This window comes from Flavonifractor sp. An52, assembly GCF_002159385.1.
Classification (GTDB): Bacteria; Bacillota; Clostridia; order Oscillospirales; family Oscillospiraceae; genus Flavonifractor; species Flavonifractor avicola.
Window position 1 is genome coordinate 1 of the sequence record NZ_NFIB01000023.1, and the last position, 49750, is coordinate 49750.

47 protein-coding genes, 1 tRNA gene, 1 pseudogene and 1 riboswitch are annotated in these 49750 nt (G+C 60.0%); of the genes and pseudogenes, 20 read left to right on the forward strand and 29 right to left on the reverse strand.

Annotation, left to right across the window (positions count from 1 at the left end):
• Positions 1-153 precede the first annotated feature (153 nt).
• Both B5G06_RS09625 and B5G06_RS09630 read right to left on the reverse strand, forming a co-directional pair.
• Positions 154-771: a TatD family nuclease-associated radical SAM protein gene (locus tag B5G06_RS09625; RefSeq protein ID WP_087188867.1), complete on the reverse strand. Its 618-nt coding sequence runs from the start codon at positions 769-771 to the stop codon at positions 154-156.
• Positions 772-787: 16 nt separating this feature from the next.
• The gene (locus tag B5G06_RS09630) at positions 788-1552 is read right to left on the reverse strand and encodes a TatD family hydrolase (RefSeq protein WP_087188868.1); all 765 of its coding nucleotides are present in this window, start codon (positions 1550-1552) and stop codon (positions 788-790) included.
• Positions 1553-1878: 326 nt separating this feature from the next.
• Positions 1879-1951: riboswitch (Fluoride riboswitch) on the forward strand.
• 51 nt (positions 1952-2002) lie between these two features.
• Between B5G06_RS09630 and B5G06_RS09635 the strand changes: the two genes are divergently transcribed.
• Positions 2003-3184: a cation:proton antiporter gene (locus B5G06_RS09635; RefSeq protein WP_087188869.1), complete on the forward strand. Its 1182-nt coding sequence runs from the start codon at positions 2003-2005 to the stop codon at positions 3182-3184.
• A 52-nt stretch (positions 3185-3236) separates the two neighbouring features.
• On the opposite strand, the gene B5G06_RS09640 is transcribed toward B5G06_RS09635, so the two are convergent.
• Positions 3237-3443, reverse strand: a complete 207-nt coding sequence (locus B5G06_RS09640; protein WP_087188870.1) for a DUF896 domain-containing protein — start codon at positions 3441-3443, stop codon at positions 3237-3239.
• On the reverse strand, positions 3443-4234 hold the full coding sequence (locus B5G06_RS09645; RefSeq protein WP_087188871.1) for an RNA-binding protein: 792 nt from the start codon (positions 4232-4234) through the stop codon (positions 3443-3445). Before B5G06_RS09645 ends, B5G06_RS09640 begins: the two co-directional genes overlap by 1 nt.
• Positions 4235-4350: 116 nt before the next feature.
• Here B5G06_RS09645 and B5G06_RS09650 point away from each other — a divergent pair, with 116 nt between their 5' ends.
• Together B5G06_RS09650 and B5G06_RS09655 are read left to right on the forward strand one after the other, a co-directional pair.
• Complete coding sequence (locus B5G06_RS09650) at positions 4351-4992, forward strand: hypothetical protein (RefSeq protein WP_242955437.1); 642 nt, start codon at positions 4351-4353, stop codon at positions 4990-4992.
• Positions 4986-5264 carry a DUF1294 domain-containing protein gene (locus tag B5G06_RS09655; protein WP_343286361.1) on the forward strand — a complete coding sequence of 93 codons (279 nt, stop codon included), beginning with the start codon at positions 4986-4988 and terminating at the stop codon, positions 5262-5264. The genes B5G06_RS09650 and B5G06_RS09655 overlap by 7 nt, the downstream gene beginning before the upstream one ends.
• 42 nt (positions 5265-5306) lie before the next feature.
• On the opposite strand, the gene obgE is transcribed toward B5G06_RS09655, so the two are convergent.
• The 10 genes from obgE to B5G06_RS09705 all read right to left on the reverse strand — a co-directional run bounded on the left by obgE (position 5307) and on the right by B5G06_RS09705 (position 13798).
• Positions 5307-6587, reverse strand: a complete 1281-nt coding sequence (gene obgE / locus B5G06_RS09660; RefSeq protein WP_087188872.1) for a GTPase ObgE — start codon at positions 6585-6587, stop codon at positions 5307-5309.
• A gap of 258 nt (positions 6588-6845) precedes the next feature.
• Positions 6846-7130 carry a 50S ribosomal protein L27 gene (rpmA, locus tag B5G06_RS09665; protein WP_087188873.1) on the reverse strand — a complete coding sequence of 95 codons (285 nt, stop codon included), beginning with the start codon at positions 7128-7130 and terminating at the stop codon, positions 6846-6848.
• A 49-nt stretch (positions 7131-7179) separates the two neighbouring features.
• Positions 7180-7512: a ribosomal-processing cysteine protease Prp gene (locus B5G06_RS09670; protein ID WP_087188874.1), complete on the reverse strand. Its 333-nt coding sequence runs from the start codon at positions 7510-7512 to the stop codon at positions 7180-7182.
• A 1-nt stretch (position 7513) separates the two neighbouring features.
• Positions 7514-7825 carry a 50S ribosomal protein L21 gene (gene rplU / locus B5G06_RS09675; RefSeq protein WP_087188875.1) on the reverse strand — a complete coding sequence of 104 codons (312 nt, stop codon included), beginning with the start codon at positions 7823-7825 and terminating at the stop codon, positions 7514-7516.
• 166 nt (positions 7826-7991) lie between these two features.
• Positions 7992-9020 (reverse strand): putative glycoside hydrolase, encoded by a 1029-nt coding sequence (locus B5G06_RS09680; RefSeq protein WP_087188876.1) that lies wholly within the window; start codon positions 9018-9020, stop codon positions 7992-7994.
• 36 nt (positions 9021-9056) lie between these two features.
• Entirely contained in the window at positions 9057-9494 is a 438-nt protein-coding gene (locus tag B5G06_RS09685) for a MarR family winged helix-turn-helix transcriptional regulator (RefSeq protein WP_087188877.1), read from the reverse strand.
• 43 nt (positions 9495-9537) lie between these two features.
• Positions 9538-10152 carry an S-layer homology domain-containing protein gene (locus B5G06_RS09690; RefSeq protein ID WP_087188878.1) on the reverse strand — a complete coding sequence of 205 codons (615 nt, stop codon included), beginning with the start codon at positions 10150-10152 and terminating at the stop codon, positions 9538-9540.
• A 131-nt stretch (positions 10153-10283) separates the two neighbouring features.
• The gene (locus B5G06_RS09695; protein WP_087188879.1) at positions 10284-10553 is read right to left on the reverse strand and encodes a pro-sigmaK processing inhibitor BofA family protein; all 270 of its coding nucleotides are present in this window, start codon (positions 10551-10553) and stop codon (positions 10284-10286) included.
• Positions 10554-10606: 53 nt separating this feature from the next.
• On the reverse strand, positions 10607-10861 hold the full coding sequence (locus tag B5G06_RS09700; protein ID WP_087188880.1) for a DUF2508 family protein: 255 nt from the start codon (positions 10859-10861) through the stop codon (positions 10607-10609).
• A 306-nt stretch (positions 10862-11167) separates the two neighbouring features.
• Positions 11168-13798, reverse strand: a complete 2631-nt coding sequence (locus B5G06_RS09705) for a cation-translocating P-type ATPase (RefSeq protein WP_087188881.1) — start codon at positions 13796-13798, stop codon at positions 11168-11170.
• 326 nt (positions 13799-14124) lie between these two features.
• Between B5G06_RS09705 and B5G06_RS09710 the strand changes: the two genes are divergently transcribed.
• Both B5G06_RS09710 and B5G06_RS09715 read left to right on the forward strand, forming a co-directional pair.
• Positions 14125-14571 carry a hypothetical protein gene (locus tag B5G06_RS09710; protein WP_204220797.1) on the forward strand — a complete coding sequence of 149 codons (447 nt, stop codon included), beginning with the start codon at positions 14125-14127 and terminating at the stop codon, positions 14569-14571.
• The gene (locus tag B5G06_RS09715) at positions 14564-15316 is read left to right on the forward strand and encodes a 4Fe-4S binding protein (RefSeq protein ID WP_087188882.1); all 753 of its coding nucleotides are present in this window, start codon (positions 14564-14566) and stop codon (positions 15314-15316) included. The genes B5G06_RS09710 and B5G06_RS09715 overlap by 8 nt, the downstream gene beginning before the upstream one ends.
• Positions 15317-15354: 38 nt before the next feature.
• Here the strand turns inward: B5G06_RS09715 and vanT are convergent, their stop codons facing one another.
• The 11 genes from vanT to B5G06_RS09770 form a co-directional block, all read right to left on the reverse strand.
• Positions 15355-16488 (reverse strand): serine racemase VanT catalytic subunit, encoded by a 1134-nt coding sequence (vanT, locus tag B5G06_RS09720; protein ID WP_087188883.1) that lies wholly within the window; start codon positions 16486-16488, stop codon positions 15355-15357.
• Positions 16485-16952, reverse strand: coding sequence for a serine acetyltransferase (locus B5G06_RS09725; protein WP_087188884.1), 468 nt, complete (start codon positions 16950-16952; stop codon positions 16485-16487). Before B5G06_RS09725 ends, vanT begins: the two co-directional genes overlap by 4 nt.
• Before the next feature lie 4 nt (positions 16953-16956).
• The gene (locus tag B5G06_RS09730) at positions 16957-17706 is read right to left on the reverse strand and encodes a D-alanyl-D-alanine carboxypeptidase family protein (protein ID WP_242955439.1); all 750 of its coding nucleotides are present in this window, start codon (positions 17704-17706) and stop codon (positions 16957-16959) included.
• Positions 17703-18740, reverse strand: a complete 1038-nt coding sequence (gene vanG / locus B5G06_RS09735) for a D-alanine--D-serine ligase VanG (protein WP_087188885.1) — start codon at positions 18738-18740, stop codon at positions 17703-17705. The genes B5G06_RS09730 and vanG overlap by 4 nt, the downstream gene beginning before the upstream one ends.
• A gap of 137 nt (positions 18741-18877) precedes the next feature.
• Positions 18878-20290, reverse strand: coding sequence for a DUF4340 domain-containing protein (locus tag B5G06_RS09740; RefSeq protein ID WP_087188886.1), 1413 nt, complete (start codon positions 20288-20290; stop codon positions 18878-18880).
• Positions 20277-21734 carry a GldG family protein gene (locus B5G06_RS09745; RefSeq protein WP_087188887.1) on the reverse strand — a complete coding sequence of 486 codons (1458 nt, stop codon included), beginning with the start codon at positions 21732-21734 and terminating at the stop codon, positions 20277-20279. Before B5G06_RS09745 ends, B5G06_RS09740 begins: the two co-directional genes overlap by 14 nt.
• A complete protein-coding gene (locus B5G06_RS09750; RefSeq protein ID WP_087188888.1) occupies positions 21734-22597 on the reverse strand; it encodes an ABC transporter permease in 864 nt (287 codons plus the stop codon). Before B5G06_RS09750 ends, B5G06_RS09745 begins: the two co-directional genes overlap by 1 nt.
• Entirely contained in the window at positions 22594-23577 is a 984-nt protein-coding gene (locus B5G06_RS09755; protein WP_087188889.1) for an ABC transporter ATP-binding protein, read from the reverse strand. The genes B5G06_RS09750 and B5G06_RS09755 overlap by 4 nt, the downstream gene beginning before the upstream one ends.
• Before the next feature lie 130 nt (positions 23578-23707).
• Positions 23708-24916, reverse strand: a complete 1209-nt coding sequence (locus B5G06_RS09760; RefSeq protein WP_087188890.1) for a sensor histidine kinase — start codon at positions 24914-24916, stop codon at positions 23708-23710.
• On the reverse strand, positions 24909-25586 hold the full coding sequence (locus B5G06_RS09765; RefSeq protein WP_087188891.1) for a response regulator transcription factor: 678 nt from the start codon (positions 25584-25586) through the stop codon (positions 24909-24911). Before B5G06_RS09765 ends, B5G06_RS09760 begins: the two co-directional genes overlap by 8 nt.
• A 102-nt stretch (positions 25587-25688) precedes the next feature.
• Entirely contained in the window at positions 25689-26816 is a 1128-nt protein-coding gene (locus B5G06_RS09770) for an aldo/keto reductase (RefSeq protein ID WP_087188892.1), read from the reverse strand.
• A gap of 158 nt (positions 26817-26974) precedes the next feature.
• On the opposite strand from B5G06_RS09770, the gene B5G06_RS09775 reads away from it, so the two are divergent.
• The 12 genes and pseudogenes from B5G06_RS09775 to B5G06_RS09835 all read left to right on the forward strand — a co-directional run bounded on the left by B5G06_RS09775 (position 26975) and on the right by B5G06_RS09835 (position 36828).
• On the forward strand, positions 26975-27373 hold the full coding sequence (locus B5G06_RS09775; protein ID WP_087188893.1) for a MerR family transcriptional regulator: 399 nt from the start codon (positions 26975-26977) through the stop codon (positions 27371-27373).
• Between the two features lie 445 nt (positions 27374-27818).
• A complete protein-coding gene (gene trpS / locus B5G06_RS09785; protein ID WP_087188894.1) occupies positions 27819-28913 on the forward strand; it encodes a tryptophan--tRNA ligase in 1095 nt (364 codons plus the stop codon).
• Positions 28914-29237: 324 nt separating this feature from the next.
• The gene (locus tag B5G06_RS09790) at positions 29238-29447 is read left to right on the forward strand and encodes a helix-turn-helix domain-containing protein (protein ID WP_087188895.1); all 210 of its coding nucleotides are present in this window, start codon (positions 29238-29240) and stop codon (positions 29445-29447) included.
• Between the two features lie 157 nt (positions 29448-29604).
• Entirely contained in the window at positions 29605-29814 is a 210-nt protein-coding gene (locus tag B5G06_RS09795) for a hypothetical protein (RefSeq protein ID WP_087188896.1), read from the forward strand.
• Entirely contained in the window at positions 29814-30800 is a 987-nt protein-coding gene (locus B5G06_RS09800; RefSeq protein ID WP_087188897.1) for a radical SAM protein, read from the forward strand. The genes B5G06_RS09795 and B5G06_RS09800 overlap by 1 nt, the downstream gene beginning before the upstream one ends.
• The gene (locus B5G06_RS09805) at positions 30784-32325 is read left to right on the forward strand and encodes a hypothetical protein (RefSeq protein WP_087188898.1); all 1542 of its coding nucleotides are present in this window, start codon (positions 30784-30786) and stop codon (positions 32323-32325) included. The genes B5G06_RS09800 and B5G06_RS09805 overlap by 17 nt, the downstream gene beginning before the upstream one ends.
• A 33-nt stretch (positions 32326-32358) precedes the next feature.
• Positions 32359-32994, forward strand: coding sequence for a uracil-DNA glycosylase (locus B5G06_RS09810; RefSeq protein WP_087188899.1), 636 nt, complete (start codon positions 32359-32361; stop codon positions 32992-32994).
• 83 nt (positions 32995-33077) lie between these two features.
• Positions 33078-33314, forward strand: coding sequence for a hypothetical protein (locus B5G06_RS14390; protein WP_242955441.1), 237 nt, complete (start codon positions 33078-33080; stop codon positions 33312-33314).
• Positions 33311-34177, forward strand: a pseudogene (locus B5G06_RS09820) (DNA topoisomerase); the annotation flags it as partial. The gene B5G06_RS14390 and the pseudogene B5G06_RS09820, both read left to right, overlap by 4 nt.
• Before the next feature lie 257 nt (positions 34178-34434).
• Positions 34435-34668 carry a helix-turn-helix domain-containing protein gene (locus B5G06_RS09825; protein WP_050617427.1) on the forward strand — a complete coding sequence of 78 codons (234 nt, stop codon included), beginning with the start codon at positions 34435-34437 and terminating at the stop codon, positions 34666-34668.
• A 528-nt stretch (positions 34669-35196) separates the two neighbouring features.
• A complete protein-coding gene (locus tag B5G06_RS09830; RefSeq protein ID WP_065533846.1) occupies positions 35197-35403 on the forward strand; it encodes a helix-turn-helix domain-containing protein in 207 nt (68 codons plus the stop codon).
• Positions 35404-35424: 21 nt separating this feature from the next.
• Positions 35425-36828, forward strand: coding sequence for a site-specific integrase (locus B5G06_RS09835; protein ID WP_087188900.1), 1404 nt, complete (start codon positions 35425-35427; stop codon positions 36826-36828).
• A gap of 186 nt (positions 36829-37014) precedes the next feature.
• Here B5G06_RS09835 and B5G06_RS09840 read toward each other — a convergent pair.
• A tRNA-Arg gene (locus B5G06_RS09840) sits at positions 37015-37091 on the reverse strand.
• 416 nt (positions 37092-37507) lie between these two features.
• Between B5G06_RS09840 and typA the strand changes: the two genes are divergently transcribed.
• Positions 37508-39334, forward strand: coding sequence for a translational GTPase TypA (typA, locus tag B5G06_RS09845; protein ID WP_087188901.1), 1827 nt, complete (start codon positions 37508-37510; stop codon positions 39332-39334).
• 93 nt (positions 39335-39427) lie between these two features.
• Here typA and B5G06_RS14395 read toward each other — a convergent pair whose 3' ends face one another.
• Complete coding sequence (locus tag B5G06_RS14395; RefSeq protein ID WP_242955442.1) at positions 39428-44215, reverse strand: MMPL family transporter; 4788 nt, start codon at positions 44213-44215, stop codon at positions 39428-39430.
• 13 nt (positions 44216-44228) lie between these two features.
• Positions 44229-44801 (reverse strand): TetR/AcrR family transcriptional regulator, encoded by a 573-nt coding sequence (locus B5G06_RS09855; protein ID WP_158094690.1) that lies wholly within the window; start codon positions 44799-44801, stop codon positions 44229-44231.
• Positions 44802-44985: 184 nt separating this feature from the next.
• Between B5G06_RS09855 and B5G06_RS09860 the strand changes: the two genes are divergently transcribed.
• The gene (locus B5G06_RS09860) at positions 44986-47292 is read left to right on the forward strand and encodes an S-layer homology domain-containing protein (RefSeq protein WP_087188903.1); all 2307 of its coding nucleotides are present in this window, start codon (positions 44986-44988) and stop codon (positions 47290-47292) included.
• A 275-nt stretch (positions 47293-47567) separates the two neighbouring features.
• On the forward strand, positions 47568-49007 hold the full coding sequence (gene proS / locus B5G06_RS09865; RefSeq protein WP_087188904.1) for a proline--tRNA ligase: 1440 nt from the start codon (positions 47568-47570) through the stop codon (positions 49005-49007).
• A 58-nt stretch (positions 49008-49065) separates the two neighbouring features.
• Here proS and B5G06_RS09870 read toward each other — a convergent pair.
• Positions 49066-49750: N-acetylmuramoyl-L-alanine amidase family protein (locus B5G06_RS09870; protein ID WP_143382733.1), on the reverse strand; the 685-nt coding region annotated here is incomplete at its 5' end.

Genomic DNA, 49750 nt, shown 5'->3' on the forward strand with positions numbered 1-49750 from the left:
GTCGGCAAACCACTTCTACCTTATCAGGGAGTTTTTTCTTTTTCTACTCTTCTCCTCGCTTTAAGCTATTTTTTACCCCCGGCTTAGCCGGGGGTTGTCTTTGGTACCACCAAAACAAACTGGGGCGCTGCTGTTGCAGCGCCCCAGCTGTTTTTAATCCTCGATATAGGCCCGGATGCGGAGGGTGACTCCCAGCTCCTCCGTGATGGCCCGGCAGCGGTCGATCTCCGCCTGGGTCTTGTCCTTGTCCACGATGGTCATCACCACATGGGGCACATGGGCCTTGGCCTTCCTGGCGAAGTCCAGCATGGCCTCCCAGGCCTTGACCCCGTCCCTGGGCTGGGTGACGGCGCAGTACTCCTCCGCCGTGGAGCCGTTGAGAGAGATGGATACGGTGTCGATGCGGCCGGACAGCTCCGGCGTCACGTCCCGGCCCAGGATCAGGTTGGCGTGGCCATTGGTATTGATGCGGATGGGAGGCAGGTTGGGCACCTTCTCCTTCAGCTGGTCCACCAGCCACAGGATGTCGTCGGTGCGGTACATGGGCTCGCCGAAGCCGCAGAACACCAGCTCCCGGTACTTGGAGTAGTCCCGGGCCAGCAGGTCGTCCAGGGCCTCCTGCCGGGTGGGCTCGTGGTCCAGCCACAGATCGTCAGCGTAGATGGAGCCCTTATGGCCGTTGTGTCGCAGGCAGAACACGCACCGGCAGTCGCACCGGTTGGTCAGGTTCACATAGAGGGCGCCTTCGTACTCATAGGAAATGGTCTCCATAAAAATACCTCCTTACTCACAGGCCGAAAAACCGTTTTCCATTCTCCAGGGTAATCTGTAATACTTCTTCTGTGGTCAGTCCCTTCAGCTGGGCCACCGTCTGGGCCATCAGGGGGATGAGGGAGGAGTCGCACCGGCGGCCCCGGTAGGGCTCGGGGGCCATGTAGGGGGCGTCGGTCTCCAGCATGATCCGGTCCATGGGCAGCCAGCTTATCACCTCAGGGGCCCGGCGGGCGTTCTTGAAGGTGATATTGCCGGTGAAGGAGAGCATCCACCCCTTGTCCACCAGCACCTTGGCGTCCTCCATGCTGCCGGCGTAGCAGTGGAACACGCCCCGGGCGTTGGGATGGGCACGGACCATGTCCACGCAGTCCTTGTGGGCGTCCCGGTCGTGGACAATGGCGGGCAGGTACAGCTCCTCCGCCAGGGAGAGCTGGGCGTCAAAAAAGTCCCGGGAGTTGGCCCGGTCCTCAGGGGTCTTGACCCAGTAGTAGTCCAGGCCGATCTCCCCCACCGCCACACATTTCCTGTGGGCGCACAGGGCACGGATCTCATCCAGCTGGGACATAGTCACGCCCTCCAGGTTCTCCGGATGGAACCCGGCGGCAAAGTAGAGATAGTCGTAGCGCTCCGCCAGGGCCATGGACTGCCGGGAGGACTCCAGGTCACAGCCGGGGCACACCACCAGGTCCACCCCCTTGTCCGGCAGCTGGGCCAGCAGGGCGTCCCGGTCGGCGTCAAAGGCGTCGTCATAGTAATGGGCGTGGGTATCGAAGATCATAAAGGCCTCCTGTGGTCTTGTTTTTTCATCATAATGTCTGCTGAATCAACCGCAACGCGGTTGATTGGCGCGGCAGGGCCGCGCAATTTCACAAAACGGCGTACTTCGCTGTTTTGTGAAATTGCGACATTGTGACAATGAGTATGTTCGCCGGAACGAAACACGTCCCGGCGAACGGCGCAAGGGATTGGGGCAGTATCGCACAAGCCCCTTGCGCCGCAAAACCGAACGCCTTGGCCTGCTGTGCGTTCGGTTTTGCTCTGTACGCATTATCATACTCCCTTTTCCCACAGTTGACAAGGGGATCAGCCTGTGGTATACTGCCACCGAAATACGGGGATGAGGTCCGCCCGGGGCATTTGCCCGAACCGCCGTTTGGCTGATGACTTCTGCAATTTGTTGCAGGGGGCATTGGCTTTTTTTGTGCCCTCTGGAAGGGATGATGTGTGTATGTTAACAAGTTTAGGCTTTGTGCTGCTGCTGGGCCTGGCCCTGGGCACCCTGGCCACCAGGCTGCGGCTGCCCTCCCTGGTGGGTATGCTGCTGGCGGGCATTCTGCTGGGGCCCTGTGTCCTCAATCTGCTCTCCCCCTCCCTGCTGGGGATTTCCGCCGACCTGCGGCAGCTGGCCCTGGTCATTATCCTCACCCGGGCGGGACTGAGCCTGGATGTGGAGGATCTGCGCCGGGCGGGACGGCCCGCCATCCTCATGTGCTTCCTGCCCGCCGCCTTTGAGGTGCTGGGCATGGTGGTACTGGCCCCCCGGCTGCTGGAGGTGAGCACCCTGGACGCCGCCATCATGGGCGCGGTGGTGGGGGCGGTCTCCCCCGCCGTCATTGTGCCCCGGATGCTCAAACTGATGGAGGAGGGCTACGGCACCGCCAAGGGCATTCCCCAGATGGTGCTGGCAGGGGCCTCGGTGGACGACGTGTTCGTCATCGTCCTCTTTACCTCCTTCACCGGCATGGCCCAGGGGGGCTCCTTCTCCCCCGCCGCCCTGGCCGGGGTGCCGGTGTCCATTGTACTGGGTGCGGCCTTCGGCCTGCTCATCGGCTTTGTGCTGGCAAAGTTCTTTGCCCGGTTCCATATGCGGGACTCGGTGAAGGTGGTCATTCTGCTCTCCCTGGCCTTCCTGCTGGTGGCCCTGGAGGATGCGGTGGAAGCCTGGGTGCCCTTCTCCGGCCTGCTGGCAGTGCTGGGGGCCGGTCTGGGCCTGCGGCGCTGGCGGCTGGTGGTGGCCCAGCGGCTCACCGCCAAGTTCGGCAAGCTGTGGGTGGGGGCCGAGATCATGCTCTTCGTGCTGGTGGGCGCCGAGGTCAACCTGCCCTATGCCGCAGCCGCCGGTCTGGCCGCCGTGGCCACGGTGCTGGGGGTGCTGTGCTTCCGGGCCCTGGGCGTGCTGCTGTGTATGGCGGGCAGCCGCCTCAACAAAAAGGAGCGGGTCTTTGCGGTGCTGGCCTATCTGCCCAAGGCCACCGTCCAGGCCGCCATCGGCGGCGTGCCTCTGGCCATGGGCCTGGGGTGCGGGCAGATTGTGCTCACCGTGGCGGTCATTGCCATCCTGGTCACCGCCCCCCTGGGCGCTTTCGCCATCGACTTCACCTACAAACGGCTGCTCTCCAAAGACAAGTAAGATCGGCCTTTCAGCCAAAGAAAAACGCCTGCCGTTCTGGCAGGCGGTTTTTTCAGGGCTTCTTGCCCAGCTTGTGCTTGGTGCCGTCGGGCTCCACAATATAGGTGTTCTCCAGCTGGGCCACCAGATTGTTCCGGTAGGCGGCAATGTACTCCTGCCGCAGCAGGTCCCGCTCCACCATCTCTTCGGGGGTCAGGCCCTCCTCGCTCTTGGCCTTCTTGGCCAGCTCGTTGATACGGGCAATCTTTTTGTCATCCATTATACATATCGCTCCAATAAAATCATAATTCGCCCCTTTTTGGACGGGCCGCCCACCTCTTTCAGGACACATTTGCCCAGGCCCCGGCAGCTCATCACGTCTCCCGCCGCCACGGTGCGGTCGGGCTTGAGGCACTCCCGGTGGTTGAGCTGGAACTTTCCCGAGGCAATGAGATCGGCCGCCTTGCCCCGGGACAGGGAAAATCCGGAGGCGGCCACCGCGTCCAGCCGCAGGGAACTGACGGTGTCCCGGATGGGCTTCACCTTCACCTCGGGGGGCTTCAGGTCGGCCAGCTCCATGGGGGTTGTCTTGAGGCGCACCCGCCCGGCCTGGTCCAGATTCATGGCCAGAAAGTCGGCCACGTCCTCCAGGGCCAGGATGTGGCACTCCCCGTCCCCCACCAGCAGGTCCCCGATCTTCTCCCGGTCCAGCCCCAGGCCCAGAATGGAACCCAGAAAATCCCGGTGGCTTAGAGTACCATTGGACCAGGTGCAGCGGACGGCCTTGATGGGGCAGTCGCTGTCCAGCCATACGTCCTCCTCCTGCCAGTCGGGGAGGAAGGCGCACACCGTCCGCTCCGCCCCCTCAAACCCGCCGTAGAACAGGTGCCGGGGATGGCCGCAGGCATTGAGCAGGTTTTCCACACTGGCCCGCTCCTGTGGGGATAAAAAGCCGGTATGGCCGGGCACCGACCGGGTACGGGCCAGCTCCAACTTATCCATAGCCCGGGCCAGCAGCAGCCGCTCCTCCCCGTCCCGGGCCAGCTTATTCAGCAGTTCGGTCTTGGTCATATCCTTCCTCCTGTTGTTCTCTACAGGATAACACAGTTTTTCTCCCCTGGCAACTGCCGCCGCCTTGACAGGAATGCTATACTGGTCATAACCATTACAAAAAGGGGGGTGGGCGGATGCCCACATTCATTCTTCACCCGGAGCGGCTGGATCTGACCGGCCCCGACGGCACCGTGACCCACGGGGCGGATCAGGACTGGTTCCCCGATCTCTGGCAGCAGCGGGCGGGGTGCGGCCCCAACACCGCCGCCCTCATCTTCCACTATCTTGCCCAGCAGCGGCCCGAGTTTTCCCCATTGCGAGCCAAAATGGGGACAGACCGGGCGGGCTTTCTGGAGCATATGTGCCGGGTGTGGGAGTATATCACCCCCCGGAGCCACGGCCTCAACCGGCCGGAGTACATGGTGGAGGGCATGACGGACTACGGCAAAGCCGTGGGGGTACCTCTGGCCCCCTCCCTCTTTGCCTTCCCCACCCCCCGCACCAAGCGCCCCCCCTGGGAACAGCTGCGTTCCTTTGTGACCGCCAGTCTGGAGGCGGACTGTCCGGTGGCCTTTCTCAACCTGGACAACGGCAAGGTCAAACAGCTCCACCGGTGGCACTGGGTGACCCTCATTGGGCTGGACGGCGACACCGCCTCCATTGTGGACAACGGCGAGGCCTTCACTATGGACCTGCACCTGTGGTACGACACCACCAAGACCCGGGGCGGCTTCGTGTCCGCCCTGGGCGCCGGAGAGGAGTTTGCCTCATGCTGAAGTGGATCGCGCTGTGGATACTCTTCTGGAGCATCCTGGACTTTATCCTCATGGGTGTGGACAAACGGAAGGCTAAAAAGCACCGCTGGCGGGTACCGGAAAAGGCCTTTTTCCTCATCGCCCTGGTGGGTGGCTCCCCCGGAGCCATTCTGGGTATGTACGCCTTCCACCATAAGACCCGCCACTGGTACTTCAAGTGGGGCCTACCCGCCATCCTCGTGGCCCAGGCCGCCCTGGGCGGGTGGGTGTACTGGTTCTTTTTCCTGAGATAAGCAAAGATACCGGGCTGCCGTTTCGGCAGCCCGGTATTTTGTTCAGCGCTGGTACTCGAACTCCAGGTTGTACAGGGACACGATATCCCCATCCTTGATGCCCATCTCCTCCAGCCGGTCGAAGAGGCCGGACTGACGGAGCATCTTGTCGAACCAGTTGCGGGACTCGTAGTCGCCGAAGTTGACGTTGGCCATGAGCCGCTGAAGCCAGGGGCCCTCCACGATCCAGGTATCGTCCTCGTGGATGATGTTGAGGGGCTCGGAGGTATCCACCTCCGGGGGCCGCTCCACATAGGTGGGCTCGTACACCGTAATGGGGGGCAGGTGCTCCAGCTCCCGGGCGGCGGCAAACATCAGCTCCCGGGTGCCCAGCTGGGCGGCGGCGGAGATCTCATAGAAGGGCATACCCAGCCCCTCCACATAGGCCTTCAGGGCCTCCAGACCGGTGCGGTGGTTGGCGATATCCACCTTGTTGCCCGCCACGATCATGGGCCGGGAGGCCAGATCGGGGCCGTACTGTTTCAGCTCCTCCTGGATGGCCTTAAAATCCTCCACCGGGTCACGGCCCTCGCAGCCGGACACATCCACCACGTGGATGAGCAGCCGGCAGCGGTCGATGTGCCGCAAAAAGTCGTGGCCCAGACCGGCGCCGTCGGAGGCGCCCTCGATGATGCCGGGGATGTCGGCCAGCACGAAGGACACGCCCTCGTCCACATAGACCACGCCCAGGTTGGGGAAGAGGGTGGTAAAGTGGTAGTTGGCGATCTTGGGCCGGGCCTTGGACACCACGGAGAGGAGGGTGGACTTGCCCACGTTGGGGAAGCCCACCAGGCCCACGTCGGCCAGCAGCTTCAGCTCCAGGATGACCTGCCGGTCCTGACCGGGCAGGCCCGCCTTGGCGAAGCGGGGCACCTGACGGGTGGGGGTGGCAAAGTGCTTGTTGCCCCAGCCGCCGTTGCCGCCCCTGGCCAGCACGAAGCGGTCGGTCTCCGACATATCGCAGATGATCTCATTGGTCTCGGCATCCCGGACCACGGTGCCCCGGGGCACCTTGATGACCAGGTCCTCCCCGTCCTTGCCGGAGCAGCGCTTGCCCTGGCCGTCCATGCCGTTGCCCGCCACATACTTGCGCTTGTAGCGGAAGTCCATCAGGGTGGACATATGGGGGTTGATCTCCAGGATCACGTTGCCCCCCCGGCCGCCGTCGCCGCCGTCGGGGCCGCCGGCGGCCACGTACTTCTCCCGGTGGAAGGCCACCGCGCCGTTGCCGCCGTTGCCCGCCTTGACGGTGATGCGGGCGGTATCTACAAAGGGTGCTGCCATAAAAACCTCCTTCGTCTGGCCTTTCAGCCATCATCTTACCAATAGAAAAGCCTCGAACGGGTTCCCGTCCGAGGCTTATGATACCCATAATTACTGGGCGATCTCCGCGATAACACGCCTGGCCAAAGCTTTGCTTTGGCGGAAAGGCATCGCCTTTCCTACAGGCGTCGCCTGTGGGGCGTGTTGTCGCAACGCTGGTGTTCGCCGTCATACGGCGTACTACACGGCGCTGCCGTGGGCAGTAAACTGCCCCGCAGTTTACTGCTCCAGCGTTACGATAGAGACCTGCTTGCGGTCCTTGCCCAGGCGCTCAAACTTCACGCGGCCGCTCTTGAGGGCGAACAGGGTGTCGTCGCTGCCCTTGCCCACGTTGACGCCGGGATGGATATGGGTGCCCCGCTGGCGGACCAGGATGTTGCCGGCCAGAACGAACTGACCGTCGCCCCGCTTCACGCCCAGACGCTTGGCCTCGGAATCGCGGCCGTTACGGGTGGAGCCCACGCCCTTTTTATGGGCGAAGAACTGAAGACCGATGTTCAGCATGGTGTCACACCTCCAAACTTGTGTGTTAAAAAGTCGCCGTACGGAGAGGTCAGTCCTCCTCCAGTACGAGAATATTTTCGGGATACTCCTCGTGCAGACTGGTAAAGTGGACCATAAGGGCAGTCAGAAGGGTCTGACAGGTGCTCTCGCTGGTCTGGCTCAGCCCGCCGGGGATGCGCAGGGAGATGGATGCGTCATGCTCCTTCACCTTTACGGTCGCCCCCAGGCCCAGCACGTCGTTGACGGCGCACTCGGTCAGGCGGACGGCACTGGTGACGGCGGCGCATACGATGTCGCTCCCCGCCTCGGCGTAACCGCTGTGGCCCTTCACAGTGAAGCCCACGATGCGGTCCCCCTCCATGTGAAAAGAGACGGTAGTCATCTTACAGGGAGATGGCGCCGATGGTCACCTTGGTGTAGGGCTGACGATGGCCCTGACGCTTGCGGTAACCCTTCTTGGGCTTGTACTTGAAGACCAGGATCTTCTTGCCCTTGCCGTTCTTCACCACGGAAGCGGCCACCTTGGCGCCCTCCACCACGGGAGTGCCCACGGTGATCTTCTCGCCGTCGATGACAGCCAGAACCTTGTCAAAGGTCACGTTGTCGCCAGCCTCGTTGGGCAGCTTCTCGATGAAGAGGGTATCGCCCTCAGCCACCTTATACTGCTTACCGCCGGTCTCGATGATTGCGTGCATTACGTTTTCAACTCCTTCATTACGGGCTCGCTGTCGGGGGAGGGCCGAAGCGTGACGTCACATCAGTCACGTCGGTCACTTGGGTTCCCATTCAAAGCGGCTCTAGTAGTATATCAATGCAATCTTTAAAAGTCAAGCATTTTTCAACTTTTTTGCAGCTTTTTTGTCAGCTCAGCAGGGCCCAGCTGCCGGTATCCGTCCCCTGGGTCACAATGGGCACAATCTCCAGCCCCTCGACGGTGGGAACCGTCTCTCCCTCGGGCACCTGGACATAGACCCGGTCGGCATACTGCTTGAGCAGGTCCAGGGTGAGGCCGCTGCCGTCGGAGCCGCCGCCCAGCACCGTCAGGCTGGTCACCACCGATACCTTTATATCAGGATATTGGGCCAACGTCTGGTCCAGCGTCTGGAAGAAGGCCTCCATGGTCTGGGTCAGGGTGTTGGGATCGTAGTTGCTGTCGCTCTTGATATAGCTGACGGTGCCCCGGGTGGGATAGCCGCAGTTGTCCAGCAGCAGCTCGTCAAAGCCCAGCCCGGCCAGTTCGCCGCATACCTGAGCCACATAGGTCCGCACCGATTCCACTGCCGGGCTGCTCCAGCGGACGCTCTCGTCGTCCCGCCAGTTGCCCGAATTGCTGTGGATGCCCAGGGCCCGGTCGTTCCAGGGCAGGGCGTTGTCCCGGAAACAGGAGATCCGGGCCACGGTGTACAGCTCCCCTCCGTTGAGGGTCTGGATGGCCTCATTGATGCCCTCCTGATCGGAGGAGGTGCCCAAAGTGGTCTGGGACTGATAACCCAGGGTGCCGTCCGCCTCCTTCATGGAGAAGATGGCGGCGGTGCCGCGGTTGGCCTCCAGCTGGGTCTGGGCAGTACCGTCGGTAAGGGCGGCGGCAGGCAGCTGCACGCCCCGGAAATCCACCTCCGGCTCCGGCGTGGGGGAGGGGGTGGGCTCCGGCGTGGTGATCTGAATGGGAACGGTGCCGGCCGGCGGGTCAGGCTCGGTCTCCGTCTCGCCGCCGCCGAAGAAGGGCAGCTCCACCCGGACTCCATCGGCCGAGTAGTGAATATACGGCTCCAGGAAAAACAGCGCCGCCACCGACAGCACCAGAAGCACCAGCAAAACGCCGATGAGCACCTTTAACGCGGTGCGGCCACGGCTGCGCCCATGGTAAGATTCATAACCATTCCGCCTCACGGCAGGACACCTCACTCTTTCCTCTCAGCTCAGGGATCATTTTCCCTTTTCCTCCACCTGGCTCAACGCCTCGTCCAGCTTCTGAAGGGCGGCGGCCACCAGTTTCCGGTCCTCCTCCGGCATATTCCCCATCAGGGCGGTAAAGTAGCTGTTCACATCGGTGACCGCCTTGTCCCGCAGGGCGGCGTACTTCTCGGTGGCGCTGACGTAGATCACCCGGCGGTCGGTCTCGCTGCGCTGGCGCTTGGCCAGCCCCAGCTTCTCCAGCCGGTCCACAATGCCGGACACCGTGCTGTTGGCGCTGCCGGTGCGCTCGGCCAGGGTGCTGATGGGCACCGGCCCGTCCTCCCCCAGTACAGTAAGTACCATGGCCTGGGGGAAGGTCAGGTCCAGCCGGCCGAAGTGGCTGCGAAACTGCTGGGACATATGCTGGGTCACCCGCAGATAGGATATGAACAGACTGCTTTGCTCCATGTTGGGCGTTCTCCTTTCTCTTGCCCGTGCCGTAAGGGGCCGGTCAGCCCATGGCCTGGGTATTCATCCGCTGTAAAATCACCGCCAGCTGGGCTCGGGTGGTGGTGCTCTTGGGGGAGAGCTTGCCGCCGTCTCCCTCCATCCAGCCCATACCGATGGCATGGGACATACCCTCCTTTGCCCAGGAGGCCACCTGGTTGGCGTCGCTGTAGAGGTTCAGGGAGCCCTCCGCCATCGTACGGCCCTTATATGTGTCATAGCGGCTGAGCATCACCGCCAGCTCCTGCCGGGTCACCACGCCGTCGCTGAAGGTGCCCTTGTCGGTGCCGTTGATGATGCGGGCCTCACAGGCCCAGTCGGCGGCGATGCCGTACCAGCTATTGATCTGCACATCGGGGAAATGGCCCCGCCACACCGGGGTGGGCTCCCCCTCCATCCGCCACAGCACCATGGCTACGGTAGAGCGGGTCACCGTGGCGTTGGGAGAAAACAGGGTATCGGACACACCGGTCATCCACCCCTGTTCCACCGACTCCTTCACCGCCGATTCATACCAGGCTCCGGCGGGCACGTCGGTAAAATTCGCCGCGGAGGCGGGCAGCGCCAGACCGGCGCATAAAGTCAGGGCGCAGGTGAGCGCCGCAAGTCGTCTTTTCAAATGGGTCCACTCCTTATAATCGAGTATTATTTATTTTACGATACGAATTTTAAAAAACTATGAACACAAAAGGACCCATTTATAAATAATTCCGCAAAAAGGACGCCGCACCTCCGGGCGGCGTCCTTTTCTTACACAGCCAGCATCCACTCCAGGGCCGCCAGCAGGCCGAACCCCGGCAGCCCCAGAAGCCCCAGTACCAGGGCGTTGGTCAGGTTGACCCCCAGCTGGAGGCCCAGAATGCCCCCGGCCCAGCGCAAAACCCACAGCGCTCCCAGCCCTACTCCTGTCCGGGCCGCCAGACGGCCCAGCCAGCTCAGGGGCTTACGCAGCACTGCCAGCAGCAGCACCAGAAACAGTCCTCCCGCCACCCATGGCAGGGCGTTGAGCAGCGGTTCCACCGCCGCCACCTCCTTTCTGTGCGCCAGAACCTTGGCGGCGGGGCGGACCCCTCTTATCCGGTGCGGACGGTCTGCCCGCCCTCCAGTTCCTTGACCTGGCGCAGCAGGTAGGTGTACCGGGACTGAAGGGCGTTGATCTCAAAGACATAGGATTCGATGAGATCCGGGTCACAGGCGTCGTTGAAGCCCTGATAGGCCTGGGCAATGAGGGCCCTGGTCTGGCTCAGTCCCTCCAGCAGGACCCGGCGGGTCCCCTCCCGCTCGCTCTCCCGTCGGCGCAGGCTGAAGCGCTTGGTGGCTTCCGGCATACGATCCTCCTCCTTGCTCCGGGCTTTCCGGTTTTATCCTATGTCCAGTTTGGGCAATTATGTCCGGTTCTATACCGTTTTTTTCCTGTATTTCAGGCCGCCATCGGGGCATACTGATGTTGGACCGGATGACCGCTGGTTCTTGCATCTCCTTTTAAGCCGGTGCCGGGTGAGCTCACCCTCTGGCGAAAGGCGAAAGGAGTGGAATCAAACGAACTCCGATCCTGTAAGGGGCGCGGTGTTTCCACCGCGCCCCGGTTTTATGCGTGAAAAAGGCGCGCCCTGCGGGCGCGCCTTTTTTTGCAATTAGTCCTTGCCCTTTTTCAGGTCGGCGATGACCTTGACGATCTGGATCACCAGAGTAGGCAGGAAGGCCAGGCCCACCATCTCGCCCAGATTCATCAGGCCGAAGGCGGGAGAGACCATAAAGAGGCTGGTGAGGCCGGGGGTGAAGAGCACCAGAGCCAGCAGCACCACGCCGGCAAAGAAGGCGGCGATGGAGGCCTTGTTGGTGCCAAACTTCAGCCGGAAGATGGACTCGGCGCCCCGGCAGTTGAAGCCGTGGAACAGCCGGGCCAGGGTGAGGGTGGAGAAGGCCATGGTGGAAGCCAGCGCCGCGTCCCCGTTCTGGTAGCCCAGGTAGAAGGCGATCATGGTGACAATGGCGATGAGCAGGCCCTGTCCACCGATGCGGGAGAGCAGGGGCTTGTTCAGGATGGGCTCCTTGGGATCTCTGGGCTTCTGGTCCAGCAGGCCCTTGCGGGCGGGCTCCATGCCGATGGCAATGGCGGGCAGGGAGTCTGTGAGCAGGTTGATAAACAGCAGATGCACCGGCTGGAAGGGCACCGGCAGCCCCATCAGGGAGGCGTACAGCACACAGAAGATGCCGGCGGTGTTGCCGCTGAGCAGGAACTGGATGGCGTTTTTGATGTTGGTGTACACGCTGCGGCCGTTGACCACCGCCCGGACAATGGTGGCGAAGTTATCATCGGCCAGGATCATGGAGGCGGCGTCCTTGGACACCTCGGTGCCGGTGATGCCCATGGCCACACCGATGTCCGCCTTCTTCAGGGCGGGGGCGTCATTGACGCCGTCGCCGGTCATGGACACGATGTTGCCCCGGCGCTGCCAGGCGTTGACGATGCGGATCTTGTGCTCGGGGGACACCCGGGCGTAGACCGAAATCTTGGCCAGCCGCTCATCCAGGTCGGCGTCGCTCATCTGGTCCAGCTCCAGGCCGGACACCGCCTCATCCCCGTCCTGGAAGATGCCCAGCTGGCGGGCGATGGCGGAGGCGGTAACCTTGTGGTCGCCGGTGATCATGATGGTGCGGATGCCGCCCCGCTTGGCGTCGGCCACCGCCTGGATGGCCTCGGGCCGGGGCGGGTCGATCATGGAGATGAGGCCGATAAAGGTAAAATCGTTCTCGTCCTCCAGGGTGAGGGGCCGGACCGCGTCCACCTCCCGGTAGGCAAAGGCCAGCACCCGCAGGCCCTCCATGGACAGCTCCATATTGACCCGGGCAATCTCCTCCTTGCGCTCGGGGGTCATCTCCACTCTGCCCTGCCGGGTGAGGAGCCACTTGGACCGGTCCAGCAATACGTCGATAGCGCCCTTGGTGAACATGGTGGGGGTCCCGTCGATGTCGTGGAGGGTGCTCATCAGCTTACGGTCGGAGTCAAAGGCCAGCTCGCCCAGACGGGGATGCTGGGACCGGTAAACCTCCTCGTCGATGCCGAACTTCTCGCCCAGCATCACCAGGGCTACCTCGGTGGGGTCGCCGATGGAGGTGCCGGTCTCGGCGTTGTTGGTAGCGTCGCTGGCCAGCAGGGCTGCCTTGAGGAGCAGCCGCTGCACGTCGTTGACCAGCTCCAGGTCGTCGCCCTCCAGCAGGGAACCGTCGGCATACACCTTCTGGGGAGTCATCTTATTCTGGGTCAGAGTGCCCGTCTTATCCGAGCAGATCACGGACACGGAGCCCAGGCTCTCCACCGCCTTCAGGTCCTTGATGATGGCGTTCTGCCTGGCCATCTTCTGGGTACCCATAGCCAGCACGATGGTGACGATGGAGCTGAGGGCCTCGGGGATGGCGGCCACCGCCAGGGCCACGGCGAACATGAGGGAGTCCAGCACTCCCATGTGGGTGCGGAAGATGGACAGGGCAAACACCACAGCGCAGATGGCCATGATGACGATGGCCAGCTTGGCGGAGAAATTGTCCAGGCTCTGCTGCAGGGGGGTCTTGCGCTGCTGGGTCTGGTTCATCAGGGCGGCGATCTTGCCCAACTCGGTGTTCATGCCGGTGCCGGTGACCAGCACGGTGGCACGGCCGTAGGTCACCAGGGAGCCGGAGAACACCATGTTCTTCTGGTCGCCCAGGGCCACCTGGCCGGCGTCAATCACGTCGGCGGTCTTGTCCACGCCCTCACTCTCACCGGTGAGGGAGGACTCATTGACCTTGAGGGAGAAGTTCTCCAGCACGCGGCCGTCGGCCACCACCATGTCGCCGGCCTCCAGCAGCACGATGTCGCCGGGCACCACGTCGGCGGAGGGGATCTCCACCCGCACGCCTCCCCGCAGTACCTTGGCGGTGGGGGAGGACATGGCCTTCAGACTCTCCAGTGATTTTTCCGCCTTCAGATACTGGACGGTGCCCAGAATGGCGTTGAGGATGAGCACAGCAAAGATGACGATGGTGCTCTCCACGTTCTCCGACACCGCGGAGATGATGGCCGCGATGATGAGGATGATGACCAGCAGGTCCTTGAATTGCTCGGCAAAGACCTGGATGGCGCTCTTCTTTTTCCCTTCGGACAGCTTGTTGGGGCCGTACTGTTCCCGCCGCCGGCCGGCCTCCTGATCGCTGAGGCCGGACATCCCGGCTTGCTGGGCCTCCAGCGCCTGCTGGGCGGTTTTCCGGTAATAAGCCTCTGTCATACCTTTCATTCCCTTACAGTTTACTTTCGGCGAAGAGCAAATAAAAAAAGACTCTCCGCCAACCGCCGGGCATAGCACGGCAGTTGTCGAAAAGTCTTGTTACCCATGGGGTGCATACCGCCAGGCCTCATCGGCCGTGGTGTTGACAGTATGGCTTTAAACTACTCCCTTTTCAACTGCGGCCATCATAGCACAGTTTGACCGGCAAGTCAATCTCATTTTGATAGAATTCCCGAATTATTCCATCCTATACCTCCCGGCGTTGACGGCGCATGGCCCATCCGTTATAATTTGTACAGAAGGCACACCGGAAAGGAGCGTCCTCCATGAAAGGAACCGTCGTAAAATTCCTTCTGAAAACCGCCTGGGTTCTGGAACTGATCATTGCCCTGTTTATTCTGGTGGTCACCGTGGTACAGATGGTGCTGACGGGAAAGGACTCCCTGGACTATCTGGCCCTGGGGCAATTCAGCCTGGACGAGTTTTTGGCCAATACCATGAACATCGTGGTATGCCTGGAGTTTGTGAAGATGCTCATTCTCCACACCCCCCGGGCGGTCACCGATGTGCTGCTCTTTGCCATCGCCCGTCAGCTGGTGGTAAGCCACTCCAGTTCCATGGATACCCTGCTGGGGGTGGCGGCAGTGGCCCTGATCTTCATTATCAAGAAGTTCCTGCTCAGCCGGGAGGACTCGGTGCTGCCCAAGGATATGCTGGCTAAATTCTCCCAGGAGTTTATTGCAAAAAAAGAGGAGGAGTCCCATCATGAATGACCTTCATTGGATTTCTGCCGTGTTCAGCCCCACCGGCGGCACCACCGCCATCGCCAAGGCCATTACCGGAGGCCAGGGCCATGTGGTGGATCTGGCCGTCCCCGCGCCGTCCACGCCGGTGGCGGGCAACACCGTGCTGCTGGCCGCCGTGCCGGTGTTCGGCGGGCGTATTCCCGCCGTGGCCCTGGAGCGGCTGGCCGCCCTCAGCGGCAGCGGCCCCGCGGTGGCCGTGGCGGTGTACGGCAACCGGGACTATGAGGACGCCCTGCTGGAGCTGTCCGACGCCCTGAAGGCGGGCGGCTTTCAGGTGATCGGAGCGGCAGCCTTTGTGGCCCAGCACTCCATCGCCCCCACCATTGCCCAGGGCCGTCCGGATCAGGCCGATCTGGAAGCCGCCGCCAGCTTCGGCCGGGCGGTGCTGGACAAGCTGGCCGGACCCGATCCCCTTGCCCCGGTAACTGTGCCGGGAAACACCCCCTACAAGGACTGGAAGGGGGTCCCCTTCCACCCCGCCGCCGGGGAGAGCTGCATCTCCTGCGGCCTGTGCGCCTCCCGCTGTCCGGTGGGCGCCATTCCGGCGGGCAGCCCCAAGGAGACCGACCCGGAGCGGTGCATCACCTGTATGCACTGCGTCTCCCTCTGCCCCCGTGGGGCCCGGACCATCCCCGCCCCTGCCCTCCAGGCCACCACCGCCATGCTGACGGAAAAGGCAGGCGTCCCCCGTCAGCCGGAGTTCTTCCTGTAACTGCAAAAATACCCTCTGCCCAGGGCAGAGGGTATTTTTTATGGACAATATCGGATGGGCAGGCGGCTGCCCAGCCGGGAGAGCAGCTCGTTGGTGATGGTGCCGCACCGGGCGGCCACCTCCTCCGCCCGGATCTCCGCCCCGCCGTCCCGGCCGATGAGGGTAACCACGTCGCCGGGAGCGGTCTGGGGTACGCCGGTCACGTCCACCAGCAGCTGGTCCATGCACATCCGCCCCGCCATGGGGCAGCGCACCCCCCGGACCAGCACTTCCCCGCCCGCCTGAGCCAGCATCCGGGGCAGGCCGTCGGCGTAGCCCACGGTGACCACCGCCAGCTTGGTATCCCCCCTGGCCCGGAAGGCCAGGCCGTACCCGGCCCCCTCCCCGGCGGGCACGGTACGCAGGGCGGCCACCCTGGTCCGCAGGGACAGGGCGGGACGCAGAACGTCGGAATTTGGCCGGTCCTCCTCCCTGCTGTACACGCCGTACAGGGCGATGCCCGCCCGGGCCCAGGCGCAGGGCTGGTGCGGCAAATTCAGGATACCGTAGCTGGCCTGGATGTGGACTGCCCCCGGGTCCAGCCCGGCGGCGGCCATCCGGGCCACAGCCCCGTAAAACCGGTCCAGCTGGGCCTGGGTGAAGGCCAGGTCCTCCGGCCTGGCGCTGTCCGACACGCACAGGTGGGAAAAGGTGCCGGTGAACTTGAGGTTGGGCAGGGCCCGGGTGCGGGCAATGGCCCCATGGTCCTCCGCCGGGATGCCCAGCCGGTGCATCCCGGTGTCCAGGGCCAGGTGGACCTCCAGGGGCGCCCCCGCCGCCGACAGGGCTCTGCCGTGGGCCTCGTCAGCCACACACTGGGTCAGCCCCCACCGGGCCAGTTCCTCTGCCTCCTCCGGCGGTGTGTAGCCCAGTACCAGGATCAGGCCCCCTACTCCCTGCCGCCGCAGGCTGATCCCCTCCGACAGGCAGGCCACCGCGAAGGCCTTTACCCCCTGCTCCTCCAGGTATCGGGCCACCGGCCCGGCCCCGTGGCCGTAGGCGTCCGCCTTGACCACCGCCATCAGCCGGCAGCCGGGGCCCATCCGCCCCTGGAGCCAGGCGGCGTTGTGGACCACAGCCTCCAGGTCCACCTCCCGCCAGGCCCGGGCGGTGCGCGCTTCCTCGTACTTCATACCCTCTGCTTCCTGTCCAAGATCCGGGGCGGCGGGGCCACCACGGTGCTGCCGTCGGGGATATCCCGACAGACCACCGCCCCCGCACCGACGCGGACACCCCGCCCCACCCGGATGTCTCCCACCAGCACCGCCCCGGCGCCGATGAGGCAGTCCGGGCCGATCGTCGGAGCCTTTCCGTCCACCTCGCCGATGGTCACATTCTGATAGATTTTGCACCTTGCCCCCACCACCGCGTAGCGGGAGATAAAGACCCCGTGGAGGCCGTGGGGGAGGACCGGTTGGGACGCAAACTCCGCCCCCGGCCCCACATAGCCCCCGTGGCGGTGGGCGCTGCGGCACATCAGGTAGGTACACAGGCTCCGCACCAGCCGGCGCTTTGTGTTCCGCCGCAGCCGGTACAGCCGCCAGAACCAGCCCAGGCCGTCCCCTCTGGACCGGTCGATCAGCCTGTCCTTTCCCATGTCCTCACCCCCCTGTGCTCCGCCAGGAGGCAGCCACCACGCCCCCGCAGTTGTCGCCGGAGCACAGCAGCCCCTGCTGGCCCGCCAGCCGGAAGGGCTCTCCCACCCCGCCGGGGAGGTAGGTAAGCGCGCACTCCCACTCCGCCGTGGAAAAACGGAAGGGGGCCCCACCGGCGGGATGGCTCCGCAGCTCCTCCAGATACTCCTCCAGGGTAAGGTCCAGCCGGGCCATGATCTCCCCGTGGATGGGGCCCACATAGCGGAAGTGCCAGGGCTCATGGGCGATGCCTGTGACGTTTTCCCGCCCGGCGGGATAGCGCAGCACAAAGCCGTACCGGGGGGCCGCCAGCCGGAAGGCCCGGCACACTCCCTGGTCGGGAAAGTAGGGGCGGATGAAGTCCACGTTCTCTTGCCGCCGGCCCAGGTCGATGGCCAGACCAGTCTGGTGCTCACTGCAACCGGGCATGGCCACATAGCTTTGGGTAAAAGCCAGCCCCTCTTTGGCCAGGGTGTCGTCCCAGATGGCCTGCTGCTCCGCCCGGCTGCGCCAGCCGGACACGGGGAGGATACCCGACGTCCCCCCTATCGCCCGGAGGCAGGCCCTCAGGGCCGCCGCCGCCCGGCGCTCCAGCAGTACCCCGCCCTCCAGTTCCGCCAGCTCCGGATTGGCCAGAGTTCTCAAAGGATGGGCGGCGTTGACCAAAATCAGCGGTCCGGTGGCGGTCAGGTCCCGGACCGTCCCCTCCCCCCTCACGGCTCCAGCCCCAGGGCAATGAGGCGGCTCACCAGGGCGGAAAAGTCCAGGCCGATCCCCTTCATCATATTGGGGTAGCGGCTGTGGGCGGTAAAGCCGGGGATGGTGTTGACCTCGTTGAAGTAGATCTCCCCCTCCGGGGTGAGGAACAGGTCCACCCGGGCAAACACCCGGCAGTCCAGCGCCCGATAGATGGTTTTGGCCGCCGCCTGGATGGCCGCCGCCTGCTCCGGCCTGATGCGGGCGGGACAGTGGATGACGGAGGTCTTAAGGGTGTACTTCTCCTCGTAGTCGAAGAAGCCCTGGGACAGCTGGATCTCATCCACCAGCCCCACCGTAAGCTCCTCGTTGCCCAGCACGGCGCACCCCACCTCAAAGCCGGGCACCGCCTCCTCCAGCAGGGCCTCCCGGTCGTGCTTCAGGGCCTCCTTTACCGCCCCCACCAGGGCCTCCGGCCCGGTCACCCGGGTGATGCCAAAGGAGGAACCGGCCCGCACCGGCTTGACGAACAGGGGATAGCCCAGGTCCCGGGCCGCTCCCTGGAGGTCGTCCTCCCGCCAGCTCCGGTCCACCACCGTCCCCCGGGGGACCTTCACCCCCGCCAGGGCGGCCAGCTTGTGGGCCCGGTCCTTGTCCATGCACAGGGCGCTGGACAGGGTGCCGCAGCCGATCACCGGCACACCCGCCAGCTCCAGCAGGCCCTGGAGGGTGCCGTCCTCCCCGTTTTTCCCGTGGAGCACCGGGAAGGCCCCGTCAAAATGAAGCCGCGTTCCGGTACCGTCCAGCAGCAGAAGCGCTCCCCGGCCCCGGTCCAGGGAGAGGGTGCAGGGGGTACAGTTTTCCTGCTGCCAGGTGTCGGCCTCCATCCGGTCCAGAGGGCCGGTGTAGTACAGCCACTGTCCCGACCGGGTGATGCCCACCAGCAGGGGCGTATAGGCCTCCCGGTCCATATGGCTCACCACGGCATAGGCCGATTGGAGCGAGACGGCATACTCCGTGGAGCAGCCGCCGAAAAGTACCAGAATGGTTTTCATTGCAGATTCCTCCCAACAGGCAAAAAACGCCTTGCTTTGATACCGATATGGTACCAAAGCAAGGCGTTTGATGTTTTTGCTTTTTCTTTCCCGCACCCTACAAGTTTCCGAACATTTCTTTCAGTTTTCTTACAGGGTCAGCTTTCTCCCAGCACCACGGCATACACTGCCTCCTGCAGGTCCACCACCTGGCTTCTGGTCACCAGGGCGGTGGGCTGGCCGTCCACCACGGCCAGACAGTAAGTGCCGTCATAGCGGTAGAACTGGATGCTTACGGTGGGCTCCCCCTCCAGAGACAGGCGGAGGGTAAAGGAGATCTCCTCCTGTCCGGTGGGCTCCTCCCCGGTAAAGCGGTCGGCGGTCAGGGCCTGGAGGGCATCGGGCAGGTCGCTGTTCTCCAGTTCCTGCTCCCCGTAGGACCAGGTCCGCTCCTCCCCCTCGCCGCTGGCGGTGAGGGTATAGGAGGTGCCGTCCAGGGTCACGTCCACCCGGGACACATTCTCCAGGTCGGCGGGCAGGATCTCCTTGTGCCGCAGGGTGTCGTAGGAGGCGTCCATCAGGGCCCGGTATTCCTGGGTGGTGATCTTGTAGATGATGGGGGAATCATCCACCCGGGCGTAGGCGGTGACCTCCTCTTCCTCGCCGGTCTCCGTTTCGGCGTCGGCCTGGGTGTCGTCCCACCGCTCCGCCGGGGCACGGCTCACCGCCAGAGACACGGTGTGGGCGGTCTCATTGCCGTCCTCATCCTGGGTGGTGTAGTCCAGCGTAATGGTGCGCTCCGGGTCGTCCAGGCCGTAGGTGGCCAGGTCGTCCTCCCCGGCGTTGTAGGTCATATACTCGGTCAGATCCAGAGAACTCAGGGTATACAGGAAGTCCTCCACCAGGCCGGTATCCAGGGGCTGGGCCTCTCCGTCCACCGTGACGAAGTAGTGGTCCTCCTCCCGGTAGCTGGCGCCCTCCTCCTGCCAGGTGATCTGGAGGGAATCCTCACCCTGGATGCTAAGTTGGTCCGCCGTATCCACATAGGGCAGGCTGTCGTTGGCGATCAGGTCGGACAGCTCCACGTCGAAGGCGTCCAGGGGGTCCTCCTGCACCAGATAGACGTTGCCGTCCCCGATGGACACATACCGCTGGGAATCCATGGTACTGAAGTCGCCCAGCTGGATCTCATAGCTGGCGTCCTCGGTGGTGAGCTGGATGGTGCACACCGGGTCGTCCAGGCCGTACTGGCCGTAGTCCTCCACCTCCTCGATGATGAAGGACACGCCGAAGGACTGGAAGCCCTCCAGCAGGGCGCTGATGGCGTCCTCATTCACCGGGAAGGTCTCGTCCTCGTCGTAGTACCACACCTCGTCCTTGTGGAAGGCCAGGCTCTGGTCCTCATAGGTCCAGGACAGGGCGGTCACCGAGTCCTCCGGAATTTCCAGAATGATTTGGTCACTGGTTTTGATCTGCTCCTTGTGCTCCTGGTAGAGGCTGACGCAGAAGGTGGCCACGCACACCACTGCCAGGACACCCAGCAGCAAAAGAAGCTTTTTAGACCGGCTCATGCTGCATCCTCCTTCTCTTGATCACCACGCCGATGCCAATGGCCAGATAGATCAGGGGGAACACGCCGATCATGGTCACCTTCAGCAGGGAGGCGGTGGACTCGTTGATGGTCAGGTAGTTGTAATTCAGGGACTTGCTGCGGATGGACATGGCCTCCCGCTCGCCGATGAGCTGGGAGAGGGCGTTCATGGTCAGGTTCACGTTAGCCCCGGAGGAGTAGGCGTTGTACCCATCGTCCAGGAAGAGAGAGGAGGAGAACCACACCATCTCGCCGCCGTCGTCCAGCTCCACCGATACCGCTACGGCAAAGGGTCCGTCCATGTCCCCCTCCTCCTTGTCATAGGTGGTCATCTCATAGCCGGACACCTTGCTGAAGGCGCTGTCTGAGGTGGTGAGCAGTTCGGTGACCGTGGCGCCCGAGGCGCTGCCGCTGACGGTCAGGCCGGTAGCCACCGGCACGATGGGATAGTAGTTCTCGTCGATGAGGGGCTGGGTGATGTCGCTCTCCGTCATATTGGGCATGAGGGCCAGGGGGATCTGGAAGGCGTAGTGGTCCCGGTCGGCCTCCACCACAATGCCCTCGGCGGCGGTGACACCGTAGTCCTCCAGCAGGCTGTACAGGTTATCCAGGCTGCTGTCCTCCACCGGGCCCGCCATCACCAGCAGCTTGCCGCCGCCGGCCATATAGTCCCGGAGCATATCCACTTCCTCCTGGGACAGGTCGCTGGAGGGGCTGTAGATCATCAGGCAGTCGGCGTCCTCCGGGATGGTATCCACCGTCAGCAGGGAGAGGGTCTGGGTCTCAATGTTGTCCTTCTCCAGCTGCTCCTGGAAGGTCTGGGGCAGCTCCGCCTCTCCGTGGCCCTCCAGCAGGTAGAGCTGGGGCAGCTCGTCGCTGACCACATAGTCGATGGCGGAGGTGATGGCGCCCTCGCCGTCGAAGGAGGCGCTGGTGTAGCCGTAGGAGTAGAGATCGGTCTCATAGAGATAGATGTCGCTGTAGGAAATATAGCAGCTCTTGTCCCCGCACTCCACGATCAGGCTGTTGTTGGCCACCGTCTCGTCAGTGTACTGCTGGGTGAAAGTGGGGTAGACATCGGGGTTCTTCTTCACCACCGAAATGTGGTCGGACAGGCTGTCGTATTTGTCCAGCAGGTTCTCCACAATGGGGTCCTCCTCGTCAGCCTGGACGATCCAGTAGATGGTCACGTCCTCCTCCAGGGCGTTGACCACCGACTTGGTGTTGCTGGTGATGGAGTACAGCTGAGACGAGCTGATGTCAAACCGGGTCAGGCTGGTGGGCAGAATGGACACCAGCACGTTGACCACCACCAGCAGGGCCAGCACGATGGCGGAGATGGCCAGGGCGTAGGAGCCGCCCTGGAAGGCGATTCGGTTGCGCCCCTTCCCGCCGTTTGGATTCAAATGCACCGGCAGTTTCATCAGTTATACCTCCTCTTCTCCAGGGACTGTACCGACAGGAACAGGAAGAAGGCGATCACTGTCAGGTAATATACGATGGCGCTCACATCGAAGATCCCGTTGACAAAGGTGGTAAAGCGCTCAAACAGGGACAGCTGGTTCATGATATTGGGCAGCAGGCCCTCAAAGGCCTGGCTGTTGATCACGAACAGGGCCACCGTCACCGCCGACAGGGCGAAGGCGATCCAGTAGGCCAGGCTGCCGTTGCGGGTTACATAGCGGATGAGCAGGCCCAGCAGCACATAGATCACCAGCAGGGCGATCACCGAGCCCAGAGCGGTGGCGGAGGCGTACTCCGACAGGCTGACGCTGTAGTAGTTGAGCAAAATCACCGCGATGCCCACACCGGCGGCCAGGCCCTGGTTGTCGGTGAGGGAGGACAGGAAGGTGCCCACGGCGATGAGGGCGGCGCCCAGCACAAAGAAGGCAAAGATGGAGCCGTAAGCGGTGGGCAGGTAGACCTCGCCAAACTGGGCAAAAATCAGGGGATAGATGGAGATGATGGCCAGCGGGATGAGATAGAGCACCAGCAGGGCCAGATACTTGCCCAAAATCACCTGGACGGTGGTGATGGGCAGGGAGTAGAGCAGCTGGTCGGTCTTTTGCTTCTTCTCCTCGGCGATGACCCGCATGGTGAGGATGGGCACGATGACCACGAACACCAGGCTGCCGAAGCTGAGGACGTACTCAAAGTTGCTGATGGCGGCCTGGATGTTGTAGTACATGGCGCCGATGCCTACAAAGGCCAGCAGGAAGGCGCCGAACACATAGGCGGTAAGGGAATGGAAATAGTTGTGCAGCTCATGCTTGAAAATGGCGCTCATACGGTCTCCTCCTTCCCTTCTTCTTCTTCCGTGGGCCCTTCGGCGGGCTGCTCGGTGAGCTCCAGGAAGATATCCTCCAGATCGGTTTTCTTCAGGGCCAGCTCCAGCAGGGGCACCTGCTGCCCGGCAAAGGCAAAGAACAGCTGCCGGGACAGGTCGTAAATGTCCTCCAGGTCGGTTTTCAGGCGGACGGTGGTGCGCTCCTCCCCGTCGGGAACCGTCTCCAGGCTGGTGATGTGGGAAATCTCTCCCAGGATGGACCGGACGATCTCCTCCGTCCCCTCAGCGGTGAGGGTGATCTCACTGGGGGCCAGCAGCTGCTTCTCCAGGCGCTCCGGCGTGTCGAAGGCGATGAGCTTTCCCTTGTTGATGATGAGGATCTTGTCGCAGATGGCCTGGACCTCCGACAGGATGTGGGAGCTGAGGATGACGGTGTGGTGCTGTCCCAGCTGGCGGATCAGCTCCCGGATCTCAATGATCTGGATGGGGTCCAGACCTACGGTGGGTTCGTCCAGGATAATGACCCGGGGGTCCCCCAGCAGGGCCTGGGCGATGCCCACCCGCTGCCGGTAGCCCTTGGACAGGGCGGAGATGGGCCGGCGGCGCACCTCCCTGATCCTGGTCTGCTCCATGACCCCGGCGATCTGGGCCTCCAGCTCCTGTCCCTTCAGGCCCTTGGCCTGGCCCACAAAGCGCAGGTACTCCTCCGGCGTCTCGCTGAGGTAGAGGGGCGGCTGCTCGGGCAGGTAGCCGATGCGCTTTTTGGCCTCCTTGGGCGTTTCAAACACATCGTAGCCGTCCACCCTGACGTGGCCGCCGGTGGCCGACAGGCAGCCGGTCATGATGTTCATGGTGGTGGATTTTCCCGCCCCGTTGGGCCCCAGAAAGCCGTATACATGGCCCTCGTCGATCTCAAAGGACAGATCATCCACCGCCAGGAAATCCCCATAACATTTGGTCAGATGTTCCACGGTTATCATATTGGACCTCCTTGCCGCGCACGGCCACCGCCGGCGCTGGTATCGGAGCCATTATAGCCGCCCATGCTGAAACGGTGCTGAAAGGACCCCAAATCCGACAAAAAGGGAGCGGCCCGCAGGCCGCTCCCTTTCAAACACAGGGCAGTTCCACAAAAAAGGAGTTGATCCCCTCCCGGCTCTCCGCCCAGATTTTCCCCCGGTGCCGGGCCACAATGCTCCGGGCGATGGACAGCCCCAGCCCGAAGCTGCCCGTCCGGCTGCGGGCCGGGTCGGCCCGGTAGAACCGCTCAAACAGCCGCTCCAGGGTGTCCGGCGGGATGGGCTCCCCCTGGTCGGCCACCGTCAGCAGACAGCGGCCCCTGCCCCGCCGCTCCAGGCGCACCCATACCCTGCCGCCGGGTTTGGCATACTTCCGGGCGTTGTCCAGCAGGGCCTCCACCACCCGGCCCAGCTGAGGAGAGTCCCCCGAGACGGTGATCTGTTCCTCCACCTGGCTGTCCAGGGTGAGGCCCGCCTCAAAGAAGATAGGCTCGAAGGGCAGCAGGGTGTCCTCCACCAGTCCGCTCAGCTCCACCGGCTGGAACACCCCCTTCGTCTCCCCGTGGTCCCCCCGGGCCAGCTCCAGCATCTGCTCGATGAGCTCCTTCATCTGCCGGGACATGGTGAGGATACTGGACAAAAACCGCCGCTGGTCGGCTCCGCCGGTCTCCCCGTCCTGAAGCATCTGGGCGTTGGTCATGATCACGGTCAGGGGCGTCTTGAGCTCGTGGGAGGCGTCGGCCACAAACTGCCGCTGCCCCTTCCAGGCCCGCTCCACCGGACGCACCGCCCACTTGGACAGCAGAATGCTGCCCCACAGAAAGCCGAAAAAGCTGACGCACCCAATGATCACGCAGGTTTTGAACAGCCCGTCCAGGGTGGCCCGCTCGCTGGAGATGTCGGAAAAGACCACGCACTGGTTGGCGGGGGTGTTCAGGCGGTAGTAGCGCAGGTTATACTCCTCCAGCACCCCCAGGGACTTGGGGGAAGCGCTGGTCTGGGCAATGAGCTGGTCCAGCAGGGCCTGGTCGGACAGGTCGTAGTACCCGCCGCCGGTGGCCACCACCTGCCCTCCCAGCCCCAGCTGCAGCTTGAAGAAGGGCAGCTGCACGTCCTCACCGGGCTGGCCGGGCACCCCCAGCCCCACAGGCTGCAGGGCGATGTTCTCCAGCATCCGCATACTCTCCCGCTCCAGGTTGGCGCTGGTGAAGTAGAACACCAGCCCCAGGATCACCACCAGCATGATGGAGACAATGCTCATGTTGATGAGCACAAACTTGAGCCGCAGCCGCTTAATCATCGCCGTCCACCTCCAGGTGGTAGCCCATCCTGCGGATGGTCTCAATGCATACGTTGGAGCCGATGCTGGCCAGCTTTTTCCGCAAAAAGCCGATGTACACCTCCACATGGTTTTCCACCGCGTCGGAGTCATAGCCCCAGGCCTTGGCCAGGATGGCCTCCTTGGAGCAGTTGCGCCCCCCCGCCTGGAACAAGAAACGCATCACTTCAAATTCCTTGGCGGACAGGCGCACCCGCTTGCTGCCGCATTGCAGCAGGGCGGAGGACAGATCCAGGGTGGTATTGCCCAGCTCCATCTGGTCCACCTGGGGACCCTGTCGGCGGAGCAGGGCGTGGATGCAGGCCAGCAGTTCCCGCACATCAAAGGGCTTGGTCAGATAGTAGTCCGCCCCGGCGTTGAGCCCCTCGATCCGGTCCTCCAGGCCGCTTTTAGCGGTGAGCATCAGGATGGGCACGCCCAGCCGCCGGGCCCGTACCCGCCGGGCCACCTCGTAGCCGTCCAGGCCGGGCATCATCACGTCCAGGATGAGCAGATCGTACACTCCCAGCTCGGCGTACTGCATCCCGGTCTCCCCGTCAAAGGCCATCTCCACCTCAAACCCCTGGTTTTCCAGCAGAGCGCCGATGGATTCCGCCAGCAGATGTTCGTCTTCCACGATCAGGATCTTCACGGTCGTCACCTCATTTTCTACTTTATCATACCGTGGCAACCTGAAACCAGCCTGAAAAACGACTGCTCTCCCGGGAAAATACCGGCCCCTTCCCTGCCCGGCTCAGAGCTTGGCGCTGAAGTCCGCCATAGCCTGGGCAATCTTCAGCTGCTGGGGACACACCGCCTCGCAGCCATGGCAGCCCACACAGGCGCTGGGCTGTTTCTCCTTAGGCAGCGCAGACAGGGCCATGGGGGCGATAAAGCCGCCGCCGGTGAAGCGGTGCTCGTTGTACAGGGCCAGCAGATGGGGGATGTCCAGCCCCTGAGGGCAGTGGCTGACGCAGTAATGGCAGGCGGTACAGGCCAGGGCCTCCGGGGCTGTCATACGCCGACCCACCTCCAGCACCGTCTCCCATTCCTTGTCGCTGAGGGGGGCCTCAGTGGCAAAGGTAGCCAGGTTGTCCCTGGTCTGGGCCAGATCGGACATACCGGAGAGAACCACCACCACGCCGGGGATAGTCTGGAGGAAGCGGAAGGCCCAGGCCGGTACCCCCTCCTCCGGCCGAAGTTCCTTCAGCGGAGCCGCCTCCTCCGGGGTGAGCCGGGCCAGCCGCCCGCCCCGCAGGGGCTCCATCACCCACACAGGGATGTGGTACTGTCCCAGCAACTCCACCTTCTCCTTCCCCTCCTGGAATTGCCAGTCCACATAGTTCAGCTGGAGCTGACAGAACTCCATGTGCGGCCCATAGGCCTCCAGAAAGCGCTTGAGCACCGGCATGGCTCCGTGGCAGGAGAAGCCCAGGTGCTTGATGCGCCCGTTTTTCTTCTGCTCCAGCAGGTAGTCCAGAATGCCGTACTTGGGGTCCAGATATGCGTTGATATTCATCTCGCATACGTTGTGGAAGAGATAAAAGTCAAAGTATTCCACCTGGCACTTTTTCAGCTGAGCCTCAAAGATCTCCGCCACCTTGTCCATATTGGACAGGTCGTAGCCGGGGAATTTGTCCGCCAGATAGAAATTCTCCCGGGGATAGGCCGCCAGGGCCTTGCCGATGGCCAGTTCCGAGTTGCCTCCGTGATAGCCCCAGGCGGTGTCGTAGTAGTTGACGCCGCTGTCCATGGCGCAGGCCACCATCTCCTCCACCGCCGCCTGATTCACCTGGTCGTCTTTTCCGTCCACCACCGGCAGGCGCATACAGCCCATACCCAGCCCGGACAGCTTAATTCCCTGAAAGTCCCGATAAACCATCTTGATTCCTCCTGTTGGATGTTTGTCTTTACGCTACCACCTGGAGTGCACTCCATGTCAAGCGCTTCTTGCCCTTTTTCCATAAAGTTTTAAAATCTCTTGACTTGGAGTCCACTCCAGGTGCTACAATACCGGCAACAGAACAGGAGGCGATCTCTTTGACCATTGCGGAAGCCAGCCGGCAGTACGGCCTGAGCGCGGACACCCTGCGCTACTATGAGCGGATCGGCCTGATCCCCCCGGTGCCCCGGAACAAGAGCGGCATCCGGGACTACGATCAGGAATCCTGCCAGTGGATCGAACTGATGAAGTGTATGCGCTCCGCCGGGGTCCAGATCGAGGCGCTGGTGGAATATGTGGAGCTGTTCCGCCAGGGGGACGCCACCCTGGAAGCCCGCAAGGCCCTGCTGATGGAGCAGCGGGATCTGCTGCTGGCCCGGATGGAGGAGATCCAGCAGTCTCTGGACCGGCTCAACTATAAGATCCAGCTCTATGAGGATGGGAAGATGACCCGGGAGGCAATGGGCCGTCAGAAAGAGGAGTCCCAGAACCCGTAAACGCTGCGCTGCTTTTTATTTTATCTTTTCAGGCTATTGACAATAGCCCGGCTTAGGGATATGATCCTATGCATACAATTGAATACGGAATCCTGAAACCGTTGAGGCGGAGATAACGGCAATGATGCCTTTACAGAGAGTCCGGGCTGCTGAGAACCGGGCAAGAAACAAGTTGTCAAATGGACCGCTGAGGGCGCAGTCAAATGTAAGTGAAATTACTTACAGAGTATTCTGCGACGTGTGGGTATACGTCAGTTACCAGGGATATGTTGGTATCCTGTAAAGCGCATAAGGGTTATCCTTATGAATCAAGGTGGCACCACGGATAAGATATTTTATTCGCCCTTGACAGAACCATAGGTCTGTCAAGGGCGCTTTTGTTTGAAACACGCCCCTGGCGGAACCCCATGAACTCCAAAACAATGTAGAAAGAGGCGTATTTCAAATGAGCAAAATTATTCTGACTGGCGACCGGCCCACCGGCAGACTGCACCTGGGGCACTATGTGGGCTCCCTGAGGCGGCGGGTGGCTCTGCAAAATTCAGGGGAATATGAGAAAGTCCTCATCATGATCGCCGACGCCCAGGCCCTGACCGACAATTTTGACAACCCGGAAAAGGTCCGTCAGAACATCATCGAGGTGGCGCTGGACTATCTGTCGGTGGGCCTGGACCCCAGCCGCTCCACCCTGTTTATCCAGTCCCAGATTCCCCAACTCACCGAGCTGACCTTCTACTACCTGAATCTGGTCAGCGTGGCCCGGCTCTACCGCAACCCCACGGTTAAGGCGGAAATCCAGCAGCGGAATTTTGAGGCCAGCATCCCCACCGGCTTTCTGTGCTACCCGGTGAGCCAGGCGGCGGATATCACCGCCTTCAAGGCCACCACCGTTCCCGTGGGTGAGGATCAGCTGCCCATGCTGGAGCAGACCAGGGAGATCGTGCGTAAGTTCAATTCCATCTACCAGGAGACCCTGGTGGAACCGGAGGTGCTGCTGCCTGAAAACAGCGCCTGTATGCGGCTGCCGGGAACGGACGGCAAAGCAAAAATGAGCAAATCCCTGGGCAACTGCATCTTTTTGGCGGATTCGCCTGAGGAGGTGCGGGAGAAGATCATGGCCATGTACACCGACCCCCTCCATCTGAAGGTTTCAGACCCCGGACACATTGAGGGCAACGCGGTGTTCACCTATCTGGACGCCTTCTGCCAGGACAAACATTTCGGGGAATATCTGCCGGAGTACGCCAACCTGGACGAGTTGAAGGAGCACTATCAGAGAGGCGGCCTGGGAGACGTGAAGATCAAGAAGTTTTTAAACAGCATCATCCAGGAGGAGCTGGCCCCCATTCGGGCCAGAAGGAAGGAATACGAGAAGGATATTGGGGCGGTTTATGACATTCTCAAAGCGGGCAGCGCCGAGGCCCGGGCTATCGCCCAGGTCACCCTGAACGAGGTCAAGGCCGCCATGAAGATCAACTACTTTGATGACCCGGGGCTCATCGAAGCCCATAAGGAAAAATATAAAAACGGAACGTTCTGAGCTGAGAGGGCAAAGAAAAACCGCAGCAGGCCCGGCATGGGGTCTGCTGCGGTTTTTGGCACGCCTGAGGGGATTCGAACCTCCGACCTACCGCTTAGGAGTACGGCGTACCATTTCGTAAATTGTTCATATCATATCTTCCCGTGTTGTTTCTTTGCAAATTGTGCTGCCTGGAGGCAGGTCAATTTGCACAAAATCCCCTGAAATATGCTGCCTTACAACGCCTTTTCAAATGTCGTATTAGCAAGGTATTAGCAGGAACCCCTTGTGACAGAGGGCTTCCAGGGGCCATTTCAAAATGCTATTAGCAGGGAGGATCATTTTATGAGCACCAACGAAAAAGGGACGCCCCAAAGCAGAACATACACCGTGAATGACATCGCAGCCATTCTCGGTATCGGCCGCGCCTCGGCCTATAAACTCGCCAACTCCGGATTGTTCAAGACGATCCGCATCGGCAACATGATCCGCATCTCCAGGAAGTCCTTTGAGGATTGGCTGAAGATGGAGGGGTTGGACAACGAAATCGAATAAGCAATTAGAGTACCACAGGCAAATGCCTTGTGGTACTTTTTTATAACTCAAATTATAATTATAAAAGTAATTACTTTTATAATTTAAAAACAATATTGAAAAGTAATTACTTTTGGAGTATAATATAAACATATTGCAGATAAGAGGTGATGTTGCCATGCTTTTTGAATACCTGAAAACATATAAAGCTCAGATTTTCAATAGGGGGCAATCAGCAAAGGTGTTCAAAGAAGCACATGACAAAAATGCAGCAATCTGCGTTATCAAAAATAGTGAACCGTATGTTGCTATACTTCCACATAAACTATACCTTGAAATGCTAGAGAAAATGAAACTGGTCGATGGCAGCTCAAAGGAGGGCAAGTGATGATAAAAGATGTTTCTATCGAGATTACTCAGAAGTGTGTAAACCACTGTATCCATTGCTCTTCTTGTTCAACTGAGGAATGCACGATGATGCTGCAACTGGATACACTGCGCCGTGTTATTCAGGGTTTACACCGGCTGAAAGTCGAAAGGGTATGTCTTTCCGGTGGGGAGCCTTTTTTACACCCTGATATTGTTGAGATTGTTAAGCAAATATCTGATTCTAATATTATCGTTGATATATATTCCTGTGGAATTGTAAAAGATGCAGGAGAAGCTAAACCACTATCTCTTGCGTTACTATCAGAGATGAAAAAAGTTGGATTACGATCTTTGCTTTTTAATCTTCAATCGGCAAACGAGAACACTTATGATTTGATTACACAGAGCAAAGGCCATTTTCCCCTGCTACGTGAAAGTATCTCCAATGCAATCAAATGCGGAATTCGAACGGAAATTCATTTTGTTCCCATGAGACAAAATGTGGAAGACGCCTTAGATGTGATCCGATTTGCTGAGCAGATGGGAATAGAACAAGTTAACTTTTTGAAGTTAGTACCTCATGGTCGCGCCCTCGAAAATGCTCCAAGCATTATGATAGATGATATTGATTTGAGCAATTTGTGTTCTCGTTTAGTAGATTTAAAAGCGGAAGGAAAAGCTATACGACTTGGGTTGCCATTATCAATTGGAGGAAACACACCACCTTGTCATGCTGTAAAAGAAAAATTGTATATTAAATTTGATGGCTCAGTTTTTGGGTGTGAAGCATTTAAGTACATTAAATTTTTTGATGAGCATGGAAATTTTATTTTGCCTGATAACATATTAGAAAAAGATATTGAGGATATATACACAAACTCAGAGTACTTGAGACAAAGTGTTATGCTTGTAGAAAGTTATGAGAATTGCAAAGTTGATTGCGAAAACTGTCCGGTACAGAAATACTTAAAGAGTGGGAGGATAGGAAATGAGTTACAAAATTAATGATAAAACATTGATTAATGAGATGTGCAGTGATATTCGCAAAACTGTACAAGCACAATACAAAGTTCTAGAGGATACGCTCAAGGAGAGAGGTCAACAGTTACCTGACGACTTTGCACATCCCCTGGATGATGAAATTGTTGGAAAGGATGGAATATTAGCAAAACTTTTATCTGACAGAGATACTGCTATTTCATATTCAAAAGCAGGAAAATTAGATGATTTGTGGCGTTTGCTGTTAAATAAATCGATTGTATGTTTGCGCTATTATGACACTAGAGAACCTTTTCAAAGTAATCCAAACAAAGCAATTGTGGCATATGGAATTGATAAGTTAAACGAATATCATCAGCGTTATACAGAGTTTGAAGGCCTAATGTATGGCTCAAGTGCTTATTATAGAGACCATGTTTTTCATGCAATTAGAGTCTGGATGCTAGGTATATTTTGTTTGCTTAAAAAAATGAATGAAGATCAACCATTTATTGAGAAGCTAACCCTTGATGGGGGCGCTGAACCGCCAAGCAAGATTGGTTTCTTTGAATATATCAGTATGTGGACAATAATTGCTCTTTGCCACGACTTGGGCTATCCGCTTGAAAAAGCTGAACAAATTCTTGATAAAACTCGAAAAATGATGAGAGAGTTTGTGCCGAGTCCCAACATTTGGAATAATTTTGGCTATAGCGGTACACAAGATAATATCAATGAATATGTTTTAAAATTTATTAGTACAAAAATGAAAAAGACTACAGCTTCGGAAAAGTTAGATGGAGCTGACGAGAGTGAAAATGAATTTTGGGGACGAATTCAACCCAAATACTACTTAAAATATGCAAAATCTTTAGAAGGTTTTCAGCATGGCATCATCAGCACTATAATCATTTACAAAATGCTTTTATACTTCCTTGAGTCTGATTTTAATTTAAATGACGATTATATATATAAAAATGAAGATGCTAGACAGTTCTATATTAGACGTGAAATTCTTCGTGCAATTGCTGCTCATACTTGCCCCGACGCATATAATATACACATTACAACTTTCCCAAGCTTACTTTTTTTGTGTGACGAATTTCAAGAATGGGGAAGAAAAACATGGAATGAGTTATATACAGGGTTAAAAGAAGACTCCATATCACTTGAGATCGAGAAGTTTTGTTGTGAAGAAGTGAACATACAAGAAACTATTAATCTTGACAGTGTTGAGGAAGCAGAAATTGTAGTGCAAAATATTTCTCGTGTTTTTGAGCGGCAGTATTCTTTATATAAAACCACATTTAGAGATGGCCAATATACCGCAAAAAGAGATTTTACCTTAGCTAAGACAATGATATTTTCGCTTAAGGATGACGGAGCGGAAAAAAGAGAAATAATTATTCGTTTTGGGTTGCCCAAATCGGAAGCAAGTTATTTTGAAGTTGATCTTTCTAATATTGGAGATGAGAAAGAAACTTATAAAGAAAGTATCAGTAAAAAGATTTTAAAGAAGATGTACTCTAAAGATTTGCAATTTAAAATGTAATATGACAGGTACTCTGAGAAAAGGAGAGTTTGTTTGCAGACAATAGAAAAACTCGTTGATTCTTTATCTTCTATTCCCGACAAAGACCGTCTTATTACTAACCCTTACCGTATCGATATATGTAAAAATAATTTGTTGCACTATTTACAACATTTAAAGGGCAGCAAAGTCGATATTATGCTGATTGGCGAAGCTCCAGGTTACCGCGGATGTGCGTTAACTGGTATTCCATTTACTGACGAGATTCAATTGAAGTATCCCGAAAATAACTATGCACTAGGAGATTGGAAACGATCCAGTAAAATCGGCAATACAGCAGAGCGGTCTGCTTCTATAATTTGGCCGGCAATACGGGAATATCATATTATTCCACTAATGTGGAATGTGTTTCCTTTTCATCCGTATAAGGAGGGGAAAAGAGCATCTAATCGGACTCCGACACAAAGCGAACTTGAAGAAGGGCTCAAATACATAGATGCACTAAAAACAATCTTTCAAATTAATGATTCTCAGGTATTTGCAGTGGGGAAAAAGGCTAAATTACTACTAGGATTAACAGATGATAATCACTGTATACGGCATCCTGCAAATGACTATAAGAAAGAATTCAGACCACAATTTGATTTAAAAATAGGACAACTCTATTTACATAACCAATTTGTCCGTTAGTAATTACCCTTTCTGAAATTTTACCCCATAAGAGATATATTTCATGAAAAACGCTGTAGGAACTATACCTATGGCGTTTTTTCATGCCCGAAACTGTCCCGAAAGGAGTCAAAAATTTCATGCTTTTTCTTCTACAATCAGCGAGAAAGCCGCCACCCATAGGCTTTCCTCTCCGGGGTGTCCAGGCAGCGTACATCAAGTTCATCAAGCCCAAGCAAGGCGCAAAGGTCAGCGCCGACCCGGACGATTATGAGTTCGAGGACGAGGAATACGAAAACGAGGATGTTCCTGAACAGGAAGAACAGGAGGACCAGAATTGAGCAAATTGGTGATCTGTGAAAAACCGAGTGTAGCAAAGAGTATCGCATCGGTCCTGGGTGTCACATCCAGGGCCGATGGCTATTTTGAAGGAAATGGGTATCTCATTTCCTGGTGCATCGGGCATTTGGTGGGGCTGGCGGACGCGGCTGCCTACGATGACCGCTATAAGAAGTGGCGGTATGAGGACCTTCCCATCCTGCCCGACCCCTTCCGCTATGTGGTGTCCGAGGAAAAGGCTGACCAGTTCCACATTCTCCGTTCCCTGATGGAACGCCCTGATGTGACGGAACTGGTCAACGCCTGCGACGCGGGGCGTGAGGGCGAGCTGATCTTCCGGCTGGTCTATGAGGCTGCCGGATGTTCCAAGCCTTTCTCCCGTCTCTGGATTTCTTCGATGGAGGATGCGGCGATCCGGGAGGGCTTTGCCGACCTGCGCCCCGGCGCGGACTATGACCCGCTGTATCAATCGGCGCTTTGCCGCCAAAAGGCGGACTGGCTTATCGGCATTAACGCGAGCCGTCTATTCTCCGTCCTCTATCACCGCACCTTGAATGTGGGGCGGGTGCAGACGCCCACCCTGGCGATGCTGGCCGACCGGGACAGCAAGATCGTCCTGTTCCGCAAGGAGAAATATCATCATGTGCGGCTGGCGCTGGCGGGAGCCGAGGCGGTCAGTGACCGCATTGTTTCCCCGGAGGACGCCCAGGCCATCCGGGACGCCTGTGACGGGCAGCGGGCCGTGTGTGTATCCGTGGCGCGGGATAAAAAGACGGAAAAGCCGCCCAAGCTGTACGACCTGACCACCTTGCAGCGGGAGGCAAACCGGGTGTTCGGCTACACGGCCAAGCAAACCCTGGACTACCCCAGCGACAGCATCGTGTTCTCGTCGCACGGCTACGATCTACATATCGACAATGAGCTTGTAGCCGAGGCGTTCTCCGTTTTGCCACAGATGGAGCAGAGCATTTTGATTTTGCACTGCACCCTGGACCTGGCAGACGGTAAGATCGGCAATCTCGTTGGGATGTCCCGGAGCGCCGTTCAGCGGCACCGGACGAGGGCGCTGCAGGAGCTGCGCAAAGCATTGTCGGCGCTGATGCCGAAAGGAGGCTGAGGTAGATGACAGAGCCCATCCACAAGGGAAAGGACCTGCCGCCCGTTTGGGTGATCCATGCGGCCTCCGGCGGTGATAGCGAGGCCATGGAGCAAGTGCTGCGATACTACGACGACTATATGAGCCGCCTGTGTACCCGTACACTCTATGACAAGGACGGAACCCCTCATGTGTGCGTGGATACCCACATGAAGCGCTGTCTGGAAATCCGACTGATCCGGGCCGTGATGCGCGCCTGATCCTTTCAGCCCTGGCAGAAGGCAAGCGGCTTACCCTTTCCTCCTTTGCCGATGCCGGGGACTGACCCCACCTTGACAAAGAAAGCCTTTGGGCAGCATAAGGCAGACGGATACGATCTGTCTGTGTGGAGCCGGTCGGCCGGTGCGCCATGACCCTGTTGCAAGTCCGCAGGACGGGACCCCTACCAAACAGGCGAGCGACAAAACCAGGCCGCAAAACAGGTGTGGCAGCCTGTGGGCAAGGATGCACAGACAGGATAATGAGACTCCCGCGTTGAACGCCCTCAAAGCATTGCGCGGCGCACCCATCAGTATGGGCCGGGGTGAGATTCCCGTGGAGCTGCGGCCAGCAGCCATCCGTTTTTTGCCTCTTTTATTTTCAGATAAATCTTCTGCTTTTCTGTTTACGGATAGTTCGTAAACTTTTCATTAGCAGCAGACAAACCCGAAACGGCGCGGTACAATGAGGGTGGAAGTTATGAATGAACACCCTTTTGCGTGCCGTTTCTGACAGGAAAGGAGGCTGCTGTGTCAGAGATTCAGAACGGTACGGAGAAAAGGCCTTTGGAGTGCCGCACCTACACGGTCAATGACATTGCCGTGATTTTAGGTGTCAGCCAAGCGCGGGCATATAGCCTTGTGCGGGAGGACCTTTTCAAAAGCGTACGAATTGGCAACGCCATACGGATTTCCAAGCGGTCGTTCGACCACTGGCTGGAGTCACTTGACCTGTGACACAAGAAAGGAAGGTTCGTTATGGCATCCATTATCAAAAGAAAGAAAAACTATTCCATCGTCTACACCTATGTGGACGAGAACGGCGAGACCAAGCAGAAGTGGGAGACGCGCTCCAGCTATCAGGATGCGTTGAAGCGCAAGGCGGAGGTGGAGAATCAGAAAACCACCCGGTCTTTTCTCCCGCCCAGCAATCAAAGTATCTCGGAGTTCCTGCTGGACTTCGTCTCCCTCTACGGCGAAAAGCGGTGGGGCGTCTCCATGTATGACAGCCAAAACTCGCTGATCGCCAACTACATCAACCCCATCATCGGGGACATGAAAGTACAGGACATCACGCCCCGTGTGGTGGACAAGTACATCCAGACCTTGCAGAAAACCCCTGCGGTGAACACCAAGAATCACCATGCTAAAACGGAGTTCGTGACCAACGCCACCATTGACAAGATCATCAAGCTCCTCCGCTGCGCCTTCAAGCAGGCGGTCCGGTGGGAGCTGGTCCCCAAGAACCCCTTCGACAATGTGATCCTGCCCAAGGTGGAACATAAAAAGCGTGACATCTGGACCGCCGATATGATCCGCACCGCCCTGGATCAGTGTACGGACGGGAAACTCTATGTGGCAATGAATCTGGCCTTTGCCTGTTCCATGCGCATGGGCGAGATCATGGGGCTGACCTGGAGCAATGTCCACATCTCCGACGAAGACATCGCCGCTGACAATGCCTATGTCTACATCGACAAGGAGCTGGCGCGGGCCTCCAAGCGGGCCATTGCGATGCTGGGGCATAGGGATGTCTACTATGTGTTCCCGCCCTTGTTTGCCAACACCAGCACCCGGATCATCCTGAAGAAGCCCAAGACCGATTCCAGCATCCGCAAGGTGTGGCTGCCCAAGACTCTGGCCTACATTCTGCTGGAATGGAAGAAGTCCCAGGACGAGCTGAAAGAGATGCTCCGGGACGAGTATCAGGACTACGACCTGGTGGTGGCGCTGCCCAACGGGCGACCCTGTGAGGACCGGGTGCTCCTGAAGGAGTTTGAAAAGCTGCGGGAGAAGGCGGGGCTGCCCAAAGTGGTCTTTCACTCTCTCCGCCATTCCAGTACCACCTATAAGCTGAAGCTCAACCACGGCGACCTGAAGGCCACCCAGGGCGACACGGGCCACGCCCAGATCGACATGATCACCAGCGTGTATGCGCACATTCTGGACGAGGCCCGCAAGATCAACGCCCAGAAGTTCGAGAGCGCCTTCTATGCCAATCCCGACCTGCGGACGGTGCGCCCTCCGGCAAAAACCCAGGGGCCGAAGGAGCCGGAGAGTGTGTCGCTGGACCTGAATGCCCTGGTGGAACAGCTCCGCAAGTCGCCGGAACTTGCCAACACCCTGGCCGCATTGCTGGCGGCGGCCCCATCCGAAAAATAGGTCGGAAAAATCGTTTTAGCAAAGCGTCGATTTTCATTAGCAAAATCGGAAAAAGAGTTCGAAGCCAATTAGCAGGGATACAGCGAGAAATGTATAAAATTGTTCCGGCGGAGCGGCAAGACCGTCCAAAGGAAATGATAACAAAAACCGCTGTAAACCATCGAAAACGGCTTACAGCGGTCATTTTGGCACCCCCGGCGAGACTCGAACTCACTACATTCCGCTTAGGAGGCGGACCCTCTATCCCGGTGAGGTACGGGGGCATATACAGAAAATATTCAATTTTGCAGGGCTCTGGGGTTCGAACGGATCGATTGTTAGGAGGCGAACGCTCTATCCTGCTGAGCTACAGAGACTTATATGAAATTGAATTGGTAACTATCACTTTTGGCTTCGAGTTGATTGGTTGAGCACAACCTTAGGAGGCGGTCGCTCTATCCTGCTGAGCTACAGGCGCATCTGAATTTGTCAGCGGAACAAAAATCCGCCTATGCCGCATTATTGTAACCCAATTTCCGGGCGGTGTCAACGCTGAGGGCGGGAAAGATGCGGGTTTTTGTTGGTTTTTTTGCGGAAAGCTGTTGCATGGCCCGTAAGGTATGCAGTATAATTAAGAGTCGAGCTAATTATGATCTTATGCGGCGGAGGATGGACGCCCCACCGCTGAAGGAGAAGGAATATGCAGAACGAGAAATTACGCAACGTAGCCATCATCGCCCACGTCGACCATGGCAAGACCACCCTGGTGGACGAAATGCTCAAGCAGGGCGGCATCTACCGTGAGAACCAGGCCACGGTGGAGCGCGTCATGGACTCCAACGACCTGGAGCGTGAGCGCGGCATCACCATTCTGGCCAAGAACACCGCTGTCCACTACAAGGACGTGAAGATTAACATCGTGGACACCCCGGGCCACGCCGACTTCGGCGGCGAGGTGGAGCGTATCCTGAAGATGGTCAACGGCGTCATCCTGCTGGTGGACGCCGCCGAGGGCCCCATGCCCCAGACCCGCTTCGTGCTGTCCAAGGCCCTGGAGCTGGGCCACAAGGTCATCGTGGTGGTCAACAAGATCGACCGCCCCGACCAGCGCATCCACGAGGTCATGGACGAGGTGCTGGAGCTGCTGCTGGACCTGAACGCCACCGACGAGCAGTTTGAGTCCCCCACCCTGTTCTGCTCCGGCCGTCAGGGTACCGCCTCCTACTCCCCCGACCAGCCCGGCACCGACCTGGTGCCCCTGTTCGAGACCATCGTCAACTATATCCCCGCCCCCGAGGCCGATGTGGAGGCTCCCTTCCAGATGCTGGTGTCCTCCATCGACTACAACGAGTTCGTGGGCCGGATTGCCATCGGCCGCATTGAGCGTGGCACCGTGAAGCAGAACCAGGAGATCGTGGTGTGCAACTACCACGACCCCGACGCCGTTCCCAAGAAGGCCAAGGCCACCGCTCTGTATCAGTTTGACGGTCTGGGCAAGGTGCCCGTCACCGAGGCCGACGCCGGCAACATCATCGCCATGAGCGGCATCGGCGAGATCACCATCGGCGACACCATCTGCGCCCCCGACGCAGTGGAGCCCATCGAGTTCGTCAAGATCTCCGCCCCCACCATCGAGATGACCTTCTCCGTCAACGACTCCCCCTTCGCCGGCAAGGAGGGCAAGTTCGTCACCTCCCGCCAGCTGCGTGAGCGTCTGTTCCGGGAGACCATGAAGGACGTGTCCCTGCGGGTCACCGAGACCGACTCCACCGACGCCTTCAACGTGGCCGGCCGCGGCGAGATGAGCCTGTCCATCCTCATCGAGACCATGCGCCGTGAGGGTTACGAGTTCCAGGTGTCTCCCCCCCGTGTGCTCTTCCAGGAGATCGACGGCAAGAAGTGCGAGCCCATCGAGCGCCTGGTGGTGGACGTGCCCTCCGACAGCGTGGGCGCCGTCATCGAGAAGATCGGCTCCCGCAAGGGTGACCTGCTGGAGATGACCCCCGTGGGCGAGCGTATGAAGATCGAGTTCCTGGTGCCCTCCCGCGGCCTGTTCGGCTACCGCAACGAGTTCCTCACCGACACCAAGGGCGAGGGCATCATGGCCTCCGTCTTTGAGTGCTACGCCCCCATGAAGGGCGAGATCCAGCGCCGCAACTCCGGCTCCCTGGTGTCCTTCGAGACCGGCGAGAGCGTGACCTACGGCCTGTTCAACGCCCAGGAGCGCGGCGTGCTCTTCATCGGCGCCGGCGTGCCCGTCTATGCCGGCATGGTGGTGGGCGAGACCCCCAAGCAGGAGGACATCAGCGTCAACGTCTGCAAGAAGAAGCAGCTGACCAATATGCGTGCCTCCGGCTCTGACGATGCCCTGCGCCTCACTCCCCCCCGCCAGATGTCTCTGGAGCAGTGCCTGGAGTTCCTGGCCGACGACGAGCTGCTGGAGGTCACCCCCCAGTCCCTGCGTCTGCGCAAGCGCCTGCTGGACCATGCGGCCCGGATGCGCGAGGCCTCCAAGAAAAAGGCCTGATCATAAGAACAACACCGCCCCCGGCGTGCCGGGGGCGGTGTTTTATGCTAAATACAACAGGCCCCGGAACCGCAGGGTTCCGGGGCCTGTTTTTTATGCCGGGATGGTTTTCCGCTTTTTTCTCCGATGGATTGCCAGCGCCGCGATGAGCAGTACAGCCGCCCCGGCGCAGCACAGCAGCACCACAGGCAAAACATTGGGCGTGGTGCGGTCCAGCAGCACCACCTGCCCGCTGGCCGGACCGTCAAATACCAGATAGCTGCCGTCCTGGCTGGCCTTCACCACCTGCCAGCTGCCGTCGGACTGCAGGATGGCCGCCGCCGGGTGATCGGCGTCCGCCGCCCGCAGCCGGAGGGTCACCGTGTCTCCCTGGCTGCCTTCCACGGTATAGGACCAGCCCTCCACGCTCCGGTAGCCCGACAGGTCGGGCAGCTCGGTCAGCCCTTCCGCCTTCAGACCAGCGCCTGGCTCAAAAGTGCCCTCCACCAGCAGGGCGGGATGCTCCTCGCCGGAGGAGAGGGTGGCGGTAGGCTGGGTAAACTGGGCCTCCAGCACCATGGACCGGGTCAGCCCCTTGACCGGGAAGTCGGGCCACACGCCATACTCCCCGTCCCGGGCAGGCGGCTCGGGCACCAGGCTCTGGTCCAGGTCGTCCCCGTAGGCAAAGGGGATCTCGGCCACAGTCTTGCCGTCGGCCACAAAGCGGTAGGAGAAGGTGAGGAAGTCCTCGGGGATGCCGCTCAGCACCGAGAAGGCATCAAACTCCAGCCCCTCCGCCTGACCGGCCACATCCACCCCGTCCAGCCCCGCCAGCTCCTCCAGCAGGTAGCGGTTGCCGGTGAGGGGATCGTCGGACTGACCGGCAATGGCCCCCTGGTACTCCCCGTCTCCCTGGGCCCGCACCATGGCCCGGCAGTCGGTAAGGGTGCCGCCCAGACCGGCGATGCCGCCCAGCCAGCTGCCGCCGTCCAGATCCACCAGGGCGGCGCACCGGATCACCGAACCGCCGGTGCGGCCTGCAATGCCGCCGCAGTAGTCGGTGCCCGTCTCCACCGTGCCCCGGGCGGCGCAGTCCAGGATGGAGCCGGTGGTACACCGACCGGCGATACCGCCGCCGCAGTCGTTTCTCACGGTAACGGTGCCGTCAAAGCGGCACTGCCGCACTGCCGCCCGCAGGGTGGCGTACACGTCGGAGAGCAGTTTGATGTCCTCCATGTCAAAGGTAGCCTCGGGGTCGTCCCCCACCTCGGCTCCCACAGCGCCCACAATGCCGCCCACGTTGGAGTCACCCTCCACGGTGCAGGCGGCGGTACAGGCCATGACCAGGCCGGGGCCTTCCGTAATGTCCCCCGAAAGGTCCTGGGTGGTGAGTTTGGGCTCCCGGCCCATGTCGTAGATGGCCTGACGCACCTGGTCCAGAGCCCCGATCACCCGCTGGGCGGAGGCGTGGAGGGCGGTGTTGTCCGCCCCGGCGGCCTGGGTCATCTGGTCCACCCGGTTCTCGATTACGTCCAGCTGGGCCCCGATGTCGTCCGCCGCCGCCTGGGTCTGCTCCCCCAGCTGGTCGGAGTAGTCCTTCAGCAGGGTACGGATGGCGGAGGCCTCGTTGCTGACGGCGTCCAGATCCTTCTTACTGTCCTTGGACAGGGCGCTGCCCGCCCCCACCAGATGGCTGGCGGCGCTGTGGATGGCCTTGGCGGCCTGATCCGCGTCCTTCCGCGCCTCCTCCATCTCTTTTGAGGTATCGTGGCTCAGCGTTTCCCACCGGCCGGTGAGGTCGCTGACCAGGCCGGGCAGCTTGCCCAGGGCCTGGGAGATGGCGGACAGGTGTCCCGCCGGGTCCACGCTGGGGAAGGGTACTGCCAGTGCTCCCTTTAAGTCCAGCTTTTTCAGGCAGTCGGTCACCTGGGTGAGATAGCTGCCCAGGCTGTCCAGCTCACGGGACATGGCCTGCAGGTGGGTGCGGATGGTATTGGCCTGCTTCTCAATGCCCTCGGCGGCATCATCCAGGGCCTCCACCCCTTCCACCAGGGCGCTGTCGGCGCTGTCCAGCATTTTGCTCAGGCTGCGGCGCAGCTGGGCGGTGCCGTCCAGCAGATCATCCAGGTCGTCCCCGGCCTCATTGGAAAAGGTATCCACATGACCCCGGAGGCCGTCCAGGGCATCCCCCAGGGCGGCGGCATGGCTGTCCAGCTGGTCGGTCATATCGCTGTAATCAGTGAGACCCTGGTCCCCGGCCTGCTGGGCCCGGTCCCGGATCTGACCCACCGCCTCATGGATGACCTGGGCGTCCTCCACTCCCTGGCCCACCATGCCGCTGAGCTGGTCGGCAAAGCCCTCCATCTCATCAAAGAGGACCCCCAGGCTGTCGTTGAGGCTGTCGGCGGGAGAGTCGCCGTAGCGCACCTCCACATTGGGTTCGAACTGGCCCACGATGCCCCCCACGTCCTTCCGGCCCAGAATATGTCCTGTATTGGAGCAGTTGGTGATGGAGCCGGACTGGAGTCCCGCAATGCCGCCGGTGTTGTAGCCCAAGTGCTGATAGCCGGACACATGGCCCCGGACGTGGCCGTCCAGCCGCATGGTGCCCTTGTTGAACCGCTGGGACCGGTCCCGGTTGAGGGAGATGGCGGTGCGCTGGATGATGGCGTCGCCCAACAGCAGCAGCTGGGGCAGCACGGTCATCACCAGGAAGATGGAGGTGACGGTGCCCCGGCCCAGGGTGAGGCCCACCGAGCCGATGGTGGCATCGGTGGAGATGCCGCCGATGAGGAAGCCGGCCACCGCCATGATGGTGCCCGAAGTGAGGATGGTGGGGAAGCTCTGGCTCAGGGCCTCCACCACCGCCTTCCGGGGCTCCATGCGGGTCTTCAGCTCCAGATAGCGGTTGGTGATAACGATGGCATAGTCGATGGTAGCGCCCATCTGGATGGAGCTGACCACCAGGTAGCTGAGGAAAAACAGATTGGTGCCGGTAAGTACCGGGAAGGAGAAGTTGATCCAGATGGAGCCCTGGATGGTGAGCACCAGCAGCACCGGCAGACCGGCAGACTTGAAGGTGAACAGCAGGATCACCATGACGAAGAGGGCGGTAAGTACGCTGATCTTCAGGTTATCGCCCGAGAAGGAGCTGGCCAGGTCAAAGGCGTTGGTGGAGTTGCCCACCAGCACCACGTCGTTATAGTAATCCTCACCGATGGCGCGGATCTCATCCAGCAGGGCGTAGGTGTCCTCCCCCTCGGTGGGCACGTCGGCCACAAAGACCAGCCGGGACCACTCCGCACCCTGGAGCTGCTTGAGGCCCACGTCCAGCTGTTCCTGCAAATCCTCCACCTTTTGGGCCTGGTCGCCGGTGAGGCTCACCACGCCCTTGTCCTTCTGCTCCAGCAGGAACTGGAAGATATCCAGCAGAGGCACCGAGTAGTCGTCCGGGTTTTGGAAGATGGAGCCGTACTCCTCCACACTCAGGCCGTAGGCCTGGAAGAGCAGCCGGGCCAGCTCCACGTCCACCCCGGCCAGTTCGGCAAACTGCCGGGGGGTGATGTCGTCGGTGAGCATCCGGCCCGGTTCCACCTCAATGTTGGCAAGGCCGGTGACCTGGGTCACCTGGGGCAGGGCCTCCACCCGCTCCAGGATGCGGCCCTCCTTTTGATAGTCCCCCCGGGGCACCAGCATGGCGATGGTATTCTTCTTGCCAAAGGTATCGGTCACCTTTTCGGCAGCCAGCTGCCAGTCTGGCTTGTTGGAAAAATCGGCGTCGTTGGTGTCAAAGACGTAGGTGCAGTGGCTGGACAGAATCGCCCCTGTAATGACCACCACCAGGAAGATGGGGGGAAGCACAAAGCGCAGCTTGACCACCCCTTTGCCCCAGAAGTTGATCTTGGGCACCAGATTTTTGTGGCGGGTGCGGTCGATGGGCCCCTGGAACACCATCAGCAGGCCGGGCATCAGCAGAAAGACGCACAGCATGGAACACACGATACCCTTGGCCAGCACGATACCCATATCAAAGCCGATACGCAGCTGCATGAGCATCAGAGCCACCAGGCCGGAGATGGTGGTCAGGCTGGAGGAAGAGATCTCCACGATGGCCTTGCTCAGGGCGGCAATGTCCGCCTCCCGGGCATCCAGGCCGTTGTCCCGCTCCTCCATGTACCGGTGGCAGAAAATGATGGCGTAGTCGATGGCCAGAGCCAGCTGGAGCACCACGGCGATGGAGTTGGTAATAAAGGAGATGGTGCCGAAGATGAAGTTGGTGCCCATGTTGAGCACCGCCGCCGCCACAAACACGATGAGGTAGACGGGCACCTCCATATAACTTTTGGAGGTAAAAAGCAGCACCACCACAATGACCGCGGCGGCGATGGCCAGGATGACGGTCATCTCCTGCCGCAGGGAGGCGGAGGTGTCCCGGCCCACCTCGGTGGACAGGGATACGTCGTATCCCTCCAGCAGATCCTCCACCCGGTGGAGGGCCGCCACCGTCTCCTCATCCCCGGTCTCCCCCTCAAAGGAGATGGAGAAGAGGGCGGCGGAGTCCTTGTAGTGGTCGGCGGTGTCGTCAAAGGCCACCTCCGACACCCCCTCCACCCCCTTCAGCCGTTCGGCCAGGGCGGCGGCGGTGTCGTAGGTCACGTTGGACACCATCACGTCGGCGGTGCCCAGGGTGACAAATTGCTCCTCCATCAGGGTCAGGCCCCGCCGGGTCTCGGTTTCCGGCGGCAGATAGGAGGTGATGTCGTTGTTGATCTGTACCTTATTGATGGAAGCCCCGCAAAAGATGAGGGCGGCAATAAAGACCAGAAAGAAGGCCTTCCGTTTGTCCACAATAAAGCGGGCCAGTTTGGTCATAGGTGTCTCGGTTTTTTTGTCCGTTACCATAGGCAGATTCCTCTCAATGGTTGGGGATAAAGCGGGCCAGATGGTCCAGCAGGACCTCCTCCGGCACCGGGTCGGGGCTGATCAGCCACCAGTGCAGCAGGGACAGCATGGCCCCCACATAGAAGCGGGCGGCGATCCGGGGGTCCACCCCCGGCAGAGCGTCCGGGAAGGGCGGGCGGCTCATCCGCAGGCACAGCTCGTTGGCCGCCGCGTCCTCCAGCAGGCGGGTCTGGGTGTCGGCGCCGCTCTCCAGGCAGGCCCGGTACAGGGCCCTTCTCTCCTTAAAAAAGGCCAGAGTGTTGCGGGCCGCCTCCAGGAAAAACTCCCTGGGGGTGGGGGCGTCCTGGGGGATGCAGGCGTCAATGCACTCCCGCTCCAGCTGGGTCAGCAGGTAATGGAGCAGCTCCTGCTTGTCGGTAAAATGGGCATAGAAGGTGGTGCGGTGGACCATAGCCCGCCGGCAGATATCGGTCACCGACAGCTCCTGAAAGGGCCGCTCCTCCATCAGTTCCACCAGAGCCTGGGTCAGCTGCCGCCGGGTCTTGCGCTGACGCAGATCCAGATTCTCCTCTCGTTTCTCCTCCACAGGGACTCCTCCTTTCGTTGGCCGGAACAGCATACCACTTTACGCTACACTTGTCAAGATAAAATACAAATGTCGATTAGCCAGAGGGAAAGGCTGCGGGATTTACAGGTTGCTTTTTTTAAAAGGAGACAGTATAATGAAGGCGTCTAATTATGGAAACCTTTACGGCAACGGAGGGAAATGTATGAAAGCAAAGCGATTTGCAGCCCTTTGGCTGGCGCTGTTTCTGATGCTGTCTCTGCTGGTAGTACCCGCCGGGGCAGTAAGCTTTACGGATATGCAGGGCCACTGGGCCCAGGAGGACGTGGAGTATCTGGCCGGTCTTGGCATTGTCAAGGGTACCAGCGCCACCACCTTCGCCCCCGCTCAGAAGATGACCGCCTGCGAGGCCCTGCTGTTCTGTTCCCGGGCCACCGGCGTGTCCGCCGCGGATAAAAAGCAGATCGCCGCCGACCGGGCCGACCAGCTGAAGGAGATCCTGCCTGAGAACGTCTACAGCTGGGCGGAGGAAGAAATGGCCGTCTGTCTGGAGACCGGTATCATCAGCGTCAGCGAGCTGGAGGCCATGTGCGACTCCGGGGCGCTGCTCAAGTCCATCACCCGCGAAAACCTGTCCATGTATCTGGTGCGGGCCATGCAGCTGGAGCCCATGGCCAAAAACCTGACCAACTATTCCATGAGCTTTGCCGACACCGCCTCCATCTCCCAGGTGCTGCGGCCCTATGTGTATCTGCTCAATACATACGGTATTGTCCAGGGCAACACCGCCAATGAGTTTATGCCCCAGGGCAGCCTGACCCGGGCGGAAATGGCCACCATGCTCCGCCGTGCCATCGACTTTATGGATGAGCAGGGCATCTATGCCGAGCTGCCCGCCTACACCGACTACCAGTGGGTGGGCGGCGTCATCGACGCGGTGAGCTCCACCAGCAACGGCGCCACCCTGCTCACCATCACCGGCAATCTGACCGATACCTTTGGCATTTCCGTGCCCGCCAACGTGCCCATCTATGAAAACAACATCCGCACCACCCCCAACTCCCTGCGTGCGGGCCAGTATGTCCGGGTGAACCTGGATGACAAGGGGGCGGCTCAGGCGGTCCGTCTGGGCGGGACCCTGACCAGCCTCAGCGGCAGCATCACTGAGGTATCCCAGGACAGCATCACCATCAACGTCAGCGGCACCAGCAAGCTGCTGGACATTGACCGCTTTACCAGAGTCCAGGTGGGCCAGCTGGTGGGTGATCCCTCCCTGATCGAGCCCGACGCCGGTTATACCCAGGCCCAGTGCTGGGTGGACGGCATGGGCCATCTGGCCGAGCTGAAGCTGTCCGGCGGCACCCGTTCCGCCGAGGGCTTCCTCACCAGCGTGGAGAACACGTCCGGCGGCCAGACCATTACCGTCTCCGCCTTTGACGGCCAGCGCGCCCAGTACACCCTGGTGTCCGGCGCCGCCGTCACTGTCAACGGCAAGGCGGGCTCCATTACCGTGTCCAACAAGGGGGACTATGTGAGCCTGCGGGTGTCCAACGACAACGCCGGCACCGTGGTGAGCGCCGCGGTGGATACCGTGTCCGACTATGTCCAGGGCCCCATCAAGAGCATCAGCTTCACCAAGGACCCCTACGAGATCACTGTGGAGGACAGCCTCACCGGCCGCTCCCGCACCTACCCCATCGCAAGCAACGCCATTGCCCGCTATGACGGAGAGGAGATCACCGTCAAGGAGGTGGCCCGCAACAACTTTGCCACCCTTCAGATCTCCGGCGACCAGGTGGTGCTGCTGGACACCTACCCCGCTTCCACCACCACCCAGGGCGTGATTGAGAGCATCACCTACGCCAGCCCCACCACCCTGGCGGTGCGCACCCCCCAGGGCACCACCGCCACCTTCACCATTGATCTGACCAACCTGCCCGACATTGAGCGGGACGGCAAGACCAGCTCCATTGACAAGCTGCGCAGCGGCGACAGCGTCACCGTCACCGTCCGCTACAACGAGGTGTATGAGATCGAGGCCACCTCTCAGAACGCCACCCTGTCCGGCACCATCACCCGGGTGATCCAGGACACCACCGGCGTCAGCATCGACGTGCGCTTCTCCGACGGCTCCACCGACACCTACCAGGTGTCCGAGGGCGTGTCGGTGACCCAGAAGGGCTCTGTTATCTCCCTCTACTCCCTCAAGCCCAATGACGCGGTGGATCTGACCCTCAGCGGGGACGAGATCGTGGCCATTGAGGTCACCGGCAGCTCCTCCTCTTCCACCCAGATCACCGGCTCGGTGCTGGTGGTCAACACCAAGGACGACACTCTGATGATCAGCCTGGAGGACGGCACCCCCCTCACCGTGGATGTGGAGGACGCCAGCTTCGTTACCATCTCCGGCTCCTCCACCAGCCTGAGCAAGCTGGCGGCGGAAGATCGGATCCAGCTGTACGGACAGTACTCCGGCAATCTATTCGTTGCCACCCTGGTGGTCAAACTGTAATTGTTCAAATTTTGCGGGGCCCGGCTCAGATGAGCCGGGCCCCGATTTGTCAAACTGTTTTGACAAATCGGGGCGTTATTGACTGGACGCGAAAGACAACCCTGACGGTTTTCTTTCACACTATCTTTCCCTCCGAAGCCTCGGCCTGGAGCGCTTAATTCGTTAAAGCCCGGCTTTTATGCGCCGGGCCCTATACTTGACTTGACTTTTGGGCCGCAAATGAATAAAATAAGTAGCACCCATGCGTATTTTGATAAAAAAGGATTGAGATAGATATGGCACAGGACAAAAAGCAGGTGGAACAGATCACCGATATGGAGGTGGACTTCGCCAAGTGGTTCACCGACGTGTGTAAGAAGGCGGAGCTTATCGACTACTCCTCCATCAAGGGCGTGTTCATCTACCGCCCCTACGGCTACGCCATCTGGGAAAACTTCCAGAAGATTCTGGACGAGAAGTTCAAGGAGACCGGCCACGAGAACGTGTACCTCCCCCTGCTCATCCCCGAGTCCCTGCTCCAGAAGGAGAAGGACCATGTGGAGGGCTTCGCTCCCGAGTGCGCCTGGGTCACCATGGGCGGCTCTGAGAAGCTGGAGGAGCGCTACTGCATCCGGCCCACCAGCGAGACCCTGTTCTGTGAGCACTACAAGAACATCATCCACTCCCACCGGGACCTGCCCAAGCTGTACAACCAGTGGTGCTCCGTGCTGCGTTGGGAAAAGACCTCCCGCCCCTTCCTGCGTCACCGGGAGTTCCTGTGGCAGGAGGGCCACACCATGCACGCCACCGCCGAGGAGGCCATTGCCGAGACCGAGCAGATGTTCAACATCTACGCCGACTTCTGCGAGAACTACCTGGCCATGCCCGTGGTGAAGGGCCGCAAGACCGACAAGGAGAAGTTCTCCGGCGCCGAGGCCACCTACACCGTGGAGTGCATGATGCACGACAAGAAGGCCCTCCAGGCCGGTACCTCCCACTACTTCGGCGACGGCTTCGCCACCGCCTTCGACATTACCTTCACCGGTGAGGACAACAAGCCCCACCACCCCTTCCAGACCTCCTGGGGCGTGTCCACCCGCCTCATCGGCGGCGTCATCATGACCCACGGCGACAACAACGGTCTGGTGCTGCCCCCCCGCATCGCCCCCACCCAGGTCATCATCATCCCCGTGGCCCAGCACAAGGAGGGCGTCATCGAGGCCAACGAGGCCGTCATGAACCGCCTGAAGGCCGCCGGCATCCGGGTGAAGATGGACGCCTCCAAGCAGTCCGCCGGCTGGAAGTTCGCCGAGTACGAGATGAAGGGCGTGCCCCTGCGTCTGGAGATGGGTCCCAAGGACATGGAGAAGAACCAGTGCGTGCTGGTCCGCCGGGATAACGGCGAGAAGAGCTTTGTCTCCCTGGACAACATCGAGGAGACCGTCCAGACCATGCTGGACGCGGTGCAGCAGGGCCTGTACGACAAGGCCAAGAAGAACCTGGACGAGAACACCTATGCCTGCTCCACCGTGGAGGAGGTCAAGGAGAAGATGTCCACCCAGGGCGGCTTTGCCAAGACCATGTGGTGCGGCGACGAGGCCTGCGAGCTCAAGATGAAGGAGATCGCCGGCGTGTCCTCCCGCTGCATCCCCCTGGAGCAGGAGCACCTGGGCGACGTGTGCCCCGTCTGCGGCAAGCCCGCCAAGCACATGGTATACTGGGGCGTGGCTTACTAATCACCCAAAACCATACGACAAAAAAGGACCCGGAGCATGGCTCCGGGTCCTTTTTATTTTATTCCTCTACGCCGTACCAGGCCAGCAGGGACTCCACCATGCCGTCCACGATCTTGGCCTGATACTCCGGGGTCTCCATGAGAGCGTCCTCCCGGGGATTGGTCATAAAGCCCATCTCAATGAACACGCAGGGCATGGTGGAGAAGTTGAAGGCGGTCAGGTCGGAGCGCTGGACGGTGCCCAGGTTCTTGGCCCCCGTATGCTCGCACACCGCCTCGATCATCAGCTCTCCCAGCCGGGCGCTCTCCTCCACGATGGAGGGGGTGCCCAGCAGATCCCCGTAGGGCACCAGCACCATGGCTCCGTTATAGTCCGGGTCGGTCCAGCCGTTGGCGTGGATGCTGATGTGTACGTCGGCCCCCGCTTCCTGGGCGATCTTGCACCGGTCGATGCCGCCCAGGGTGATCTCGGACACCTCCCGGGTCATCACTACCTCGGCTCCCAGCGCCTCCAGGGCGTCCCGGAGCTGGAGCCCCACCGCCAGGTTGAGCTGCTCCTCGGTCTGATTGGCTCCGGCGGTGCCGCCGCCAAAGAGGTACTTGGTCTCATCGGACAGGGGAGAGACCAGCTCCCGCTGGCCGGTGCCGGTCAGCGGGGTGACGCAGTGGCCGGGGTCCACGCAGATCACCGCCCCCTCCAGGGGCAGCGGGGTGGGTGTGGGCTCCGGCGTGGGCCCCGGCCAC

Bases quoted from the DNA above. Each gene is read 5' to 3' on its own strand.
- B5G06_RS09625 (WP_087188867.1), bottom strand. From the start codon at position 771: ATGGAGACCATTTCCTATGAGTACGAAGGCGCCCTCTATGTGAACCTG.
- B5G06_RS09630 (WP_087188868.1), bottom strand. From the start codon at position 1,552: ATGATCTTCGATACCCACGCCCATTACTATGACGACGCCTTTGACGCC.
- B5G06_RS09635 (WP_087188869.1), top strand. From the start codon at position 2,003: ATGTTAACAAGTTTAGGCTTTGTGCTGCTGCTGGGCCTGGCCCTGGGC.
- B5G06_RS09640 (WP_087188870.1), bottom strand. From the start codon at position 3,443: ATGGATGACAAAAAGATTGCCCGTATCAACGAGCTGGCCAAGAAGGCC.
- B5G06_RS09645 (WP_087188871.1), bottom strand. From the start codon at position 4,234: ATGACCAAGACCGAACTGCTGAATAAGCTGGCCCGGGACGGGGAGGAG.
- B5G06_RS09650 (WP_242955437.1), top strand. From the start codon at position 4,351: ATGCCCACATTCATTCTTCACCCGGAGCGGCTGGATCTGACCGGCCCC.
- B5G06_RS09655 (WP_343286361.1), top strand. From the start codon at position 4,986: ATGCTGAAGTGGATCGCGCTGTGGATACTCTTCTGGAGCATCCTGGAC.
- obgE (WP_087188872.1), bottom strand. From the start codon at position 6,587: ATGGCAGCACCCTTTGTAGATACCGCCCGCATCACCGTCAAGGCGGGC.
- rpmA (WP_087188873.1), bottom strand. From the start codon at position 7,130: ATGCTGAACATCGGTCTTCAGTTCTTCGCCCATAAAAAGGGCGTGGGC.
- B5G06_RS09670 (WP_087188874.1), bottom strand. From the start codon at position 7,512: ATGACTACCGTCTCTTTTCACATGGAGGGGGACCGCATCGTGGGCTTC.
- rplU (WP_087188875.1), bottom strand. From the start codon at position 7,825: ATGCACGCAATCATCGAGACCGGCGGTAAGCAGTATAAGGTGGCTGAG.
- B5G06_RS09685 (WP_087188877.1), bottom strand. From the start codon at position 9,494: ATGGAGCAAAGCAGTCTGTTCATATCCTATCTGCGGGTGACCCAGCAT.
- B5G06_RS09700 (WP_087188880.1), bottom strand. From the start codon at position 10,861: ATGCCGGAAGCCACCAAGCGCTTCAGCCTGCGCCGACGGGAGAGCGAG.
- B5G06_RS09705 (WP_087188881.1), bottom strand. From the start codon at position 13,798: ATGACAGAGGCTTATTACCGGAAAACCGCCCAGCAGGCGCTGGAGGCC.
- B5G06_RS09710 (WP_204220797.1), top strand. From the start codon at position 14,125: ATGAAAGGAACCGTCGTAAAATTCCTTCTGAAAACCGCCTGGGTTCTG.
- B5G06_RS09715 (WP_087188882.1), top strand. From the start codon at position 14,564: ATGAATGACCTTCATTGGATTTCTGCCGTGTTCAGCCCCACCGGCGGC.
- vanT (WP_087188883.1), bottom strand. From the start codon at position 16,488: ATGAAGTACGAGGAAGCGCGCACCGCCCGGGCCTGGCGGGAGGTGGAC.
- B5G06_RS09725 (WP_087188884.1), bottom strand. From the start codon at position 16,952: ATGGGAAAGGACAGGCTGATCGACCGGTCCAGAGGGGACGGCCTGGGC.
- vanG (WP_087188885.1), bottom strand. From the start codon at position 18,740: ATGAAAACCATTCTGGTACTTTTCGGCGGCTGCTCCACGGAGTATGCC.
- B5G06_RS09740 (WP_087188886.1), bottom strand. From the start codon at position 20,290: ATGAGCCGGTCTAAAAAGCTTCTTTTGCTGCTGGGTGTCCTGGCAGTG.
- B5G06_RS09745 (WP_087188887.1), bottom strand. From the start codon at position 21,734: ATGAAACTGCCGGTGCATTTGAATCCAAACGGCGGGAAGGGGCGCAAC.
- B5G06_RS09750 (WP_087188888.1), bottom strand. From the start codon at position 22,597: ATGAGCGCCATTTTCAAGCATGAGCTGCACAACTATTTCCATTCCCTT.
- B5G06_RS09755 (WP_087188889.1), bottom strand. From the start codon at position 23,577: ATGATAACCGTGGAACATCTGACCAAATGTTATGGGGATTTCCTGGCG.
- B5G06_RS09760 (WP_087188890.1), bottom strand. From the start codon at position 24,916: ATGATTAAGCGGCTGCGGCTCAAGTTTGTGCTCATCAACATGAGCATT.
- B5G06_RS09770 (WP_087188892.1), bottom strand. From the start codon at position 26,816: ATGGTTTATCGGGACTTTCAGGGAATTAAGCTGTCCGGGCTGGGTATG.
- trpS (WP_087188894.1), top strand. From the start codon at position 27,819: ATGAGCAAAATTATTCTGACTGGCGACCGGCCCACCGGCAGACTGCAC.
- B5G06_RS09790 (WP_087188895.1), top strand. From the start codon at position 29,238: ATGAGCACCAACGAAAAAGGGACGCCCCAAAGCAGAACATACACCGTG.
- B5G06_RS09795 (WP_087188896.1), top strand. From the start codon at position 29,605: ATGCTTTTTGAATACCTGAAAACATATAAAGCTCAGATTTTCAATAGG.
- B5G06_RS09800 (WP_087188897.1), top strand. From the start codon at position 29,814: ATGATAAAAGATGTTTCTATCGAGATTACTCAGAAGTGTGTAAACCAC.
- B5G06_RS09805 (WP_087188898.1), top strand. From the start codon at position 30,784: ATGAGTTACAAAATTAATGATAAAACATTGATTAATGAGATGTGCAGT.
- B5G06_RS14390 (WP_242955441.1), top strand. From the start codon at position 33,078: ATGCCCGAAACTGTCCCGAAAGGAGTCAAAAATTTCATGCTTTTTCTT.
- B5G06_RS09825 (WP_050617427.1), top strand. From the start codon at position 34,435: ATGACAGAGCCCATCCACAAGGGAAAGGACCTGCCGCCCGTTTGGGTG.
- B5G06_RS09835 (WP_087188900.1), top strand. From the start codon at position 35,425: ATGGCATCCATTATCAAAAGAAAGAAAAACTATTCCATCGTCTACACC.
- typA (WP_087188901.1), top strand. From the start codon at position 37,508: ATGCAGAACGAGAAATTACGCAACGTAGCCATCATCGCCCACGTCGAC.
- B5G06_RS14395 (WP_242955442.1), bottom strand. From the start codon at position 44,215: ATGGTAACGGACAAAAAAACCGAGACACCTATGACCAAACTGGCCCGC.
- B5G06_RS09860 (WP_087188903.1), top strand. From the start codon at position 44,986: ATGAAAGCAAAGCGATTTGCAGCCCTTTGGCTGGCGCTGTTTCTGATG.
- proS (WP_087188904.1), top strand. From the start codon at position 47,568: ATGGCACAGGACAAAAAGCAGGTGGAACAGATCACCGATATGGAGGTG.